Source organism: Streptomyces sp. NPDC001093, from assembly GCF_040298985.1.
Taxonomy (GTDB): Bacteria; Actinomycetota; Actinomycetes; order Streptomycetales; family Streptomycetaceae; genus Streptomyces.
Window position 1 is genome coordinate 1 of sequence record NZ_JBEPBF010000007.1, and the last position, 57,671, is coordinate 57,671.

The following is a 57,671-nucleotide window of genomic DNA, read 5'->3' on the forward strand; positions in this document are numbered from 1 at the left end:
GCCGCTCCTGCCCGCGCCGCCGCGAAGTCCCCCGCCCTCGGTCCCGCCGACCAGCAGGCCGACACCCCGGGCGCCCTCGGCGCCCAGCCCGCTCCCGGCGCCTCGCTCGAACCGGGGGGCGGCGCCTGCGCGGGCTCCCCGCAGCCCAGCACCGAGGCCGACAAGCCGGAAGGCAGCGGTGGCGGTTGCGGAGGCGGGGGCGGCGGTGCCCAGGAGCAGAAGAGCCCGGCCCCGCCCAACGTCTCCGACCAGGACCCGCAGGCCGCTCTGGGTACGGCCGCGAGCGTGCCGCCGGACCAGACGGTCACCGTCCTCAACGGCGCCGACGGCGCGGTCGACCACTCGATCGGCCGGCAGCAGGCCCAGCTCCAGGCCGCCCCGCCGACCGCGCAGCGCCCCTCCGGCGCGCCGCAGACCCTGCAGGGCAGGCCGACGGAAGAGGCCCCGGCCCCCCAGGTGTCGGGTCAGCTGGACCGGGTGGCCCCGCCGGGGCAGGGCCAGCAGCAGAAGGCCGACGGCGGGCAGGTACAGGGCCAGAACCCGGCCCAGGAGGTCCAGACCCCCAACGTCCCGGACACCGACGCGGGCCACGCCGACGCGCACGACGTCCAGAACATGCAGGACGCGGTCAACGACGTCCCGTCCACCGACCCCGGGCTGAACGTCACCGTCGGCCCGGCCCCCCAGGTGCAGCTGACCGGCGACGCCGACCCGAAGCTGACGGACCAGCAGGCCGGCAAGTACAACGACAAGACGTCCGCGATCCAGGACACCGGCCGCCAGGACGCGGCCAAGCCGCTGGGCGAGGACCAGATCTACCCGGACGTCCCCCAGGAGACCCTGAAGGGCAACGTCCCCGGGGGCGCCGGCGGCCAGGGCGGCGGTGGCCAGGGCAGGGCCGGTGCGCAGCTGAAGCCCGGCGAGGCGACCGTCGTCCAGCAGCAGCGCGGCCCGCAGATCAAGCAGGCGATCGGTCAGGGCCAGGGCCAGGTGGGCAGCGCCCAGGCCAAGAACCGGCAGCAGCAGGTCGAGGCGCGCAGGAAGAACCAGTCGGACATCGACAAGGAGACCGCGGACAACGCCAGGAGGCAGACCGACAAGCGCGGTGAGGTGGGCGTCCAGGCCAAGCAGGCGCGGGACCAGTGGCGCTCCGAGCAGGACAAGCAGATCGCCGACTCCGACAAGCAGGCGGATCAGTCGCACACGGAGAACAACCAGAAGATCCTCTCCAAGCGCGACGACAGCAACAAGCAGGTCAAGGACCGGCAGAGCAGCGACAACAAGAAGATCCAGGACAACCGTGAGCAGGCGCAGAAGAAGGCCCAGGACGAGAAGGAGAAGAAGAAGCACGAGTCCTCGGGCTGGTTCGGCTGGATCACGTCCAAGATCAAGGATGCCTTCAACGCCCTGCTGTCCGCGGTGACGAAGATCTTCGACTTCTTCCGCAAGCTGGTCAACGACATCATCGACGGCTTCAAGAAGTTCGCGGACTCGGTCATCGACACCTGCCGCAAGCTTGCCGTGGCACTGATCAAGGCCGTCGCCGACGCGCTGATCAAGATCTGCGACGTCCTGCTCGCCGCGTTCCCGGCGTTGCGTGACAAGTTCCGCAAGGCCATCGAGGCCCTGCGCGATGCCGCCATCGCGGCGGTCAACGCCCTGGCCGACGCCCTCAAGGCAGCGGTCAACGCGCTCCTCGACGCGCTGGGCGCCGCGCTCAACGCGCTGCTGAAACTGGCCGAGGCCACCCTCAAGGCCATCATCAACCAGGTGCGGGCGGCGGTCGAGGCCGCGATCAACTTCGTCAAGGCGGCCATCGCCGCGCTCGGCCAACTCGCGGCGCTGATCGCGGACATCGCCCCGGACCCGGGCGGCTGGCTGCACAAGATGGGCGCCGCCGCGATGGACGGCATCCAGCACCACCTCTGGGGCGCGATCAAGACGGCGGTGAAGGCCTGGTTCGACCAGAAGGTCGAATCCATCGTCGGGCTGACCTCCACGCTCCTCAACATCCTCATCAAGGGCTGCATCTCCCTCAAGAAGATCGGCCAGATGGCCTGGAAGGCGATCATCTCCGCCCTCCCGATGATGCTCGCGCAGATCATCATCGAGAAGGTCATCTCGATGATCGTGCCCGCCGCCGGGGCCATCCTGACGATCATCCAGGGCCTCATGGCCGCCTGGGGCACCGTCAGCAAGATCATCGCCGCCTTCGGCAAGTTCTTCGCCTTCCTGAAGGCGGTGAAGGCGGGCCCGGCCGCCTGCCTCTTCGCCGAGGCGGTCGCTGCCGGTGTCGTCGCCCTCCTCGAGTTCGTCTCTCAGTACCTCCTCTCCAAGCTCAAGGGCGCCGGAAAGGCGGTCGGTTCCAAGCTCAAGGCCCTCGCCCAGAAGATCATGAAGGCGCTCGCGAAGGCCGGCAAGGGCGCCAGGAAGGCCGTCGGCACCGCCGTCAACCGCGCCCGCACGGGCCTGCGCAACGCCCTCTCGTCCGTCCGCGAACGCTTCCCGTCCCGCCGCCGCCCCGCCGAGTCCACGCTCGGCGAGCATCCCCACGAGCGCCCGGGCGAGCCCCATGCGACGCCCCGTCACCCCGAGGAGGAGCGTCCTCAGACGCACCACCCCGACGAGCGGCCGACCGACACCAAGCGACCTGCCGAGCACGAGGACCCCAAGCCCACCAAGCCGCACGAGCCGGAGGAGCCCAAGCAGTCCAGGCCGCACGAGCGGGAGGAACCCAAGAAGGCGCACGAACCCGAAAAGCCGAAGGAACCTTCCCGGCCCCGCCGCCCGGTCTCCCGCGCAGGCCGCGTCCTCAATCGCGCCAAGAGCGCCGTCAAGGGTGCCCTGGCCAAGGCCCGCAACGCGGCCCGCGCCCTGGGCCGCAAACTCAAGAACAGCAAGCTGGGCCGCGCCATCCGCAACGGTGCGCACAAGGTCTACGACGCTTACAAGCGCAAGCGCGACCAGTTGCGCGACTGGTGGAACAAGCGCAAGGAAGACCGTCGGCGCAAGCGCGATGAACGTCACAAGAAGGAGAACTCGCCGCAGGCGAAGGCTGAGCGGCTGGCCCAAGTCGTGGCGCGCATCAGGCCGATTCTCGAGCGACTGCTCGGTCGTGGGCTCCCCGGGTTCGTGCTGCGTGGGGTTCTGCAGGGCATGCGCCTGTGGTATCGCCTGACGAATCTGTTCGCCAACGCGGGTCGGAACTTCTCGATCACGGCGGTACTCAACCCCGAGGCGCTCGCTGGCGGGGGATTCCGGCTGACCGGCGCAGATTTGCGGAAGCTGGTTCAGGAAATCGCCGGTGAACTTCTGAGCCGTGCCGACGTACGAGCCGGAGCCCAGCGGATGCGGGTGTCCAAGGCGGGCAGCGGAGCGCAACCGCTGGAGCTGACGGGGCCGAGCGACGTTCCTGCCGCCGTGCAGTACCTGCGCGAGCGTGGAAACGAATTGAACATCTCAACGCCGAAGGGTGACGAGCGAACGATATCGCCGTATCGGCCGCCGCTGTGGAAGGACGAGTTCTATCGGGTGGGCAGCGAACGGTCCATTGCCAAGGAATGGAATACGCCCGGCCAACTGAATGCGTTCACCCGAGGGGTGGATAGCTATCCGAAAATTGCGGAGGCCCTGCGCGCCACGCAGCTCAGCGACGCGCGGATCGCGAGCATCCTGCGGGCCTACCACAAGACCGGTCGATTCCCCGGATCCCTCACTGAGGGGCAACAGGCGCTGTTCCGCAATGCCCACTTCCTGATATACATCCGCGAGTCCACACGCAACCCGGCGAACCTGGGCTACGCGGCGATGACAATGGACCTCGTGCAACGCGGTCCGGGGCGCGGTGGTATGACGCTGCATCAGGCCTTCGCCGAGTACGAGGGCACGGAAGTGACCGGCCAACGCGGCAGATTTCCGATGTCCATGCTCAAGGCGATGCGAGCCACTCGGGGCAACGAAGCGGAAGACGCAGGCCAGAGTCCAGGGACGCAGGCGTACGGCGGAACTCCGGAGGAGCGAGCCGAATTGAGGCGCCGTGAGGAACAAATGGCGGAACAGTGGGTGCTCGCCGTCACCGAGAACGAGGGCATCGTGGGCGCTACCGAAGCTGGTGCAGAACAAGCCGGGCGCAAGCTGATATCCGACTTTCTGCTAAGGTCCTACGGGCTGCACTAGGGAGAGGTGGCGTGTTGATGACGGGATTCGACAGGCGATGCGTGCTCAAGCCGGAGGTCAGTCGGGACGACGTTGAACTCGCTGTTTGGGAAATGGATTTGAACCTCTTCGAGATGGGCGACGAAGAGGCGGACGTTTACGTGGACATCTGGCGGTCCGACGACGAGTCGACGGAGGTCCACTATGTGGAGGATCGTCCTATCGGTCTGGCCTACATGACCCTTCGCGGTGCAGCTGCCCAAGCCTATGAACAGCGAATCAGGGAGTCGCTTGCCTGCTGGTCGTTCGACGAGGTTGTCGATGCGCTCACCGGGGCGGTCGACCGGGACGCGCGGCTTGTCGCTGTTTATGCGACGGTGCTTACCGCCGCAGAGAATCCAGAGGAGCAGCGACAGCGTGAGGAAGCCGTGGCCGAGCAACTGCGACATGTGGCTGCCGACCCGGATCCGGGGATTCGTCAGTCCGTGGTGATCGCAACCGGTTACTGGCCGCGCCCAGCCTTGGTGGAGATCGTGCGAGAGATCCAGCGGAGTGATCCCGAGCCGAGGGTGCGGGAGAACGCCAGGATCCTGCTTGAGGGGATCCGTCTTCATGGAACGGAGTAGCTGATGGGGTGCGATCCGAGGCAGGGGAAGCAAGTCATGTGGAGAAGCGGACGATGACTGGTTACGCAGACATACCCAAACCCATCCGCTCCGGCCTCGTCATCATCGACCCCCAGCGCGGAACCCCCAAGGAGATCATCGTTCTCCAGTTCAACCCGGACAGCCTGGAGCGGAGCATCGCGCCGCAGGCGGCCGGGGCCGACAACCAGTCGGGGGACCGGACGGAGGCGTTGCGGCTCAAGGGGCCGGCCGTCGAGACATGGAAGCTGACCGCGGAGATCGACGCGACCGATCAGTTGGACGTGGCGGCGCCGAACGGGATTCATCCGCAGCTCGCCGTGCTGGAGATGCTGGTCAGCCCGTCGAGCGCCAGCCTGCGCCAGCTCGAGGCGCTTGCCGCCCGCGGCACGTTGGAGATCACCCCGGTCGAAGCCCCGCTGACGCTCTTCACGTGGGGCAACAAGCGGGTCGTACCCGTCAGGCTCACGGAGTTCTCGATCACCGAGGAGGCGTTCGACGTCGAGCTCAACCCGATCAGGGCGCAAGTGGCCATCACTCTGCGAGTCCTGACGGTCAGTGACCTGCCGGTGACCAACCGGGGGTACGAGCTCTACCTCGCGTACCTGGCGCAGAAGGAGCGGCTGGCGGGTCCCGCCGCGCCCCGGCGGCTCAGCACGCTGGGGCTGAGCGGAAGCGGACTGGGAGGGATCTGATCACCATGTCGTCGCTGGAGAACCCGCTGGACGCGATCGCGCTCACGCAGGCGACCACCGCCTATCCGCGGTCGAGCCGCTACTACGGGCTGGGCACCGCCCGGTTCACGGAAGCGGACGGTCATGACATCACGTATCTGCGTCGCCGCCTCCTTCCCGACCCGGAGGGCATGGCGGACCTGACCACCCACACCGTCAGCACCGGCGACCGCCCCGACCTCCTCGGCGCCCGCTACCTGGGCAACGCCGAGCAGTGGTGGCGGATCGCGGACGCCAACCCGGTGCTGGATCCCCGGGAGTTGACCAGCGAGCCGGGTCGTCGGATCCGTATCACGCTCCCCTCGGGCGTGCCCGGAGGGGCGAATGGCTGAGAACGGTCCGATCACGACCGGGCCGATCCACCTGACGCTGATGATGGGCCCGCAACTGGCCGTGCCCGTCGCGCAGGAGGTCGCGGACTCGCTCCTGTCCGTGCAGGTGACGATGGCTTCGGGGCAGCGCAGCGGCTTCCAGCTGGCGTTCGACCTGGCGAAGGACGGTCTGATCAGCAACAGTCTGCTGCCGGGCGGCTCCTTCGATCCCAAGACGCGCGTCATCCTCACGGTCACGGTCCAGGGCACCCCCACCGTGCTGATGGACGGTGTGATCATCCGTCAGGAGGTCGGGATATCCAACCAGCCCGGCCAGTCGACGCTCACCGTCACCGGGGAGGACCTCACCGTCCTGATGGACCTGGAGGAGCGCGCCGCCGTCCCGTACCCGGCGATGTCCCCGGCCGCCCGCGTGCACGCGATCATCGCCCAGTACGCCCAGTACGGGATCAGCCCGCTGGTCGTCCCTGAGCTGATCCCGCAGACGCCGATGCCGACGCAGCGTGTGGACTTCCAGAAGGGGACGGACCTCGCCTACGTCAACCAGCTGGCGCAGGCGAACGGTTACGCCTTCTACCTCGACCCCGGCCCGGTCCCCGGGCAGAGCCGAGCCTACTGGGGGCCGGAGGTCCGCCTCGGTGAACCGCAGCACGCGCTGAACGTCAACATGGACGGGCTGTCCAACGTCGACCAGCTGACCTTCGCCTTCGACGGGACGGCGCGGGAGCAGCCGGAGGCGCGTATTCAGTTGCCGGCCACCCGCGTCTCGTCCATCCTGCCGGTGCCCGAAGTGAGCATCCTGCGGCCTCAGTTGGCGCAGCGCCCGGCGCCCGCGCTGAAGAAGACGGTGATCGCGGACACCGCCAAGAAGGACAGCGGGCAGGGCATCGCCGAGGCACTCGCCAAGGCGGCGGAGTCCGCCGACGCCGTCACCGGCTCCGGTCAGCTGGATGTCGTCCGGTACGGATACCTGTTGCGCGCCCGTGAGCTGGTCGGCGTCCGCGGTGCCGGCATCACCTACGACGGCCGGTACTACGTCAAGTCCGTGACCCACAACCTGCAACGGGGCTCGTACACGCAGAACTTCACCCTTGCACGCGAGGGGCTGATCGCGCTCGAGCCGACGGTCGTCCCCTAGGAGACAGAGAATGGCTGCTGAACCCACCCGCTACCTCGGCAAGTACCGGGGCACCGTGGTGAGCAATGCCGACCCCATGGTCGTGGGCCGACTGCAGGTCCAGGTCCCGGACGTGCTCGGTGACGTGCCCTCGACCTGGGCCATGCCGTGCTTCCCGCTGGCCGGCCCCGGAATGGGGCAGTTCCATCTGCCGCCGGTGGGCTCGGGTGTGTGGGTGGAGTTCGAGCAGGGCGACCCCAGCTACCCGATCTGGACGGGGTGCTGGTACGGAGCGGCGCACGAGGTGCCCGAGGACGCGGTCACCGCCGCCAACAACCCGAACGTGGTGCTCCAGACGCCCGGCCGGCGCCAGATCGTCCTCTCCGACGAACCCGGCGGCAAGGGCATCACCCTCAAACACCCCTCCGGCGCGTCGATCGTCATCGACGACACGGGGGTGCACATCAGCAACGGCCAGGGCGCGGTGATCTCGCTCGTGGGGCCGACCGTGACCATCAACAACGACGCGCTCAGCGTCACCTGAACTCCGACGGGGGAAGGCCAAGTTCACGTGTCCGGAAATCTTGTCACCATCGGTGCCACGGTGATGTGCCCGCACGGCGGTCAGGCGAACGTCCTGCCCGCCCAGTCGCGGGTACTCGTCGACGGCAGCCCGGCCGCCACCGAGGCCGACGTCTACACGGTGACCGGCTGCACCTTCACCGCCGGCGGAAATCCCCACCCCTGCACGACGATCCGCTGGACGGGGAGCTCCGCGCGCATCCGCATCAACGGCTCGCCCGCCCTGCTCCAGGACTCGACGGCGTTGTGCGGCACGGCCGTCGGCGCGCCGCAGGGCCCGCCGAACGTCACCATCGTGCAGCAACGGGTGGTGGGACGATGAGCCCGCGCAACCGCCGAACCGCGGCAGCCGCCGCGGCCGGAGCCCACGCCGAGCGCGTCATCCAGCTGCCCGCTGCGCAGCCGTACCCGCCCCGTACGGACATCGCCTTCCCCTTCCACGTCGACAACCGCGGCCGCACCGCGGACACCGACTACGACGGGCACGTCCGTGACATGATCGAGCAGCTGCTCTTCACCAGCCCGGGGGAGCGGGTCATGCGCCCCGACTTCGGCTGCGGGCTGCTCGACCTGGTCTTCGCGCCCAACAGCCCCGAGCTGGCCTCGGCGCTCCAACTCTCCGTCCAGGCCGCCCTGCAGCGCTGGCTCGGCGACGTGATCGAGGTGGACGCGCTCGACGTGGTCAGCGAGGAGAACGTGGTGCGGGTGCACCTGGCCTATACGGTCCGGCGTACCGGAACGCGCCGTACCGATGTGTTCGAGGGGAGCGGGGGAGCCGCGTGAGCAGCCCAGACTGCCGAACCGACCAGCGCCGGGGCGCCGTCCGCGCCGCGCGCCTGCACGGCGTGGACGAGGTGGAGCCGGGCGACGACGGCCGTACGCTCGTCGTCACCTTCCTCGGCAAGGCACCGAGCCACCTGACACACCACCACATCCGCATCGAGGGCGGCCGCCGCATCCGGGACATCCACGCCCTGGCGGTCGAGATCGTCCGCGAGGACGACCCCGAGCTCGATGACCGGATGTTCGTGACCCTGGACAAGGTGGGGGACACCGCGCCCTACCGCCTCCGCGTCGTCGAGACCGACGCCTTCGGCCGGCCGGGGACGCGGCCGCGCCGGGGCTTCGACGTCCGGTACGCCGCCGCCGGGTTCACCTTCACCCAGGGCGGGCCCAGCCCGTACGACTGCGAGGAGGACGAGGAGGACTGTGCCCCGCGGTACGCCCGCCGCCCGGTCATCGACTACACCGCGCGCGACTACGACAGCCTGCGCCGCCTGATCCTGGACCGGATGAGCCTGACCGCCCCCGGCTGGGTCGAGCGCCACGCCCCGGACGTCGGCACGGCCCTCGTCGAACTGCTGGCCTACACCGGCGACCAGCTCTCCTATCACCAGGACGCGGTGGCCACCGAGGCGTACCTCGCCACTGCCCGCCGCCGCGTCTCGGTCCGCCGTCATGTCCGCCTGACCGACTACGCGATGCACGACGGCTGCAATGCCCGTACCTTCGTGGCGCTTCGCACCGACCGCCAACTGACGCTGTCCAAGGGTGAGTTCCGCTTCGCGGCCATCGACCTGTCCCGTCTCGGCCCGCAGGAGCGGCCCGACTTCGGCACCGTCATCGCCGACGAGGACCTGGACGCCCTCGCCGACCTTCCCGTCGGCCTGGAGGTCTTCGAGCCGCTGAACCCGGGTGCCGACCTCGGTCTCCGCCCCGAGCACAACGAGATCCGCTTCTGGACCTGGGGCGAGGAGGAGTGCGTGCTGCCCAAGGGCGCCACCTCGGCGACGCTCATGGACACCCCGAAGCGCGGGCTGAAGCTCAGGCCCGGCGATCTGCTCGTCCTGGAGGAGGTCCTCGGCCCGCGCACCGGTACGCCCGCCGGCGCCGACCCCACGCACCGCCAGGTCGTCCGCCTCACCTCGGTCACGCCCGGTGAGGACGAGCTCTACGAGCAGCCGATCCTCGACGTGACCTGGGATCCCGGGGACGCTCTGACCTTCCCGTTGTCTCTGTCCGCCCGCGGCGGACCGGACTGCGCGCTCATCACGGACGTCAGCGTCGCCCGCGGCAACGTCGTCCTGGTCGACCACGGCCGTTCGCTCACCTTCTGCAACGGCGCCCCCGAGCGCTTCGCCGTCCCGCCCGCGCCCGCCGAACTCAGGCCCTGCGGCCCCACTGCCTTCGGCTGCTCCGACGAGCGCACCCAGGGCAGCCCCGCGGGCGAGGCGGTCCACGCCCTGCTCGACCAGACCCGCCGGGGACGGCCGATGACACCGGACCAGGTGCGCGAACTGGAACCGCTCCTGGGGGCGGACGCCGTCGCCCGCGCCGGCATATCCGTCGTCCTCGCCCCCGGCACCACGGTCGAGGAACGCGTCCAGCCCTCCACCGCGGACGCCCAGGCCACGGCCCTGGAGACGCTGCTCGCCCAGTCCACCTACCCGGCGATCGCCCCCCGCTTCCGCCCGGTCCTGCGCCACGCCCCCGTCACCCAGGCCACCCCCTACCCCGACCCCGCTCGTATCGCCGCAGGCCAGGCCGCCCGTCTGGCAGCCATACCCACCGGCCTGCGCGAGCGGATCGAGGAGCTGTGGCGCCGCGCCGAGGAGGGCGAGCCGCCCACCGAGGGCGAGATCGACGAGCTGACCGTGGTGTTCGGCGCCCGTACGATCCAGCGCTTGCGCATCGACGAGCACCCCGGCCGGGCCCTGCGCGAGCTCTACGACCGCCGGACCCGCCTCCTCGCCGGCAAGCTCCGCCGCCTGGAGGTGCTCATCGCCCGCGCCCACGCGGGCACGGTGCTCAACCGCTACGTGGCCTGGGAGATCGCCCAGAGCTGGGGTGAGCGCTACGCCGCCGAGCTGGAGCCGGGCGACCCGGTCCTCGCCGGACCGGCCGCCGACGGCCTGCGCCAGGACCCGCGCTCCGCGCTGCCCGCCGTCCGCGCCCAGGCCGGTGACGGAGTGTGGACTCCCCGCCGCGACCTGCTCGCCGACGGCCCGCGCGGCCACCACATGGTCGGCGAGGTCGAGGACGACGGACGCCTGGCCCTCCGCTTCGGCGACGGCAGGCACGGCGCGCCGCCCCCGCCCGGTGCCACGCTGGAGGTCGCCTACCGCGTCGGCAACGGAGCGTCGGGCAACGTCGGCGCCGAGGCGATCAACCACCTCGTCGTCTGCCGCGGCAGCGACGACAGCGGCCGCGGCGCGCGCTCCCGCCGGGCCGCCTTCGAGGCGGTCACGGCCGTCCGCAACCCGCTCCCCGCCGTCGGCGGCACCCAGCCCGAGGCGGTCGACGAGGTCCGCCGACTCGCCCCGCTCGCCCCGCACCGCGAGCTCAGGCGCGCCGTCACCCCCGGCGACTACGCGGCCCTGGCCGCACGGGTTCCGGGCGTGCGCCGGTCCGCGGCCGAACTGCGCTGGACCGGCAGCGGCCAGGAGATGCACATCGCCGTCGAGGCGGTGCAGCGCCCGACGGCCATCGTGGCGGGAGGGCCCGCCGGAGCCGTCGACTTCCCCGAGCCCGGCGAGGCTCTGCTGCAGGCCGTCGAGCACAGCCTGCTGCCCTACCGCCGCATCGGGCACGAGCTGGTGGTGCGCCCCGCGCTGCAGGTCCCGGTCGACCTCGCACTGTCCGTCTGCGTGGACCGGGCCCACCAGCTCGGCCACGTGCTGGCCGAGGTACGCAGGGTGCTGGGCAACCGCCGTCTGCCCGACGGCAGGCTCGGCTTCTTCCACCCGGACGCCCTGACCTTCGGCGAGCCGGTCCGGGTCAGCCGCCTGGTCGCCGCCGTGGCGGCCGTACCCGGCGTCCTCAGCGCCAAGGTGACCCGTCTGCGGCGCCTCTTCCGCAGCGACCAGGGCGAGTTGGCGGCCGGGATCCTCCCGGTCGGCGCGCTGGAGGTCGCCGCTTGCGACAACGACTCCGCCCGGCCCGAGAACGGCCGGCTCACCATCGAGATCGGAGGCGGCCGATGACCGGCACCCCGTGCCACTGCGGTTGCACCGGCGGCGGAGCCGACCCGGCGACGCCGGTCGAGGTGTTCAACCCGCCCGGCCTGGACGCGGTCCGCTACCGGGTGGGGGAGTACGGGCGCTTCGTCTCCGCGATGCTGGACCGGCTCTCCGGCCCGGCCTACCCCGCCCTGCGGGGCCTCACCGTGCGCACCCCGGACGACCCGGCGATCGCGCTGGTCGACGCCGCCGCCGTGGTCGGCGACGTGCTCACCTTCTACTCGGAGCGGATCGCCAACGAGGGCTATCTGCGCACCGCCACCGAGGAGGGATCGCTCGCCCTGCTCGGCGGCCTGGTCGGCCACAAGCCCCGCCCGGGCGTCGCCGCCGAGACCTATCTGGCGTACACCGTGGACCGCGATCCGCGCAGCGGCCAGGAGACCGCGGTCGTCGTCCCGCGCGGCACGCGCTCGCAGAGCGTCCCGGGCCAGGGCGAGGAGCCGCAGTCCTTCGAGACCGCCGAGGACCTCACCGCCCGCTGGGCCTGGAACGAGCTCAAGGTGCTCCAGCGCCGCCCCTACCAGCTGTCGGTGGACCAACTCGCCAAGCGCAGCCGGCTGTTCGCCGCCGGTACGACCAACAACATCAAGCAGGGCGACCAGCTGCTCTTCATCTTCAGCGCCGACCGCGCCGCCGACCGCAGTCAGCGCGTACTGCTCACGGTCCCCGGCGTCAGCGTCGACCGGGAGAGCGGCACCACGGCCATCGGCCTGCCGCAGGCCTCGCTGCCCTCCCTCCAGGGGATCAAGAGCGAGCTCACCCGCTGGATCACCCCCGGCGGGGAGCACAATCCCAACCCCTGGCCCGAACACAGCCGTATCGTCAGCGACTTCGACGACCAGGTGCTGGCCCCGCTCCGCAGCGAGCTGGACACCCTCGACACCCCGCCGAAGCTCGCCGACCGGCTGACCCGGACCCTCGCCCGGCTGCGCGAGGCCAAGGCCTACGGACAGGACTACCGGGACGTGTCCGACTGGTTCGAGGCCCTGGACACCGAACTGACCCGGCTGCGCGCGCAGGCCCTCGGCCTGCAACCGCCGCAGCCCGCCGCCGGGACGGGCGCACACACCGCCGCGGCGGCGGCCATGCCAGGCGTGGCGTCAGGTCCTGGGGTTCCCGACAGCGAGCCGGGGGACTGCCCCGGCGATGTGATCGACCCGGCCCTCTCCGGGCTGGGCCCGCTGCTCTCCGCCCTGCGCACCCCGCCGGCCGCCCTCCCCTCGGACGCCCGCGCCCTGTCCCGCGATCCGGAGCGCAGCTACGCCCCCGGCTCCGACCTCGGCGCCGGGCTGCTCACCGCGCTCGACCCGCGGCTGGGTGACGGCCTCTACGCCGCCTGGGCCAACGTCGACCTCGGCGCACCCCTCGCCCTGCTCGACGCCCAGGCCATGCGGGTCACCGGGACGCCCTTCGGTGCCACCGCCCCGCTCAAGCCGGTCTACGACGCCACGGGCCGCGTCGTCCGCTACACCGACTGGCCGCTCACCGGCTCCAAGCTCACCAGCATGCGCGTCGACTACGACACGGACGGCGCCACGCCCCGCCGGGCGGAGTTCAGCTACGTCGAGGCCGGCGGATCGGTGAGCATCAACTTCACCCTCCCCGGCGACGACGGCACGCACGACTTCGGCCCCGGCCGGATCGAACTCACCACCAACGGCAACGAGTCGGCGCTGCGCCGGGCCCTCGAGTCCGGCCAGGAGCAGGGTGTCACCGCACGCCTGCAGGCCCACCTCCCGGAGCGCGACCTCTTCGTCTCCCGCCCCGGCGACGACGGCCGCATCCACGTCACCATCACCGCGACCGGCACCACCGACGAGGGCGACGGCAACGGCCCCAACCCGCCGCTGCCCGCGCCGCTCGACCTCCGCCTCGCCCCCGGCGACCAGCTGACGGGCACGCAGGGCGCGTACCAGATCACGGTGAAGCGAACCGCGGACGACGGGCCGGCCTCCGTCGAGATCACCCTCACCGCCCGGCTCGGCCTGACCGCACGCAACGTGCTCGCCCTCGACGCGGTCTACGAGGGCATCGCCCCCGGCAGCTGGGTCGCCGTCGACCGCCCCCGCAAGGGCGTCACCGGCGGCGTCCCCGGTGACCCCAGGCTCTCCAGGGTCATCACCCGGGTGAGCGGAGTCCGCGTGCTCTCCCGCGCCGACTTCGGCATCACCGGCAAGGTCACCGAGCTGACCCTCGAGGACCCGTGGCTGGACGACAAGGACACCCTGCTCTCGCACATCCGCGACACGAGCGTCTACGCCCGCGGCGAGAGCTTCCAGCTGGCCGACGAGCCCCTCACCGACGACGTCGGCGGCGACCTGATCGACCTCGCCCAGCTCTACCACGGCCTGGCCCCCGGCCGCTGGATCGTCGTCTCCGGCGAACGGACCGACATCCCCGGCACCCCGGGCGTGCACGGCAGCGAGCTGGCCATGATCTCCCAGGCGGTCCAGGCCGTGGACCCGGCCCTGCCCGGCGACACGGTCCGCACCACCCTCATGCTCACCGCCCCGCTCGCCTACCGCTACCGGCGCTCCACGGTGACGATCCACGGCAATGTGGTCCGCGCCACCCAGGGCGCCACCCGCGACGAGCCGATCGGCAGCGGCGACGCGAGCCAGGCCGGCCAGAGCTTCGTCCTCTGGCAGGCCCCGCTCACCTGGCTGGCGTCCGACACCCCGGAGGGCGCGGCGAGCACCCTCCGCATCCGCGTCGACGGAGTCCTCTGGCACGAGGTGGACACCCTGGCCGCGGCCGGCCCGCACGACCGTGTCTACACCACGAGCACCACCGAGGACGGCCGGATCCGGGTCACCTTCGGCGACGGCGTCCACGGGCGCCGCCTGCCCAGCGGCCACGAGAACGTCCGGGCCACCTACCGGACCGGCATCGGCAGGTCCGCCAACGTCGCCGCAGGCAAGATCACCCAGCTGGCCACGCGCCCGCTCGGGGTGACCGGGGTGACCAACCCGCTCCCGGCCACCGGCGGAGCCGACCCCGAGGGCGCGGCGCGCGCCACCGACACGCGCGCCCTCACCCCCGGCTTCACCCCGCGGCGCCGCCAGGTCCCGCTGGCCGTCTCGGCCCTGGACCGCCTGGTCTCCGTCCCCGACTACGAGGACTTCACCCGGGCCCGGGCCGGCATCGGCCGCGCCAGGGCGGCCCAACTCTTCGACGGGCGGCGTCAGTCGGTGCACGTCACGGTCGCCGGCGTGGACGACATCCCGGTCGCCCCCGACTCCGGCCTGCTGACCTCTCTGCGCGCCTCGCTCGCCGAGTACGGGGACCTCCGGCTGCCGGTGGAGGTCGCGGTACGCGAAAAGGTCCTGCTGCTCCTCGCCGCACAGGTGACGGTCGGCCGGGACCACGACTGGGAGCAGGTGGAACCCCGCCTGCGCGCCGCCCTCCTCGCCCGCTTCGGCTTCGACGCGCGCGAACTCGCCCAGCCCGCCCACCTGTCGGAGGTGCTGGCCACCGCCCACTCCGTGCCCGGCGTCGACCACGTCGAGGTCACCGCCTTCACCGGGGTCCCGGGCGACCTCTCCCCGCAGGGACTGGAGCGGCTCGGCGACCGACTCGCCGTACCCCAGGACGTGGTGGCGGCGCAGCCCGCCCGCCACCAGGTCGAACGCCACCGGGTGACCGGCCCGGCGGACGAGACCCTGACCGACATCGCGGCCCGGTACGGCATCTCCCTCGTCGAACTGCTCCGCCTCAACCCCGACCTCACCGGAACCCAGCCCCTGAAGCCGGGCAGCAGTGTGGTCGTCTTCCGCGGGATCCGCCCGGCACAGCTCGCCGTGATCTCCCCGGACCTGCCGGACACCCTGATCCTCAAGGAGGCCTCCGCATGAGCCGGGACCCCGACGGCCTGCTCGACCTGCTCCCGGACTGGTACCGCATCCGCGACGCCGAGTCCGGCGAGCCGCTGCGGGCGCTGCTCGCGGTCATCTCCGAGCAGATCGACCTGATCCGCACCACCGTCGAGCAGCAGTACGACGACTGGTTCGTGGAGACCGCCGCCGACTGGGTCCTGCCCTACCTGGGCGACCTCGTCGGCTACCAGGTGCTCCCCGGCTACCAGGACACGCTGAGCACCGACCCCGGCCTCGGCGCCCGCCTCGCCCCGCGCCGCGACGTGGCCGACACGGTCGCGAACCGCCGCCGCAAGGGCACCCTGGCCGTGCTGGAGGAGATCTGCGCGGCCACCGCCGACTGGCCGGCCCGCGCGGTGGAGTTCTCCCGGCTCCTGGCCACCACCCAGCCGGTGCGCCTCTTCCGGGCCGACGAGACGTCCGCCGACCGGCGCCGCCTGCGCCGTGGCCGCCTCGCCGACCTCCGCGACGGCGCCGCCCTCGACCTGCTCGGCAGCCCCTTCGACACCTCGGCCCGCACCGCCGACGTACGCCGCGCCGCCTCCACCCGACGTCAGGGCGGGGTCACCCCGGCCGGCGTGGGTCTCTTCGTCTGGCGCCTCAAGCCGTACGCGATCTCCCGCGGCCCGGCCTACTGCCTCGACCGGGCCCGCAACCACTACACCTTCTCCATCCTCGGCAACGACACCCCGCTCGTCACCCTCCCCGAGCCGGAGCCCTCGGCGACACACATCGCCACCATCGACAACGTTCCGGGCTCCATCACGCGCCGTCAACTCGCCGACCGGCTCAGCGACTTCTACGGCCCGGGCAAGAGCTTCGCCATCTGGCGGGACGACGACTTCACCCCCGTCCCGCTGTCCGACATCGTGGTGGCCGACCTCTCCGGCTGGCACTACCGGCCCAGGTACGGCCAGGTCGCCGTCGACCCCGAGCTCGGGCGGATCGCCTTCGGCGCCCGCTCGGCGCCCACGCGCGGCGTCTGGGTCAGCTATCACTACGCGTTCTCCGACGACATGGGGGGCGGCCAGTACCCGCGCGACCGCGTCACCCCGCCCGAGGCCGCCGTCTACCGGGTCGGCCCGGGCCGCCGCTTCGAGCGGATCACCGACGCCTACGAGCAGTGGCGCACCGACAAGTCCGCGGGCACGGCCGGGTCCGAGGCGATCATCCAGATCAGCCACAGCGGCGCCTACCAGGAGCAGCTGGACTTCGCCCTCGACCCCGAGGACCGCCTCGAACTGCGCGCCGCCGAGGGCAGCCGCCCGGTGATCCGCCTGCTCGACTGGTACGGCAACCGCCCCGACGCCCTCAACGTCCGTGGCACCGGCGGCACTTCGGGCAGACCGGGCGGCCGTATGGTCCTGGACGGCCTCCTCATCACCGGCCGCGGCGTCAACGTCACCGGTCCGCTGGGCGAGCTGGTCATCCGGCACTGCACCCTGGTCCCGGGCTGGTCGCTCACCGACCACTGCGCACCGCACTCACCCGAGGAACCCAGCCTGGTCCTCGACCGCACCACGGCCTGCGTCCAGATCGAGCGGTCGATCCTCGGCACCATCCTGGTCGTCGGCGACGAGGTCGACGACGACCCGCTGCCGATCCACATCGCGGACAGCATCCTGGACGCCACCGCCTCCGACCTCGAGGCGCTCTCCGCCCCCGACTGCCGCCACGCCCACGCCGTCCTGCACGCCTACCGCACCACCGTGATCGGCGAGGTGCACACGCACGCGGTCGAGACCGCGGAGGACTGCATCTTCACCGGCCGGATGAACGTCGCCCGCCGCTCGGCCGGCTGTCTCCGCTTCAGCTACGTGCCGCCCGGCTCGCGCACCCCGCGCCGCTACCGCTGCCAGCCGGACCTGGTCCGCGAGGCCGTCCAGGAACTCGTCGAGAGCGGCCGGACGGCCCGCGCGGACGCCCCCGCACTGGCCGCCGCCGAGACCGACCGGGTCCGCCCACGCTTCACCAGCCTCCGCTACGGCACCCCGGCCTACGGCCAGCTCGCCCACGGCTGCGCCCCGGAGATCGCCCGAGGCGCCGCCGACCGCTCCGAGCAGGGCGCCTTCCACGACCTCTTCCAGCCACAGCGCACGGACAACCTCCGCGCCCGCCTGGCGGAGTTCGCCCCGGCCGGCACCGACGCGGGCGTCTTCTTCCTGACCTGACGCCCCTCCATCTCCAGACGCAGACCTCCCACCGGCGCACCAGCACAAGAAAGTTGAGGGGGACCATGTACGGCGACTTCTCGCGCCTGACCCACCAGCCCGGAAAGCACTACTCCGCGGTGCTCGCCCAGCAGGGCCGCGTCCAACTGGACGCCGACGCCAATGAGCAGGCGGCGATCGAGCTCTTCCGCTCCCGCACCCTGGCCCGTGACCTGATCGGCCGCGACGGGGGACCCGGGGAACCCGGCAAGGACCCCGGCTTCGGCATCGCCTACGTCAAGAGCGCCCCCGAGAACGACCTCATCATCGGTGCCGGCCGCTACTACGTCGACGGCATCCAGCTCGACGCCACCCGCCCCCAGCCGGCCCCGGCCGTCCCCGCCGACGGCGGGCTGCCGCTGGAGGGTGGTTCGGCCGGCGCGGACAGCGACGGCGTCATCCCGTCCCCCACCCCCGCCACCTGGACCTACTGGAACCAGCCCGACGCCTACCGCGACCCCGAGCTGCTGAGCGACCAACTCCCCACCTCCTTCCCCTTCCTGGCCTACCTCAAGGTCTGGGACCGCAGCGTCACCGCCGTCGAGGACCCCGAGATCCGTGAGGTCGCGCTCGGCGCCGCCATGCCGGACACGGCCGCCCGCGTCAAGACCGTCTGGCAGGTACTCACCCTCCCCGCCCAGGACCTGGACGTCCGCGACGGGGGCGCGGCCACGGTCCGCGACGCCTTCGAGAAGTGGGTCGCCGCCCAGCGCTCCACCGCCCGCCTGGCCGCCCGTGCCGAGCGGCCGGAGGGAGCCGCGGACGAGCCCTGCCTGGTCCGGCCCGACGCCCGCTACCGCGGCCCGGAGAACCAGCTCTACCGCATCGAGATCCACCAGGGCGGGACGGCCGAGCGGGGCGCGACCTTCAAGTGGTCGAGGGAGAACGGCAGTGTCGCCTTCCCTATCGCCGAACTCGACGGCACCTGGGTCGCGTTGTCCACCCTCGGCGATGACGACAAGCTCACCCTGGACGTCGGGGACCGCGTCGAGGTCTGCGACTCCGCCTACATCAGCCGCGGCGAGCCGGCGCCCCTGCTGAGCGTCGAGGAGATCGACCTCCCCGGCCGCCGGGTCCGCCTCTCCGCCGAGCCCCTTCCCGGCGTCGGCGCGCTGCCCGAGCGCCACCCCTTCCTCCGCCGCTGGGACCACGCCTCCACCGGCACCCCCGGCCACCGCCCGCGCACCGACGGCGGCGCCCTGCCCGTCGAGGAGGGCACCTGGACGGAACTGGAGGACGGCCTCCAGGTCTACTTCAACCCCGGCGGCTCCTACCGCTCCGGCGACTTCTGGCTGGTCCCGACCCGCACCGTCACCGGCGCCGTCGAGTGGCCGGAGAACTCCGCCGGCGACCCCCTCCTCGAGCTCCCGCTGGGCATCGACGTCCACTACGCGCCGCTGGCCTGGATCACCGGCGAGAACTCCCTCACCGAGCTCCGCCGCGTCTTCCGCCCCCTGGCCGCGCCGCTCTCGGACGCGAACGCGGACCCCCAGGAGAACTGAGGAGAACTGACGTGCCCCTCTGCCCCTTCGCCTCGGTCCGGCTCCTCGCCCGGGCCGAGGCGCCTTCACCCCTCCAGCCGACCCAGATCATCGTCCATACGGCGAACGCCAGCCTTCCCGCCGCGGACGTGCGCTTCCGCCGGCCCGGCGCCCGCGGCTGGAGCCATTTCGGCGTGTCCGCCACCGGAAAGATCACCCAGTGGCTGGACACGAGCACCCCCGCCGACTCCGCGTACCGCGCGAACCTCCGTTCCGACGGCACCGGCGCGGTCACCATCACGACGGAGGGGCACGTCGCCGACCCCTGGACGGAGGCCCAGCTGGACGCCCTGGTCCGCCTCCACTGGTGGCTGATGCGCACTCACCCGGACATCGCCCACCGAGCCTGCCGCACCCCCGCCGACCCGGGCCTGGCCCACCACACCCTCCTCGGCTCGCCGGGCCCCTGGACTCCCATCCCCAAGTCCTGCCCAGGCCCTCGCCGCATCGGGCAGTGGGAGGACTCCCTCCTCCCGCGCGTCCTGGCCCCCTACGGCATCTCCGTCTCCGACATGCGCCCGCGCCACGAGCGCGCCGAGGAGATCGTCCGGGAGGTCCTGTCGATGTCGATCGCGTCTCCCTCCGCCCCGGCTGCCGACGAGGCGTTCCCGGCTCCGGCCCCGCACCCGTCCCCGGAGACCACTCCGGAGCAGCCGCCCACCGCGGCCGGCTCAGCGCCCCGACCACGCGCGCAGGACTTCGCGGCGTCGGTCCGGCCCCGCCAGCACCACCCCGTCCGCGAGGCCCTCCGGGACTTCTTCCTCCCGGACTCCGCGCCCCACGGCCCCGACCGGTCCCCGCCTCAGGAGGAGGCCTGACGCGGCGAACCCGGGCTACCGGTCCTGCCTCAGCGGTCGCAGGACTGCCTCGCCGGCGCGCACGAGCGCGGACAGCGGTTGTCCGGCCCAGCCGGTGAGGTCACGGGCGAAGGCGAGGTCGAGCTCGATGGTCACCTTGACGTAGCGGGTGTCCAGCCGGGTGACTCTGGTGGGAGCGGAAGCGGGGGCGGTGGTGTCCGGTCGGCGCTGCAGCGCGGCTCGATAGGCGTCCTTGCGCTGGTTCACACCGTGTCCTGACGGTTGATGAGCTCCTCGGCGAGATCCATGTACGCGGTGCCCTTCACCTCGACGGGGCTGCCGAAGGACTGGGAGTACAGGTCGAGCCGTGGGATATGCGTGGACAGCACGTCGAAGCCCCGCTCGGTGAGGGCTTCGCGGGCGTCGGCATCGGGACCGGTACGCGTGGCGTCGGGACGATTCGTGCGGTTCAGCAGGACTGCGGCGCGGGCCGGGCGGGAGCGCAGGGACTGCATGTCGTCCATTTCGCGGTCGATGGGCGCCATGCGGTCCAGTTCGATCGGGGCCGGGGTCACGGGCACGATCCACTCGCTCGCGTACCGCATGACGCCCCGGGCGATGGGGGCGTGGTCCTCCAGCTGCGGGGCGTCGAACACCACGGCCCGTCGGCTGTCGAGAAAGTCGTTCACCCGCCGGTGTACGTCGCCCACCGGAAGAGCGAGCACGGGGAACGGAAAGCCGCCCGCCAGTTCGCTCCAACGCAGCGCGGAAGAGGCGGGGTCGCTGTCCACGAGCAGCGGTGACAGGCCCGACGCGTGCAGCGCGTGGGCCAACCAGACGGCGCTGGTCGTCTTCCCCACACCCGGTTTGAGGTTCACGAATGCATAGCTCAACGGCACAGGAGCCGACGCTAACGGCCGAACGCCGACGACCGCCGTTGACGCGGACCCACCGTGCAGGGTTCACCCTCCGGCACCGGTGAATCATCCCGGCGGGCTAACCTCGTCTCTTCTGTTTCCCCTCCGTTTCCCACCACACTCTGGACACACGCCTACTCGTCGGTAAGGCTGTCGCGGCGGACGCGTCCGGCGGTCGGACGCGAGGCTCAAGTGCCGTCAGCGACAGGGGGATTCATGAGCGGGATCAGTCGGCGTCGGTTCGTGACAGGGATGTCTTCGGCGGCCGCGACGGCCGCGCTGTGGCCGGTGCTGACACCGGGCCGGGCGCTGGCGCAGGACCAGGCCCTGGCGGCCACGGCGGCGCGAGCCGTACGCATCGACGGCACCACCCTCGAACAGGCCGCCACGCCCGTCGGCGACGGGGCGTACAAGCGGCTCGTGGCCGGCCCCGGCTGGCCCCTGGTGGTGCGCGCCGAACTGGCCGGTGCCGCATCCGGGCGCGACGACCGCCGTACCGGGCTCGCCTCCTTCGTGCAGTTCACCGACCTGCACCTGACGGACACCGAGTCACCGGTCCGGTTCGAGTACCTGGCGCGGTTCATCGACAGCGCGCATCGCCCGCAGGAGACGCTGACCGTGCGGGGCGCCGCATCGCTCGTCGAGCGGGTCAACGCGGTGCGCCAGGGCCCCTACACCGGGCTGCCGTTCAGCCTGGTCATGGCCACCGGCGACAACACCGACAACCACGAGCGGATCGAACTCGACTGGTACCTGACCGTCATGAGCGGCGGCCGCATCACCCCGAACAGCGGCGACCTCGCGCGCTACGAGGGCGTGCAGAACTCCGGCAGCGCGCAGTACTGGAACCCCGAGTCGTCCCTCCAGGACGCCTACAAGGCCAAGGGGCTGCCGCAGATCCCCGGTCTCCTGTCCGGCGCGATACGCCCCTTCGACGCGCCCGGCCTGACCGTCCCCTGGTACACCACGGTCGGCAACCACGACGACAGCATCGAGGGCAGCCTGCCCGACCTCGGCCTGCTGAACGATCTGTACACCGGCTCGCGCAAGGTCGAGGGCTGCGACGACGCGACCGCCGCCCAGCTCGCGGACGCCCTGCTGCACGACCCCGGCAAGGCCGTGATCCTGCTGAGCCGGCTGCTGACCAACGGCGGCTCCCTGCGCATGGTCACCCCCGACGAGCGCCGCCACCCGTTCACGCCCACCGAGTTCGCCAAGGCCCATCTGAACCCCGCGTACACCGGCGCCGGGCCCGTCGGCCACGGCTTCACCCAGGACTCGGCCGGCAGCGGACACCTCTACTACACCTTCGACCTCGCCGACGGCGTCCTCGGTATCAGCCTCGACACCACCAACCGGGCCGGATTCGCCGACGGTTCACTCGGCACCGGGCAGCTGAACTGGCTGGAGTCGGTCCTCAAGGCGCACAGCGGCCACTGGTACGACAGCGACGGCAGCGTGGTGCGCGGCGGGTCCGGCGGCCGCCTCGTCGTCGTCTTCAGCCACCACACCAGCGGCACGATGGGCAACCTGCTGCCCGACCCGTACAACCTCTTCGAGGGCCGCCACAGCGGCGACGAACTGGTCGCGCTGCTCCAGCGCTTCCCGAACGTCGTGGCCTGGGTGAACGGCCACACCCACACCAACCAGATCATCCCGCACGGCCACACCGTCCCCGAGCGCGCCTTCTGGGAGATCAACACCGCCTCCCACGTCGACTACCCGCACCACGCCCGGATCATCGAGATCGCGGACAACCAGGACGGCACGTTGTCGCTGTTCACCACGCTCATCGAGTCCGCGGCACCCTACGCGACCGACTTCACCGACACCTCCGACCGCGGTCTGGCCGCCCTCTACCGCGAGCTCGCCTACAACGACCCCTACGCCACCCCCGCCACCCGCATCGGGACAGCCGGCGACCACAACACGGAACTGCTGCTGACCAAGCCCGCGACGTAGCCGCCACCCGGCCGGTCCGGTGCCCCGGGGGCCGGGCATAGACTCGAACCGCTATGCCCTTGGACAGGGCACGGAGCGGGGAGTTGGTGTCCATGAGCGGGGAATGGACGGGGGCCGGGCTGCCCCCGGCGGCAGCCGCACGCATCGCGGAGGTGCGGAGCAGCGGAACATGGTCCTCGGCTCTGTCCACCGGTGAGTTCGCCGCACTGCGCGCCGTGGGGTTCGAGCCGGTGGGCCAGGTCATGGGCTCGGCCGTCTACCACGTGGGCCGCAGCGGCCGGTACTGGGGCTATCACGACTGCCTTTACGCGGGCGTGTGGTACGCCCCCGGCCGCACCTGCGCGCGCGTCGCCCTCTCCGGGCGCGGCGCCCCGTCCGCCGGTCTCGTGGAGGTGCTCGACCGCGCCCGTCGCTCGGCCCTGGACCGGATGACCGCGGAGTGTTCGGCCCTCGGCGGTGACGGCGTCGTCGCGGCGCAGCTGACGGTCGCGCCCTTCGCGGCGCAGCCCCACTGCCTGGAGTTCAAGGTGGTCGGGACCGCCGTGCGCGCGGCCGGAACGGTTCGGGCGCCGCAGCCGTTCACCTGCCACCTCGACGGCCAGGGGTTCGCGAAGCTGGTGACGGCCGGGTGGGTCCCCGTCGAGCTGCTGTACGGGATGTCCGTCGGCGTGTGCCACGACGACTACACCACCCGCGCACAGACGCGCTCGTGGAGCAACACCGAGGTCAGCGGCTGGAGCGAGCTGGTTCAGGCGGTGCGCTCCGATGCCCGTGCGCACCTGCAGGGCCAGACGGGGCGGCGGGGCGGCGACGGCGTGATCCTCTCCGCGGGCCGTCTGCGCATCTGGGGCGAACCCTGCATGCGCAGCGGCAACAACGACCAGGAGGACCATGTGGCCGAGGCGACGCTGCTGGGCACCACCGTCGCCCGCTTCACGGCACGCCAGGAGCCGCCCCGCACACTCACCGTGATGCCGCTCGACCCGGAACGACGCCGGCGGACCATGCGCCGCACCGCCACCGAAATGCGATGAGGGGAACCCGTTCATGACCGTCTTCAACCCCGCCGATGGCACCCCCGGCGCCGCATCCGCCCAGGGCGTGCCCGCCGACGCGATGCGGCGGCTGGCCGAGCTGCAGCCGGGCAAGCCGGGTTCGATCTTCACCAGCGACCTGTCGGTCAATGAGTTCCTGCTGGTGCGCGAGGCGGGGTTCCGGCCCATCGGCCTCGTCCTGGGCAGCTCGATCTACCACGTGGGCATCCAGCTGGGCCGCTGGGGCAAAAACCAGGAGCTGACGACGCTCAGCCAGGCGATGTACCACGCCCGTGAGCTGGCGATGACCCGCATGGAGGCGGAGGCGGCCCAGCTGGGCGCGGACGGCATCGTCGGCGTGCGGCTGAGCGTCGAGGCCCGTGAATTCGGCACCGACATCGCCGAGTTCATCGCGATCGGTACCGCCGTCAAGGCCGACCACCCGGCGCCGGGCGGCAACGGCGGCAGCTGGCGCAACCTCAAGGGGCAGCCGTTCACCTCGGACCTCAACGGCCAGGACTTCTGGACGCTCATCCGCGCCGGCTACGCCCCGCTGGGCATGGTGATGGGCACCTGCGTCTACCACATCGCGCACCAGCGGATGGGGCAGATGTTCTCCAACATCGGCAAGAACGTGGAGATCGAGCAGTTCACGCAGGCGCTGTACGACGCGCGGGAGCTGGCGATGACGCGGATGCAGCACGAGGCGGAGGAGCTGCGGGCGGAGGGCGTCGTCGGCGTACAGCTCAACGCGCACAACCACCGGTGGGGCGGTCACACCACCGAGTTCTTCGCGATCGGCACGGCCGTGCGGCCACTGCGCGAGGACCACGTCATCGAACGCCCGACGATGGTGCTCAGCCTGGACGGCTGAGCGCCCGGCCCAGCAGACCCGGCACGACCGCACACCACGAGAGGCCCCGCGATGACCTCGCCACACGACCCCGTCCCGTTCGAGCCCGACGGGGAGCCGGACTCCATCGACCTGCTGACGGCCGCGCTGCGCAGGGACGCCGCCGACCTCGAGGTCTACGCCCAGGTGCTCACCGGGACCCTTTCGGAGGCGCTGCCGCCGGGTTCCGTCGCCGTGGAGCGCAAACGGCGATTGGCCGACCGGCTCGCGGGGCGCGACGGTCGCATCGAGCGCGTCGAGGTCTTCCTCGGCGAGCAGCGTCTCGTGCTCGACCTGGCGGGGACGCATCCCCGGGGCGAGGTGTGCAAGGAGGTCCGCGGCGTGGTGCTCTCGCGGCGCCCGGTGGCGCTCGACGAGTGGATACGGGAGCTCGCGGTCGCGGTCGCGGCGCGCGCACAGTCCGACGCGCGGGCACGGGCGGCGCTGGAGCGGCTGCTGCTCGGGGAGTAGGGACCCGGGCCGACGGGGGGCACCCGTTCGCCGGCCCCGCGGGCGTGCCCCGGCCGGGACCGCGGAGCTGACGGCACGGTGCTCTCGGCTCACACCGGCCCCGCCGTGGTCTGCCCCACCTGGAGGGAACTGCGCAGCACCACGGTGCGCAACGGCCGCTCCTGCCCGGCGATCCGGTCCAGCAGCAGTCCGGCCGCCGTCCGCCCCAGGTCGTACGAGGGCACCTGGACCGTGGTCAGGCCGGGCTGGACCAGCGGCGCCCAGGGCACCTCGCCGAACGACACGACACCGATCCGCGGGGGTCGCAGGCCTGCCTCGCGCACCGCCTGCAGGGCCCCGACGGCCATCAGGTTGTTGGCCGCGAAGACCGCGTCCGGCCGCTGCGGCAACGCGAGCAGATCGGCCATGGCCGTGCGCCCGCCCTCGGACTTGAAGTCGGCGTGCCGGGTGTAGTCGCGCAACAGGTTCACCTCCTTGGCGGGAGTACCCGGGTCGTCGTCCAGGAACTCCTGGAGTGCCCTGCGGTAGCCGGCGAGCCGTTCCTCGGCGGTGGAGGCGCCCCGCGGGCCGGTGATGCAGGCGATCCGCCGGTAGCCGCGGGCCAGCAGGTGTTTCGTGGCGGCCGCACCGCCCTCCTCGTTGTCCACCAGTACGGCGTCCACCCCGGCCCCGCGGGGGCGGCGGTCCACCGCGACCACCGGTATGCCGCGGCTCTGCAGGGCGGACACGTCGGTGCGGCCACGGGACGCGGCGGCCACGATGACGCCCGCCATCCGCTCGGCGATCGCGATGTCCAGATAGCGCCGTTCCTTGTCGAGGTCCCCGTCGGTGTTGCACAGCACCACCGAGAAGCTGGTCTGCTGGGCGGCGTCCTCGACGCCGCGGGCCAGCGCCGTGAAGAACGGGTTCTCGATGTCCGGGATGATCAGCCCGATGAGGCTGCTGCGCCGCATCCGCAGCGAACGCGCCACCCGGTTGGGGGCGAAGCCCAGCTCGGCCGCCGCACGCCGGACCCGTTCGGCGCGCTCGGCCGTGACGCGGCCCCCGTTCAGGACCCGGGACACCGTGGCGGGGGAGACCCCGGCGGCCTGGGCCACGTCGTTGATCGTCGTCATGGTCCTCCGACCTCATGCCCGACCTGTTCAGGACTCTTGACACCCTCGGAGGCCAAACCCTACGTTCCCTCTGAAAAGGATTTCAAGGATCCGGCCGGGAAGCCCGCCGCCGTACGGTGGCGCTTCCTGGATCGCCTCACTTCTGTCCGAGGAGTGTGGTGGGTGATCTCCAGAAATCGATTTCCCCATCGCTCCCCCTCGCATCACGGAGGCCACCCCATGGCTCGCATCGGCCTGTTGACCCGCTTATGACGTCCGGGCAGGTAGGCGGCATCGAGCCGACGGTCCTCGGCGGTGTGCGGGCACAGGACCCGACGCTCGCCGAACCGCGGTCTTCCGGCGGACCCTTCGGCCGTCACGGTCCTGCTCACACGCCCGCGCCCCCGGCCTGCCGCCGGAGGGTTCCCGAAATCGATTCCTATTCCACACCTGTGCACCATGGGAGGTCCGCGATGACGCGGAAGAACGCGGACGGCGCGACATGAGCGGCGCGTCGCCCGCCCTGCTGCGAATGCGAGGCATCGGCAAGGAGTTCCCGGGCGTCCGGGCGCTCAGTGACGTCGAACTGACCGTCCACCCGGGCGAGGTGGTGGCACTGCTCGGCGAGAACGGCGCCGGCAAGTCGACGCTGATGAACATCCTCGCCGGGGTACACGCCGACTTCGAGGGCACCATCGAGATCGACGGCGAGCCGGTGCGGATCCACTCACCGAAGCACGCCCAGCAGCACGGCATCGCGATGATCCACCAGGAGCTGAACCTGGTGCCCGAGCTGTCCGTGTCCGACAACGTCTTCCTCGGCCGCGAACTGCGCACCGCACGCGGCACGTTGGACCGTACGGCGATGCACGCCCGCACCGCGGAGCTGCTGGCCGACCTCGGCCTCACCCTGCCCCCCGGGCGGCTGGTCCGCGACTGCCGCATCGCCGAGCAGCAACTCGTCGAGGTGGCCAAGGCACTGAACGGCACCCTGCGGATCCTGGTCCTGGACGAGCCGACGTCCGCGCTCGCCGAGGCCGAGGTGGAGCGGCTGTTCGCCGTCATCCGCCGGCTGGCGGCCCGCGGCGTCGGGCTGATCTACATCTCCCACCGGCTCGAGGAGCTGGCCGAGATCGCCGACTCGGCGACCGTGCTGCGCGACGGCACCTTCGCGGGCCGCCGCCCGGTCGCCGGCACCGACCGTGCCGAGCTGGTACGGCTCATGGTCGGACGGCCCCTGGGGGAGCTGTTCCCCCGGGCGCCGGAGCAGCGGTCCGACGGCCCGGTGCGGCTGCGCGTGCAGGGCCTGACCACGACCCCCGCGCCCGCGAGCACTCGCACGCCGCTGCACTCGGTGGACTTCGAGGTCCGGGCCGGGGAGATCCTCGGCGTGGCCGGGCTGATGGGTGCCGGGCGCAGCGAGGTGCTGGAGGCCCTCTTCGGGGCCGGCGACCGGGTCCGGGGCGAGATCACGCTGAACGACAGCCCGTACACCCCGCACACCCCCCGTACGGCGATCCGCCGGGGCATCGCGCTGGTCGCCGAGGACCGCAAGGCGCAGAGCCTGGTGATCGGCAACACCGTACGGTTCAACACCACGTTGGCCGCCCTCGACCGCTACCTCAGGCCGTGGCGCACCGTGGACGCCCGCCGGGAGAAGGCGGCCGCGGCCGGCAAGGTCGCGGAGCTGCGCACCAAGACGCACAGCCTGGACGCCGTGGTCGGCACCCTCTCCGGCGGCAACCAGCAGAAGGTGGTGCTGGCCAAGTGCCTGCTCACCGAGCCCTCGGTGCTGTTGCTCGACGAGCCGACGCGGGGCATCGACGTCGGGGCCAAGGCCGAGATCCACGCCCTGATGGACGCCCTCGCCGCCCAGGGCACCGCGATCATCGCCGTCTCCTCCGAACTTCCGGAGCTGATCGGCATGTGCGACCGGATCGTCGTCCTCTGCGAGGGGCGGCTGACCGGCGAGTTCCACCGCGACCCGGCCCACGGGCCGGCCGCGACCCAGGAGGCCATCCTCACCGCGGCGATGGCACGGCAGAACGTTGTGGCCGGACCACCGGCGGACGAGAACGAGGCAGAGAAATGAGCACGACACTCCCACCGGCCCGGGACACCGCCGCCGGCACCGGCGAGCACCCGCGGACGCTGCGCGAGCGCCTGTCCCGGGCCCTGCCGTCACTCGGCTCCCTGCAGAGCTACATCGGCCTGCTGCTGGTGATCGCCGCCGGCATCGTCACCAAGGGCCAGATCTTCTGGAACCAGGACAACCTCACCAACGCCGTCACCGCCTTCGCCTCCCGCGGCATCCTCGCGGTCGGCGTCACCCTCGTCATCCTCACCGCGGGGATCGATCTGTCCGTCGGTTCGGTGCTGGGCATCGGGTCCATGACCGCGGCGATGCTCCTGGTCCACCACGGCCTGTCGCCCTGGGCGATCGTGCCGCTGTGCGCGCTGGTGGGTGCGTTCTTCGGCTTCCTCAACGGGATCGGCACCACCTGGCTGCGCATCCAGTCCTTCGTGATGACCCTGGCCATGCTCTCGGTGGTGCGTGGCATTGACCGGCAGCTGAGCAACAACGTGGCCGTCGGCGTGCAGTTGGTGGACCCCCACGGCCATCTCACGCCCAAGGCCGCCGCCTTCGCCGCGCTGGGCACCCCGGGCCACACCCTCGTCGCCGGCATCGGCTATCCGGTGATCGCGTTCGTCGCGGTCTGTGTCGTGGTGCAACTGCTGCTCTCCAGAACCCGGTTCGGACGGCATGTGTACGCCGTGGGCGGCAACCCCACCGCCGCCCGGCTCTCCGGGGTCAACGTCAGCCTGGTGATCATCACCGTCTTCACGCTCTGCGGCCTGCTGGCCGGCTTCGCCGGTCCGATCGACGCCGCGTACAGCGCCTCGGCCGACCCGCTGGCCGGCACCTCCTACGAGCTGGACGCCATCGCCGCGGCCGTCATCGGCGGCACCAGCCTGGCCGGCGGCAAGGGCACCATCACCGGCACTGCCGTCGGCGCGCTGATCCTCACCCTGCTCGACAACATCCTCGGGCTCAACGCGATCAGCGACAACATGCAGATGATCATCAAGGGTCTCATCGTCGTCGTGGCCGTCGTACTGCAGCGCCCGGGCTTCCTCCAGCCCCTCGTCGAGCCGCTGCGCCGCCTGCGCGCCCGCGCCTGACCCGCACCCCCGCACCACCCCTCACCCTCACCCACGCAAGGAGCAAGGAGTCCGCTGTGTCTGCTGTGTCCGCTGTGTCCCTGAGCCGTCGTACCTGTGTGGCCATCGCCGGCGTGGTCGCCACCGTCGCCGCACTGACCTCCTGCGCCGCACACGCGCCGAAGACCGCCGCCGCCGGCTCGGGCAGCGGCGGCAAGAAGACGTTCGTGGTCGGCTACTCCCAGTCCAACAACGCCGAGCCGTACCGCGCCCAGCTCAACGCGCAGCTGCAGTACTTCGTCAAGAAGTACCCGGACCTCAAGCTGCTGCCCATCACCGACGCGCACCAGGACAGCGCGACTCAGGTGAGCCAGGTGCAGAACTTCATCCAGCAGAAGGTCGACGTCCTGATCCTCTCGCCCAACGAGCCGGCCCCGCTGACCGCCGCGGTGCAGCAGGCCTGCTCCGCGCACATCCCGGTCATCGTCCTGGACCGCACCGTGAACACCGACTGCTACACGTCCTTCATCGGCGGCGACAACTACAAGATCGGCAAGATGGCGGGCGAGGCGGCGGTGCAGGCCCTGCCGCACGGCGGCAACGTGGCCGAACTGCAGGGCACCCTGTCCGACCAGCCGCAGATCGACCGCGACAAGGGCTTCAGAGACGCCATCGCCGGACACCACATCACCATCGTGTACCACCAGGAGGCGAAGTGGCTGAAGGCCAACGCCACCACGATCATGCAGCGTTGGCTCGACCAGAACAAGAAGATCGACCTCGTGTACGGCGAGAACGACGACATGGCCCTCGGCGCCGTCCTCGCCGCCCGCGGCGCCGGCAAGGCCGACGGCATCAAGTTCGTCGGCATCGACGGACTCGCCATCCCGACCGGGGGTATCCGCGCCGTCCAGCTCGGCCAGATGTACACCACGTTCATCTACCCGACCGGCGCCCAGCAGGCAGCGGACACCGCCGAGGCCATCGTGCACGGAAAGACCGTCGGCAAGAAGCAGACCCTGCAGACCACCCAGATCACCAAGGACAACGCCTCGGACATCTACAAGCAGTACGACATGTCGGCCAAGCTGGGCTGAGCCCGGCCGCCCCTCGGACCGCGGCAGGAACCCATGGCCCAGGTCATGGGTACTCCGCTCCCCGGCCCCGCCGTTGTCAGCGGCGGGCGCCACGGGAGCCGGCAGGCCCCGGCCGGACCGCTGCGCCGACGACGGTCCGGCAGTCCTCAGGGCTGATGGCAGACGGCCTCGACGTTGTTCCCGTCGGGATCGCGGACGAAGGCCCCGTAGTAGGACCCGTGGTACTCCGGCCGGAGCCGGGGCGCGTGCAGGCCCTCGGCGCCTGCCGCGAGGGCCGCGGCGTAGAAGGCGTCCACGGCGGCGCGGTCGGCCGCGGCGAATGCGAAGTGCAGTTCGCGGGCGGGCGGGCGCGGTGCCGGTCGCCGGGACCAGCCACAACGGGTGGCTTATGACGCCGAAGCCCAACCCTGCATCAAGGCAGGGAAGTTGTCGTCGGCTTTTCCGCCGGGCGCTCCCCGGCCGAGGACACGTTCTAGTCCTCGAGACGGACCGGCATGAGGATCGAGAACGTGTGCTCGTCGTCGGGCCGGCGGATCGCCAGCGGTGCCGTGGGGGCGCCGACTTCCAGGACCAGCTCGCTGCGGGCACCGGCGGCGAGCGCGTCCAGCAGGAACTCCCGGTTGACGCCGACGTTTTCCTGGTCGTCCTGGCCGTCCTCGCAGAGGGTCACCGTGCCGTCGTCCGCGAACCTGAGCACGCTGACGTCGTAGGACTCGCCGTCCTGCTCGCGCATCTGGCTCGCGCGGACCGGCCCGGTCTCCAGTGCCCTGCGGAAAGCGGCGACATCGACGAGCGCCCGGCGGCCGGCCGGCGGGCGAACCAGGCGGCGGTAGTCGGGGAAGTCGTGGTCGAGGCAGGGGCCGGCCGCCTGACGGTCGGCGGACTCCAGCGACACGCGGCCACCGTCCACGGTGAGCCGCGCCGGCTCCTCGCCCCGCAGCAGTGCCCGCATCGCATCGGCGAGCGGCAGCGGCACGAGGGCCTGCACGCGCGGCCCGTCGTGCCCCGTCGCAGCGGCCCGCGCGACCGCCATCCGGTAGCGGTCGGTGGCCGCCAGGGTCAGTTCGCCTCCCTCCAGGTCGAACAGGATTCCGCCGAGCATCGGCAGATCCGGGTCCGTACCGGCCGCGAAACGGACCGCGTCCAGCGCGGCGGCCAGCTCCTGCGCGGGGACGGACGGCCGGGCGGTGGTGCTGCGGAGTGCGGTCATGGGGTTCTCCCTGCGGTCGAGGAGGTCTCGGAGTGTGGAGAGCTCGCTGCGGGCGTCGGCCAGGCCCAGTTCGAGGCGGCGCAGGTGCGCCTGGAAGAGCCCGCGGACCAGGTCCGTGTCCGCCCCGGACCAGCCGGCCAGGACCAGCCGGATGTCCGCGAGGGGCATGCCGGCCCGGCGCAGACGGGCCAGCAACCGGGCTTCCTCGAACTGCTCCGGCTCGTACCAGCGGTAGCCGCTGACCGGGTCCACCCAAGCCGGAACCAGTACACCGGCACGGTCGTAGAACCGAAGCGCGCTCACGCTCAGTCCGCTGTCCCGGGCCATCTCTCCGATGCCGCGCATCTCGCTCTCCACACCCCGAACTCTGAGGCCTCGACAAGGTCGAGGGTCAACCTGGGCCCGGAAACGTCTTGTCAGTGGCGAGCGTTACGGTCTCCCATGTGACTCCAGACCGACGCCAGGGCGGGCCCGACCGGACGACGCATCCCCGACGCGCGGCGCTGGACCACGTCCTGCGACTGGTCGCGGACGCGCCGTGGAGCGGAACCCTGGTCCTGCGCGGCAGCATGGTCATGCCGGCCTGGCTGGGGGACGCGGCGCGCCAACCGGCCGATCTGGACTGGGTGGTGCTGGAGGAGCCCGCCGGGGTCGACGCGCTGGACCCTTTTCCGTACGTCGACCGGATCGACGTCGTGCAGCAGTGGCCCGAGGCCGCCGACGGCGCCGCACGCTACGAGATGTGGACGTACGAGGAGTTCGACACCGGCGGACAGCGGCCCGTGCTCCCGCCCGAAGGGCTGCACTGGCTGTCTGAGGAGGACGCGGCGGACACCGGACCCCCGTACGCCGACCTGCTCGAACGCGTGGCCCGGCACCCCGAGGCCGCCCCCGGTCTCCTCCTCGACGCGGACAACGCACGCGTCGACGGCACCTGGACCTACGCCGAGTACGACACGCCGGGTGTGCGCCTGCTCATCCCCTGGCGCGCGGACGGCCTGCCACCCGGCGAGGCGCGCCTGGACTTCGCCCGCGACGAACGACTGCCCGAGCCCCCGGTGTGGACGCTGATACCGCGCGGCGACGGCGGAAGCCCCGTCCCGGTGCGCACGGCGAGCCGTGAGCTGTCCCTGGCCTGGAAGCTGCTGTGGCTGCACACCGACAGCCGGGACGGACGCCGCGCACAGGGCAAGGACCTGTACGACGCGGTCCTCCTCGCCGAGGCCCAGGACACCCTGCCGCTTCCGCCGCGCCTGCTGCGGAAGGTCTTCGACGGGGCGGCGACCGCCGCGGACCCGCATGCCCTCGACCCGGCCGCGGTGCTCCGGTGGGACGTGGACTGGACCGCGTTCCAGGAGCGGCACCCCGCCGTGCGGGGAACGGCGGAGGACTGGCTCCGCCGCCTGGCCGGGGCACTGCCTCCGCTCACCGGGGAACGAGCCTTCCACACGCCTCCGATACCCCATGCGCGCTGACGTACCGCGAAAATCACGTGCCCCGGCCGCGTCCGTCTCGTACCTTCATGCCGTACCGAGCGCCGCCAGGACCGTACGGCGGCGCTGTCGTCCGACACAGAGGGGAGCCCGGCCGTGCACGCACGCACCGCTGTCGTCGCTCCCCGTTCCCGGTACGAGGTGATCCTCGTGTCCTCTGTCGGCCGGTGCCCGCTGCGCGGCCGGCACCGGAGACCCGTGACGCCCCGCTGAACCCCGGACGCACGGGTGATCGCGCTGCCCTTTTCCCCGATCCAGGCCTCTACGTCAGGCCTGATCCGCAGAAAGGCCCTGGGCCGTGCGCACGAACACCACCACCCTCGCCGCGATCCGCAACCTCGGCATCCTCGCCCACGTCGACGCGGGCAAGACCACCGTCACCGAGCGGATCCTGTACGCGACGGGCACCACCCACAAGCGGGGCGAGGTGCACGACGGCACCACCGTCACCGACTTCGACCCGCAGGAACGCGACCGCGGCATCACCATCTTCGCCGCCGCCGTCAGCTGCGCCTGGGACGGACACCGGATCAACCTCATCGACACCCCCGGCCACGTCGACTTCGCCGACGAGGTCGAGCGCTCACTGCGCGTCCTGGACGGTGCGGTCGCCGTGTTCGACGCCGTCGCCGGCGTCGAGCCGCAGAGCGAGTCGGTGTGGCGGCAGGCGGACCGGCACGGCGTGCCGCGCATCGCGTTCGTCAACAAGATGGACCGGGCGGGCGCCGACCTGGACCGGGCCGTCGAGTCCATCCGGCAGCGACTGCACCCCGTACCGCTCGTCGTCCAGCTTCCCATCGGCGCGGAGGACGGGTTCACGGGTGTCGTGGACCTCGTACGGATGCGTGCGCTGGTCTGGGCCGACGGCTCGGGTACGGCCGTGGAGGGGCCCGTGCCCGAGTCGCTGAGCGAGGAGGCGGTACGGCGGCGACGGGCGCTGGAGGAGACCGTGGCGGAGCTGCACCCGGCCGCCCTGGAGGAGTTCTACGACCGGGAGACGCTCGGCGCCGACACCCTCGCCGCCACCCTGCGGGACCTCACCCGCACCGGGGACGGCGTGGTCGTCCTGTGCGGCTCCGCCTACCGCAACCGCGGCGTCGAGCCGCTGCTCGACGCGGTCGTGGCCTATCTGCCCTCACCGCTGGACGTCCCCGCCGTACGGGGTGTCCACGAGGGCTCGGAGCAGGAGCGCGCCGCCGACCCCGAAGTGCCGTTCTCGGGGCTCGTGTTCAAGGTGAACGCGGGCGCCACCGGGCGGCTGGCCTACGTGCGCGTGTACTCGGGCACCGTCGAGAAGGGAGACACCGTGTGGGACCCGGGCACCGGGCGCACCGAGCGCGTGGCGCGCATCCTGCGGGTCATGGCGGACCGGCACGCCCAGCTGGAGAGGGCGGTCGCCGGTGACATCGTCGCGCTCGCGGGGGTGAAGTCGGCGCGGGCCGGCTCCACGCTGTGCGATCCCGGAGCCCCGCTGCTCCTGGAACCGCCCGTGTCCGCCGAGCCCGTGGTGTCGGTCGCGGTCGAGGCCCGGCGCGCCACGGACACCGGCCGGCTGGCGACGGCGCTGGCGCGGCTGGCCGAGGAGGACCCCTCGCTGGTGGTGCGCACCGACGCCGAGACCGGGCAGACCGTGCTGTCCGGGATGGGCGAACTGCACCTGGAGGTCGCGGTGGAGAAGATCCGCCGCGACGGGGGACCGGAGGTCACCGTGGGCCGGCCGCGGGTCGCCTACCGGGAGACGGTCGTCGAGACGGTCACCGGGTTCGTGTACCGGCACGTCAAACAGGACGGCGGGGCGGGGCAGTTCGCCCATGTCGTGCTGGACGTGGAACCTCTCGGGCCCGAAGTCGGCGCCACCGGCTTCGAGTTCCGCTCCTTCGTGGTCGGCGGCCATGTGCCGCAGGAGTACGTGCGCGCCGTCGAGGCCGGGTGCCGGGACGCGCTCGCCGAGGGGCCGCTGGACGGGCACCCGGTGACCGGGCTGCGGGTCACGCTCACCGACGGCTCCACCCATGTGAAGGACTCCTCCGACACGGCCTTCCGCACCGCCGGCCGGCTCGGGCTCCGCCAGGCCCTGCGCGCCTGCGCGACGGCCCTGCTGGAACCGGTCGCCGAGGTCACGGTGACCGTGCCGGAGGATGCCGTCGGCTCGGTCCTCGGCGACCTGGCGGCCCGGCGTGCCCGGGTCGGCGGCTCCGAGACCCGTGGCGGCGCGGCCGTACTGACCGCGACCGTGCCACTGGCCGAACTGTTCGGCTACGCCACCCGGTTGCGCAGCCGCACCCAGGGCCGCGGCACCTTCACGACCCGCCCGGCCGGCCGCTCTCCCGATCGGCGCCCGGTCCAGGTCCACTAGCGGGTTGGGGCCCGCACCACCAGCCGACGCGGCGGGTGGTGCGGGCCCCTCGGGAGACGCGTGAGTTCACGGCGCCCGACGGCGTGACCTCGCGCGGGGCGCTGTACGTTCCCGACCGGCCAGATCGAGGAGTGGCGGCGCGCCATCAGCTGCCTGGAGTCGCGCCCGCGAGATCATCGGGCTGGGCGACGCGTTCGATGGCCTGGGCTGCGACGGCCACGTCGAAGACGCCGAGTTCGGCCTGAAGGCCGGAAGCGGTGCCGGGGTGTGAACGGCGCTGCGGCGATTGCGTGGACGGTGACGCCACGTGACCGTAACGGTCGCGGACCCGAACAAGGCGACGCCGAATGCGTCGAGCAGACGAACATCTTCGTTGACGAGAACGAACTCCTTCTCCGGAGAGAACAGAGGAACGACGAAAATATGCGGACTTCCCCCGCCCCTGTCCCGTCCTGGACCGTGGGCGACATCACCGTCCACCGCATCGACGAGACTCTCCTGCCGCCCGCTACCGGACCGTGGCTGCTGCCCGACGCCACCCCCGAGGTGGTGGCCGGCCAGGACTGGCTGCAGCCTCAATTCGCCGACCACGAAGGCATCCTGCGCCTCGACAGCCACAGCTTCGCGTTCGTCGTCGACGGGCTGCGTGTTCTCGTCGACACCGGCATCGGCAACGGCAAGGAGCGGGCCAACCCGGCCTGGCACAACCTGCACACCGACTTCCTTGAGCGCCTCACCGACGGCGGTTTCGCCCCGGACTCCGTCGACCTGGTGATCCTCACCCACCTGCACGCCGACCACGTCGGCTGGAACACGCGGGAGGTCGACGGCGAATGGGTCCCCTCCTTCCCCGACGCCCGCTACCTCACCTCCCGCACCGAGCGGGAGTTCTGGGCCACGTACGACATGGACGAGCCGCGCGCACAGATGTTCCGCGACTCCGTGATCCCGGTCGAGCAGGCGGGTCTGCTGGACCTCGTCGACGTCCCGGCCGCGGGCGTGGAAATCGCCCCGGGCCTACGCCTGACGCCGACGCCCGGCCACACCCCCGGCCACGTCGCCGTCGAGCTGACCAGCCGGGGCGAGAAGGCGCTGATCACCGGCGACTGCATCCACCACCCGGTCCAGCTCGCCCACCCCGCCATCGGGGCCTGTGTCGACATCGACCCGCAGCAGTCCGAGGCCACGCGCCGCCGACTGCTCGGCTCCCTGGCCGACACGGACACCCTCGTCCTCGGCACCCACTTCGCGCCTCCCACAGCCGGCCGCGTGATCACAGCAGGGGACGCCTACCGGCTGCTGCCCGTCCCCGCAGCCTGACGGGCCGTCCTTCCCGCCCGAGTGCGGCCGCCGCGGCCCGTACGCGGACTGACCGATCAGGAGAGGCAGAAACTGCAGCACGTCGTGCGCCGGGGCAGCACCAGATCGGTGCGCTGCCGGCGCGCGATGGTGCTGTCGGCTTCGGCCGGTGGGAACCGGGTGCCGGTGATCGCCCAGCCGGCGCAGGCCGGCCGGTCGCCGGCCCAGCGCGTGCCGCCTCATCGGCCCGTCGGCACACAACCGTTGCAGAACGGCGCTCCGGCTCTCCCGCCGCAGGTCAGGCGCCGTACGACTGCCCAACGCCGCCACCCGGCCCCCCTGTTCTCCGGCGTTTCTCCGTGCTTTTCCGGCCTGTTCGGCCCTTCGACGCTGCCGGATCTCTTGACGAGCGTTTCCCGGGAGGTTTAACTCACGTCCTAAATTAAGCCATGAGGGGCTTCGGGGGCCGAACGGGTCCTCGCCGGCCCTCGCCGGCCCTCGCCGGTCCGCGCGGGTCGTCGAGGACCGGCGCGGGCGTCGGCTTCCGTGAGCGACCTCGAGGTTCTCGACTCCCGGAAAGGGACACCAGGAGCCATGCGCAGCATCCGAGCCGCGGCCACAGGCGCCGTCACCCTGTCTCTCGTCCTCGCGGCCACGGCCTGCGGAGGCGGCTCGTCCAGCGGCGGTGGGTCCAACGACTCGCCGAAGACGCTGACGTACTGGGCCTCCAACCAGGGCGCCAGCATCGCCGTCGACCAGCAGGTCCTCCAGCCCGAACTCGACAAGTTCCAGAAGCAGACCGGGATCAAGGTGAAGCTGGAGGTCGTGCCCTGGACCGACCTGCTCAACCGGATCCTCACCGCGACCACCTCGGGTCAGGGCCCGGACGTGCTGAACATCGGCAACACCTGGAGCGCCTCCCTGCAGGCGACCGGCGCCCTGCTGCCCTGGGACACGGGGAACTTCGCCAAGATCGGCGGCAAGGACCGGTTCGTCGACTCCGCGCTCGGCTCGACCGGCGCGGCGGGCAAGGACCCCGCCGCGGTCCCGCTCTACTCGATGGCGTACGCCCTCTACTACAACAAGAAGATCTTCGCCGACGCCGGGATCACGCAACCACCGGCCACCTGGGCCGAGTTGATCGCCGACGGCAAGAAGATACAGGCCAAGGGCAAGTCCGCGCTCGGCGCCGAGGGCTCGAACCCGGCGGAGAACATCCACCACGTCTTCGTCTTCGCCAAGCAGCGCGGCGCCGACTTCTTCACCGCCGACGGCAAGCCGGACTTCACCGCCCCCAAGGTGGTGGACGCGGTGCAGAGTTACGTCGACCTCATGGCCAAGGACAAGGTCATCCCGACCGGCGACGCCGAGTACGCGCAGAACCAGTCCGTCAGCGACTTCGCCAAGGGCAAGCAGGCCATGCTGCTGTGGCAGTCCGCCTCCGCCAACCTCAAGTCCCAGGGCATGAGCGAGGACGCCTACGGCATCGCGCCCGTCCCGGTGATCTCCGGCACCCCCGGCCCCGGTACCCAGGTCGACTCGATGGTCGCCGGCATCAACCTCGCCGTCTTCAAGAACACCCACAACCTCGACGGCGCCACGAAGTTCGTGAAGTTCATGACCTCCGACGAGGAGCAGAAGATCCTCAACAAGGCCTACAGCACCATCCCGCCCGTGAAGTCCGCACAGGCGGACGCGGCCTTCAGCACACCTGCCAACACCGTGCTGAAGAACACCTTCACCACCAGCGCGGCCGCACTGCCGCAGGTCGCGTCCGAGTCGCAGTTCGAGACGGCGGTCGGTACGGCCGTCAAGGACCTGTTCGCCGACGCCGCCGCCGGGCGCGCGGTGACCACCGACTCGGTCAAGGCCGCGCTGCAGAAGGCCCAGCAGCAGATGCCGGCGGCGTGAGCGGGACCATGACGACGACCACCGCCTTCAAGGAGCCGGTGCGGCACACCACCCCCGGTACGGCGGCGCGCGGACCGCGCCGCCGTACCGGGCGGCTGCGCCGCGTCTCCCTGCCGTATCTGCTGCTCCTGCCCGCCCTGCTGCTCGAACTCCTCGTCCACCTGGTGCCGATGGTCATCGGCATCGTGATGAGCTTCAAGGAGCTCACCCAGTTCTACATCCGCGACTGGAGCACCGCCCCCTGGTCCGGCCTCGGCAACTACAAGGCGTCGGTGAACTTCGACGCGCCCGTCGGCCAGGCCCTGCTGCACTCGTTCTTCGTCACCGTCGGCTTCACCCTGCTGTCGGTCGGCCTGTGCTGGCTGATCGGCACCGCCGCCGCGGTCTTCATGCAGGACACCTTCCGCGGCCGCGGCCTGCTCCGGGCCCTGTTCCTGGTGCCGTACGCCCTGCCGGTCTACGCGGCCGTCATCACCTGGGTGTTCATGTTCCAGCACGACAACGGCCTGGTGAACCACGTCCTGCACGACCAGCTGCACCTCACCGGCAAACCGTCGTTCTGGCTGATCGGCGACAACAGCTTCTACGCCCTGCTCACCGTGTCGGTGTGGAAGGGCTGGCCGTTCGCCTTCCTCATCGTGATGGCCGGACTGCAGAACATCCCCCGGGAGCTGTACGAGGCCGCCGCGCTGGACGGCGCCGGGATGTGGCAGCAGGTCCGCCGCATCACCCTGCCGTCCCTGCGCCCGGTCAACCAGGTCCTGGTGCTGGTCCTCTTCCTGTGGACGTTCAACGACTTCAACACGCCGTACGTGCTGTTCGGCAAGTCCGCCCCCGAGGCCGCCGACCTCATCTCGGTCCACATCTACCAGGCGTCCTTCGTCACCTGGAACTTCGGCACCGGTTCCGCCATGTCCGTCCTGCTGCTGCTCTTCCTGCTCGTCGTGACGGGCGGGTACCTGCTGTTCACCTCGCGCGGACGGAGGGCCGCCGCCGATGTCTAGCCCGCCCCTCGCCTCACCGACGCGCAACTCGCCCATGGCGCCCCCGCGTTCCTTCATCTGGTCCCGCCGGATCTTCCTCACCCTGCTCACCGGATTCGTGCTGGTCCCGGTGTACGTGATGGTCTCCAGCTCGCTGAAGCCGCTCGCGGACGTCACCGGCAGGTTCCGCTGGCTGCCCAGCGGGCTCACCATCCGGCCGTACATCGACATCTGGTCGACGGTCCCGCTCGCGAAGTACTTCGTGAACTCGCTGATCGTGGCGGGCGCGGCGACGGTCTGCTCGGTGGTCATCGCCGTGTTCGCGGCCTACGCCGTCAGCCGCTACGACTTCCGCGGCAAGCGGGTCTTCACGGTGACGGTCCTGTCGACGCAGATGTTCCCGGGCATCCTCTTCCTCCTCCCGCTGTTCCTGATCTACGTCGACATCGGCAACGCCACCGGCATCGCCCTGTTCGGCTCCCGCGGCGGCCTGATCCTCACCTACCTCACCTTCTCCCTCCCCTTCTCCATCTGGATGCTGATCGGGTACTTCGACTCGGTGCCGCGCGACCTGGACGAGGCGGCCCTGGTGGACGGCTGCGGCCCGCTCGGCGCGCTGCTCAGGATCGTCGTACCGGCGGCGGTCCCCGGCATCGTCGCGGTCGCCGTCTACGCCTTCATGACCGCCTGGGGCGAGGTGCTCTTCGCGTCCGTCATGACCAACGACACCACCCGCACCCTCGCCGTCGGCCTCCAGGGCTACTCCACCCTCAACGACGTCTACTGGAACCAGATCATGGCCGCCTCGCTGGTCGTCAGCGTGCCCGTGGTCGCCGGGTTCCTCCTCCTGCAGCGCTATCTCGTCGCCGGTCTGACGGCAGGCGCCGTCAAGTGACCCGAGTGACCAACACCCCGCATTCCGAAGGGACTTCCGTGTCCGAACGCATCGACCTCGCCGCACTCCCGCACGACTTCCTGTGGGGCACGGCCACCGCGGCGTACCAGATCGAGGGGGCCGTCGCCGAGGACGGCCGTACGCCCTCGATCTGGGACACCTTCTCGCACACCCCGGGGAAGATCGCGAACGGCGACACCGGAGACGTCGCCTGCGACCACTACCACCGCTGGCGCGAGGACATCGGCCTGATGCGGCAACTCGGCGTCAACGCCTACCGGTTGTCGGTGGCCTGGCCGCGCGTCGTCCCCGGCGGCACGGGCCCGGTGAACCCCAAGGGCCTGGCCTTCTACGACGAGCTCGTGGACGCCCTGCTGGAGGCCGGCATCACCCCGTCCGTCACCCTCTACCACTGGGACCTGCCGCAGGTCCTCCAGGACCGCGGCGGCTGGCCCGAGCGGGACACCGCCTTCGCGCTCGCCGAGTACGCCTCGGCCGTCGCCGCCCGCCTCGGCGACCGCGTGAAGCTCTGGACGACCCTCAACGAGCCCAGCTGCTCGGCCTGGATCGGCCACCTGGAGGGCAAGATGGCCCCGGGCTGGACGGACCTCACCGCCGCCGTACGCGCATCCGTCCATCTGCTGCTGGGCCACGGCCTCGCCACCCAGGCGATCCGTGCCGCCGCGCCCGGCGCCCAGGTCGGCATCGTCAACAACCTCTCCACCGTGCACGCGGCCACCGACCGCCCCGAGGACATCGCGGCCGCCCGCCGCCACGACGGCCATGTCAACCGCTGGTGGCTCGACCCGGTGCACGGCCGCGGTTTCCCGGCCGACATGGTGGAGACGTACGGCACCGAACTCCCGCTCTACTCGGGCGACTTGGCGACCATCGCGACCCCGCTGGACTGGCTCGGCCTGAACTACTACTTCCCCGCGCACGTCGCCGACGCCCCCGACGCCCCGGCGCCGTACGTCCGCGCTGTGCGCCGCGAGGGCGTACCGCGCACCGGCATGGACTGGGAGATCGACGCGAACGGCATCGAGACGCTGCTGCTGCGGCTCACCGAGGACTACGGCGCCCGGAAGATCCACGTCACCGAAAATGGTTCCGCCTTCCCGGACGTGGTCCGCCCCGACGGCAGCATCGACGATCCCGAACGCCAGGACTACCTGGAGCGCCACCTCGCCGCCTGCGCCTCCGCCGCCCGCAAGGGCGCCCCCCTCGCCGGCTACTTCGCCTGGTCCCTGCTGGACAACTTCGAGTGGGCCTACGGCTACGACAAGCGCTTCGGCCTGGTCCACGTCGACTACCGCACCCAGGTGCGCACGATCAAGGGCAGCGGCCACCGGTACGCCGACCTCGTCCGCACCCACCGCGGCCAGACCCGCCGGGCCGCCTGAGCCGGGCCCGGCCGACGGGCCGGTGGGCACGGTACCGGCCGCCCGAATGCCTGGGCGGCCGGTACGGCTCACGGTCGGTTTCCTCGCCGGCCCGGCTCAACCCGCACGAGCCGTTCCGAGGCTCGGTAGCGTGTGGGCCAGGAGTGAGGAGAGGGGTCGGCGCGATGACGGACGGCTTGGGGTGGATCGGCGAGCACTGGTACAGCGGTGCGATCGTCAAGGACGGGATGCTCTCGGACATCTGCCTCACGACGGTGCGGGGCGTGGACCCGGTGGACTTCGTGGTCCGCCTCGGCGCGGACCGCCGCACGGCCGAACGGCCCGCACTCTTCAAGGACTTCGACAGGCTGAGCGTGGACCCGGGCGACAGTGTGGCGATGTTCGGCCGCAGCGGCGAGTGGGCGTACGTCCTGGAGGTCGAGCGGTCCACCTGGCACCTCATCGTCCTCGACCGGCTGGGCCAGGACACCCTGGTGGGTCAGGGGGACGAACTCATCTGCCTGGATCGCTTTCTGCACGAGTCCCCGTGGGTGTACTACGGCGACGCAGCCGGCGAAATGAGGTCCATCGAGCCCGGCGAGAGCCTGCTGGAGACCGCGTTCCCGCTCACGGACCGGCTCGGGGCGTTCGCCGCACTGGATGCGGCCATGCGCCAGGCCGGGGCGGTGCGGGAGACCTTCCCCGGCTGCGAGGACCCCGAGGACGAGGACGAGGACGAGGAGTTGGCGAGGCGGCTGTTCGGTGCGGTGGGCGAACATCTCGGGCTGTCGCTGCCGCGTCGGGAGATCGAGCAGGGGCTGCTGCCCGCGGTGCACCTGCCCTCGCCCCTGTGAACCGGTAGCGGCGGGGCCGCCGCGCCCTCTCGGCGCGGCGGCCCACTCTCAGCAAAGCGATGCTATTGGTTGTTCGCGGTCATGGTGCACTTCACGGTCGTGCTGTCATCGGAGCACGCCGCGCTCATGTTCGTGTTCAGCCAGTACGGGTCCCGGTCGAGCAGACGCTGGTTCGCGTTGAAGGTCGCGAACCCGGCCATCGAACCGCTGTTGTCGCTTCCGGAGATCGCGGAACGTCCGCAGACCTCCTTCCAGGTCGGCACGAGGCCGTCGATGTTGAACAGGTGCACGGCGCCGTCCTGCTTGCTCGCAAGGGTGTTGTAGGTGGAGTTGAACGCGTACTCATCGCAGTTCGGCTTGTCCGTCGTACCGTTGAGGGCGCTGGTGTCGCCGTTGGCCGCCGCCCATCCGGTGGGGCAGATCACGGTCCGGTTGCCGCTGATGTCGCCGTCGGGCAGGAAGCACAGCGGCTTGCTGTCGGCCTGGCTGCCGGGGTGGTTGGCCAGCTTGTGCTGGATCAGCCAGGCGTGTGACGCGGCCTGCGGGTACTTCGCCGCGTTGAAGGTGTAGGTCGCCACGTAGTTGTGGAACAGCTGGGGGCTGAACAGGGTGGAGATGCAGTCACCGGACGCCGGGACAGCCTGGTCGGCGGAGGTCGAGTTCCGCCCAGACCGTCTTGCCGGCGGGCGGGTACGGTTCCGTGCCCCAGCGGTCGGCGAGGGCGGTGACGAGGAGGAGGCCGCGGCCCGACTCGGCCTCCTCCTCCGGCCGGACTGCCGTGGTAGGTGCGGGGAGTTGGTCGCCGCGTGCGTCGCTGACCGCGATGCGCAGCATTCCGGCGGCGGCGTCGAGGGTGAGGGCGAGGCGGAAGTCCCGGCCCTGGACCCTGCCGTGAAGGGCCGCGTTGGCGGCGAACTCGGCGACGATCTGCTCGGCGCGTTGCATGACGGTGGGTGATACCTCCCAGGCGCGGAGCTGTTCGGTGGCGAGCAGCCGGGCCAGGCGTGCGCCTCTGCGGGTGGACGACAACAACTGGGAGAACGTGTGCAGGGCCGCCGGGAGTTGGGGCACGGGGGTCTTCATGGGGCCACCGTGACGGGCGCGCGGGTGTGTGAGCCAGGGGTGCGGCCCGTACGGTGCGTCAGCGTACGGGCACGATCGGTGGACGGTACGGGGATCATGCCGTCACTCTGGGTGCTGTCGGGCGCGGGGCGCAGCACGGTACGTACGCACCTGGAGGTGGCCGGGGATGGCTGTTGGCGCGAGTGAGGTCGAGGACGTCGCGGTCTGCGAGGCGGAGCGGGAGCCGGACCCCTCCGACAGTCTGCGCACGTTCGGGGCGGTCGTCCAGGCCCTGAGGGAGCATGCGGGGCTCAGTAGGGCGGAGTTCGCGGAGCTGGTCCGGTTCTCCAAACACACGGTGGAGTCCGTGGAGTTGGGGAGGCGGATGCCGGACGAGTCCTTCGTGGAGCGGGCGGAGGAGGCGCTGGGCAACACCGGGGCGCTGAGGAGGGCGGCGAAGTTCCTGACGCGGGGGGGAGGCGGGGCTGGCGGCCTGGTTCCGGCGGTGGGCGAGGCTGGAGAAGGTGGCGGTGAGTCTGTGTACGTATGAGTGCCGGTTGGTGCCGGGGCTTTTGCAGTCGGAGGGGTACATGCGTGCTCTCTGCGAGAACGACATCCCACCTCTCTCGGATGACGCGTTGGAGACGACAGTTCAGGCGCGGTTGGAGCGGCAACGGTTGCTGGCAGAGCGCCCGAACACCGCCTTTGACTTCATCGTTGAAGAGGCAGTGTTCATGCGCCGTCTCGGCGGCTTGGACGTGACCCGCAACCTGATCAACCACGTCCTGGAGGCCATTGCGCCGAGGAACGTTACGCTTCAGATCATGCCTGCGAACGCCGAGCACCACGCATGCATGGCTGGGCCGATCCAGCTGTTGGAGACCGCTGACGGCAGTTGGCGTGGGTACTCCGAAGGGCAAGAGAACGGCCGCTTGATCGCTGACCCAAAACAGGTCAGCCGACTGCACATGCGCTATGCAAGACTGCGCTCGCAGGCCCTCTCCCCGAAGGACTCCGTGGGCCTACTGGAGCGGATGCGAGGAGCGCTATGACCACGTCCGAACTCGACTGGTTCAAGTCCAGCTACAGCAGCGCACAGGGGGACAGCTGCATCGAGGTCGCCGTCACCGAGCAGGCCGTGCACGTGCGCGACTCCAAGGACGTCACGCGCCCCGACTTCGCCGTCGGCCGGGACGGCTGGGCGCGGTTCGTGCGATACGCGGCCGCGCGCTGAAGCGGACTTGAGGCGTGCCGGTGGCTCCCGTCAGCGGGGCCAACGGTACGCCTCTACTGAGCGCGAGGCCGTGGATGGTCGGCTCACACACCTCCGTGAAACTCCTGTCACCCCGCGTACGTGCGTCGCGCCGCGGGTGAGGAGCTGAGGTTCCCGGCCCAGAGCGATGTGAATGAACCGGGCACCGCCTGCCCACGTATCACCCAACCGTGGCAGGATCCCTCACCGTGAGCGCGTCCCCGGCGGTGAGAGGTCTGCGTGCCGTGGTGTTCGCCGCGGTGTGTGTGCTGCTCGCCGCCGCCGGGCACGGGCTCGCCATGGGGGACATGCCGCCGCTGTGGGCGGATGCGGCCGCCTTCGCCGCCGTGGTTGCGCTCGGCTGGGTGCTCGGCGCACGGGAGCGGTCGCAGGCCGGTATCGGCGTGGCCATGCTGCTCACCCAGGCCGGGCTGCACCTCGGCTTCGACGCCGCCCACCCCGCTGCCGGGCGCGCGGCCATGCCCGGCCGCAGCATGGCCTCGATGCACGCCCACGCGGCGACCATGAGTGACGTCCACGCGAGCGCGCACGCGCACCTCACCGCCCACGCCACCGCCGCCCATTTCCTCGCCGCGCTGGCCGCCTCCTGGTGGCTGCGGCGGGGCGAGGCCGCGTTGTGGTCGTTGCTGCGCCGGGCCGGAGCGCTCGTTCCCGGCCTCGTCGCCTGGTGGCGCGACACCTCGCTGCCCGTCCCCGCCGCTCGCGTCCCGCGTGTCCCGGGCGCACCCGAACCGCCCCGCCTGACCCTCCTGCGGTACGCGGTCAGCAGACGCGGACCCCCGACCCCGATCCCGTACTCGCTCTGACACCTGTCCGCACGGTTCACCTGTCACTCGTACGGAGATCGACTCACCCATGTCCGCATTACGTCTCACCGCGCGCCGCGTCGGCGCTGTTGCCGCCCTCGCCGCCGCGACGGTCCTGTTCGCCGCCGGTGCCGCCTCCGCGCACGTCACCGTCCACCCCGACAGCTACGCCAAGGGCGCCACCGACGGCGTGCTGACCTTCCGTGTCCCCAACGAGGAGGACACGGCCTCCACGACCAAGGTGCAGGTCTTCCTGCCCACCGACCACCCCGTGCTCGGCGTGCTCGTGCACCCGCAGGACGGCTGGACCGCCAAGGTCACCACCACCAAGCTCAAGACTCCGGTCAAGACCGACGACGGAACCATCACCGAGGCCGCGTCCGAGATCACCTTCAGCGGTGGCAGGATCGGCGCCGGGCAGTACGAGGACTTCAACGTAGCCTTCGGTCAACTGCCCGATGACACCGGTCAGTTGGTTTTCAAGACCCTGCAGACCTACTCCGACGGCAAGGTCGTGCGCTGGATCGAGGAGCCGGCCGGCGGCGGCGAGCCCGAGAACCCGGCCCCGGTGCTCAAGCTGGCGGCCGGTGACGCGAGCGGCGCTCCATCGTCGGCCAAGACCGCTGCCGCCACCGCCAAGGCCGCCGGCGCCGCCGACTCCACGGCCCGCGGGCTCGGCATCGCCGGACTGGTCGCCGGTGTCCTCGGCCTCGCGACAGCCGCCTTCGTGGTCGTACGGAGCCGCTCCGCACGGCCGTAACCCGCCAAGTCACGGCTGAGGGCCCGGACCGGCGACCGGTCCGGGCCCTCAGCCGCCGTCGGCGGCGCTTGCTCAGCGCCCCACCAGCTCCAGCACCTTCCCCCCGGTCGCCGTCTCCACGCAGATGCGGGAGGTGCGCCACAGCCACCGCACGTCCCGGCCGAAGGACCACAGCAGCGAGCCCAGGGCCACGAGTACGACCGCGAGGTTCGCCAGGTGGGGGAGGAGCTCGGCGCCGGCCAGGAGCAGGGCTATGCCCTGGATCGCGGCGACGGTCTTGCGGGCGAGGGACGGCGGCAGGGGGGCGTTCAGCCAGGGGGCCACGCGAGCCGCGGCGACGAAGGCGTAGCGCATGCCGCCGATCAGCAGGACCCACGGGCCGAGCTGGGTGGAGACGTACACGCTCAGCACCAGGATCAGGAACGCGTCCACCTCCATGTCGAAGCGCGCGCCGAGCGCGGTCGACGTCCCGGTGCGGCGGGCCACCTTGCCGTCGACGCCGTCCAGGAGCAGGGCGACCGCCGTCAGGCCGACCAGCAGGGTCACCGGCGGCGCGCTCTCGAAGGAGTCCGCGACCAGGGCGGTCACCCCGCCCACCAGGGTTGCCCGGCCGAGCGTGACACGGTTCGCGGGGCCGAAGGAGCGCAGGCAGGAGCGGTGCAGGGCCCGGGACAGAACCGCCCAGGTGGCGAAGGCGAACGCCAGGCCCGTCAGCCAGCCGGCCGGCCCCATGCCTATCGCCGTTCCGAGCAGGGCCAGCAGCAGGAGCTGTATGCCCGCTCCCACAGCGGTCTCCTGCTGGGGCCTGGCGTCATACGTGTTGTTCAGGGCCACCGCACACCCTCCGGCCGAGTGACAGAGTCGATCAACGCCGCGTACTGTGCGCGGCCTGTGCACTTCTCGGTACGTGAACAACTTCCCTACTGTTCAGGAGGATGCCGATGAACCGCTCGGCCCGCGCGTTCTGGCTGCGCTCACCCGGCCACGGCGAGCTGCGCGACATCACCCTCGCGGAGCCCGCCGAGGACGAGGTCCTGGTGCGCGCCCTGTACTCCGGAGTGAGCCGTGGCACGGAGACACTGGTGTTCCGCGGCGGGGTGCCGGAGAGCCAACACGCCGTGATGCGGGCGCCGTTCCAGGAGGGCGACTTCCCCGCGCCGGTGAAGTACGGCTACCTCAGCGTCGGCGAGGTGGAGGAGGGTCCGGCCGAGTTGATCGGGCGTACGGTCTTCTGCCTGTACCCGCATCAGAGCCGTTACGTCGTTCGGGTGAACGCCGTGACCGTCGTGCCCGAGCGGGTGCCCGCCGAGCGGGCTGTGCTCGCCGGGACTGTGGAGACCGCCGTGAACGCCCTGTGGGACGCGGCACCGCTGATCGGCGACCGGATCGCGGTGGTCGGCGGCGGCATGGTCGGCTGCTCGGTCGCGGCCCTGCTGGCCCGCTTCCCGGGCGTCCGGCTGCAGCTCGTCGACGCCGACCCTGAGCGCGCGAAGACCGCCGAGGCGCTCGGCGTGGACTTCGCGACGCCCGACAGCGCGCTCGGCGACTGCGACCTCGTCGTGCACGCCAGCGCCACCGAGGCCGGTCTCACCCGCGCGCTGCAACTCCTCGCTCCCGAGGGTACGGTGGTGGAACTGAGCTGGTACGGCGACCGGCGGGTCTCCCTGCCGCTGGGCGAGGCCTTCCACTCCCGGCGGCTCACCTTGCGCAGCAGCCAGGTCGGCACCGTCTCCCCGGCGGCCCGCGCCGGCCGGGACTACGCCGACCGGATGGCGCTCGCCCTCGACCTGCTCGCCGACCCGGCCCTGGACGCGCTCATCACCGGGGAGAGCGCTTTCGAGCAACTCCCGGACGTCATGCCGAAGCTCGCCTCGGGCGAGATCCCCGCCCTGTGCCACCGGATCCGGTACGCCGACACGGGCCTGACCTGAGAAAAGAGTGAGGGAGGGCTGAACGCGGGGAACCGAAGAGCCGTACTACACGGCATCCCCCGACGGGTAAGGAACAGGGGGACCAGACGCGTCGTACCTGGAGGGTCGTCCGTTGTTCAGCATCACCGTCCGCGATCACATCATGATCGCCCACAGCTTCCGCGGCGAGGTCTTCGGGCCCGCGCAGCGACTGCACGGCGCCACGTTCCTGGTGGACGCCACCTTCCGCCGCGAGCAGCTGGACGAGGACAACATCGTGGTCGACATCGGCCTGGCCACGCAGGAACTGCGCCTCATCACCGCCGAGCTGAACTACCGCAACCTGGACGACGAACCCGAGTTCGCCGGCGTCAACACCTCCACCGAGTTCCTCGCCAAGGTCATCGCCGACCGGCTCGCCGAGCGCGTCCACAAGGGCGCCCTCGGCGAGGGTGCCAAGGGGCTGTCGGGCATCGCCGTCACCCTGCACGAGTCGCACATCGCCTGGGCGAGTTACGAGCGTGGCCTGTGACCGGGGCGACCACGGAGCGGGCGCGGCTGGCCTATGTGCCGGCGCAGCCCACAGCCGTCGCCGTCGACAAGGCCGGAATCATCCCCATGTCCCTGCGCACCGTGCACTTCGTCCTGCCGGGCGGCATCGACGACCCGGCCGCACCCAGCGGCGGCAACGCCTACGACCGCCGGGTCTGCCTGGACCTGCCCGGCTTCGGCTGGCAGGTCACCCGGCACGCCGCACCCGGCACTTGGCCGTGCCCCGACCAGGCCGCCCGCGACCACCTCGCCCGCGTCCTGGGCGACCTGCCGGACGACGCGGTGGTGCTGCTGGACGGGCTCGTCGCCTGCGGCGTCCCGGAGCTCGTCACCCCGCACGCCGAGCGCCTGCGCCTGGCCGTGCTCGTCCACCTGCCGCTCGGCGACGAGACGGGTCTCGCCCCGGCCGTCGCCGCCGACCTCGACGCCCGCGAACGCGCCGTGCTGCGCGCCGCGCCCGCCGTCATCGCGACCAGCGACTGGGCGGTGCGCCGGCTCGTCTCCCACCACGGACTCGCACCCGAACGGGTGCATGTCGCCGCGCCCGGCGCCGACATCGCGCCCCTCGCGCCCGGCACCGACGGCGTCTCCCGACTGCTGTGCGTGGCCGCCGTCACCCCGCGCAAGGGCCAGCACCGGCTCGTGGAGGCGCTCGCGACGGTACGGGACCTGCCGTGGACCTGCGACCTGGTCGGCGGGCTCGGCCACGACCCCGCGTACGTCGCACAGTTGCGCGAGACCATCGCCCGGTACGGCCTCGCCGACCGGCTGCACCTGACCGGCCCGCGCTCCGGCGCCGACCTCGACGCCACCTACGCCGCCGCCGACCTGATGGTGCTCACCTCCTACGCCGAGACCTACGGCATGGCGGTCACCGAGGCCCTGGCCCGCGGCATCCCGGTCCTCGCCACCGACGTGGGCGGACTGCCGGAGGCGGTCGGCCGCGCCCCCGACGGCGGGGTGCCCGGCATCCTCGTCCCGCCGGAGGACCCCGCCGCGCTCGCCGCCGAACTGCGCGGCTGGTTCGGCGAGCCCGACGTACGCCGCCGGCTCAAGGCCGCCGCCCGCGGGCGCCGCGCCGCGCTCGACGGCTGGGCCGCCACCGCCCGCAGCCTGGCCGGAGTCCTCGCACGGCTCCCCGAAGCCCCGAGGAGGGCGGCATGACCACGCCGGATACGACGACGAACGGCATCGCGTCGATCCCGGCCCAGGCCGGACCGAGGGAGGTGGGGCCGGTGCGGAGGACCGAGAACGAGAGCGAGCCGGTGCGCGAGGCCCGTCGCGAGGAGACCGGTGTCCAGGGTGACATGGCGATTTCGCAGGCGCCCGGCGCGGGGGAGGACGGCGACGGTGCCGGGGAGTCCGGTGGCGCCGACGGCGGCGGGCAGCGTGGCGTGGACGCCTCGGTCGTCCCGGGCGCCGGGCCCGTCGGCCGACCCGGTGAACGGGCCACCGTACGGCTGCGGAACGACGAACCCGAGGAACCGCCCCGGTACGCGCCCGAATGGCTGAGGTTGCGGGAAGAGGCCGATGCGGTCGCCCGCGCGCAGGACCTGCTGGACCCCTTGCGGATCCGGCTGGCGAACCTGCCGGACCACACCGGCGCCGTCGCCGTGCACGACCTGGGCTGCGGCACCGGCTCGATGGGCCGCTGGCTCGCGCCCCGCCTGGACGGCCCCCAGCACTGGGTCCTGCACGACCGCGACCCCTACCTGCTGCACTTCGCCGCCGTGGGCTCCCCGCGCTCAGCCGCCGACGGCAGCGGTGTCACCGTCGAGACCCGGCGCGGCGACGTCGCCCGGCTGACGCCGGACGCGCTCGCCGGGGCCTCGCTGGTCACCGCCTCCGCGCTGCTCGACGTGCTCACCCGCGAGGAGGTCGTCACCCTCGTCGACGCCTGCGCCGGTGCCGGCTGCCCCGCGCTGCTCACCCTGTCGGTCGCCGGTCGTGTCGAACTCACCCCGGCCGACCCGCTGGACGCGGAGATCACCGAGGCGTTCAACGCCCATCAGCGGCGCGGTGGGCTGCTCGGCCCGGACGCGGTCACCGTGGCCTGCGAGGCGTTCGCCGCGCGCGGGGCCGCCGTACGCGTGCATCCGAGCCCTTGGCGGCTCGGTCCCGAGGAGTCGGCGCTGATCGAGCAGTGGCTGCGCGGCTGGGTGGGAGCGGCCGTGGAACAGTCGCCCGGGCTGCGTGACCGCGCCGAGCGGTATCTGCGGGACCGGCTCGCCGCCTGCGCGGCCGGTGAGCTGCGGGTCGTGGTCCACCACAGTGACCTGCTGGCCCTGCCCCGGCCGACGGGTGGCGCGTGATGAGCTCGCGTCCGGCCGCGACGGAATCCGGGCACCGGGTCACCGCCGGAACCGGCGCCCGCGCGCGCGTGCACGGTGAGGAAACGGTTCACGCGCGCGTGCGCGACGGCGGTCCGGCCGATGTGTGCGTGTACGGCGTCGGCGCGATGCACACGCGCGTGCCGAGCGGGAGCATCGCGCACGCGGCCCGCGAGACCGGGACCGGGCTTCCGGAACCGCCCGATTCGGGGTCCGCGCAGCCCACGGCCACCCGGCACCCCCGCCCCCGCTTCCGCGCGCTGCGCACCCACTTCGGCACCGCCGTCGGCGTCGTCATCCTCGGGGCCCTGCTGTGGCGGCTGGGCACGGGTGTGCTCCTCGACGGGCTGAGGCGGATCGACGCCACGACGGTCCTGGCCGCGCTGGGCATCGGCGTGGTGACCACCGTGCTCAGCGCCTGGCGCTGGCAGTTGGTGGCCCGAGGCCTGCGCATCCGGCTGCCGCTGGGCCCCGCCGTCGCCGACTACTACCGGGCGCTGTTCCTGAACGCGGCGCTCCCCGGCGGGATCCTGGGCGATGTGCACCGGGCGGTCCGGCACGGACAGAGCGCCGGTGACCTGCGGCGCGGGGTGAAGGCCGTCGTACTGGAACGCGTCGCCGGGCAGCTCGCGCTGGCCGTGCTCGCCGTGGTGGCCCTGCCGACGCTGCCGTCCCCGGTCCGCGCCGAGGCCCGCGACCTCGCACCGCTGGTCGCCCTGGCGGCGGCCGGCGCGCTCGCCATAGCTCTCGCCCTGCGCATGAACCGTACGTCCTCCCGCCGGGCCGGGGGCCTGCGCACCGCCCTCGGCGAGGCACGCCAGGGCCTGTTCTCCCGCCGGGGCGGACCGGGCATCGCACTGTCATCGGCCGTCGTCCTCGCCGGGCACCTGGCGATGTTCGTCGTGGCGGCCCGGGTCGCCGGCTCGGCCGCCTCCGTCGGGGCACTGGTCCCGCTCGCGGTCCTCGCCCTGGTCGCCATGGGGCTGCCGCTGAACGTCGGGGGCTTCGGGCCCCGCGAGGGCGTCACCGCCTGGGCGTTCGGCGCCGCGGGGCTCGGCGCGGGCACCGGGGTCGCCGTCGCGGTCGTGTACGGCGTGCTGAGCTTCGTGGCGAGCCTGCCCGGCGCCGTCGTCCTCGTCGTGCGCTGGTACGCCGGCCTGCGCGCCGGGGCGGCCACGGCGAACCCCGCCCCGGACCCCGGCACGGCCGCGACGGACGGTCCGCGGCCCGCGCCGCACCCCGCGTCCCCGGACGGCGCCCCGCCAGGACAGGACACCGCGCCCGCGCGGGACTACCCGCGCCCCGCCGCGGACGTGAGCAACGCGAAACACGACTCGAAGGATTCCGCGAGGCTCGCCAGCAGTTCCTTCCCCTTTTCCGCCGAACCCAGGGAAGGACGGCCGATGACGCCGGATTCGGTATAGGCGGACATTCCCACGGTGAGCAGATGACGACGGTCGTCAGCGGTGAAATCGGCGGACTCGTAACCAGGGCGGACGAATTCGGGATGAGCGTGCAGCAGAATCGAGGTCTCGATTTCCCCCGCGTGCATGTCGGTGAGCAGCGAGGTGCGTACCCCCGCCCGCTCCCGCGCCGCCTCCCAGTCCTCGAGGGCCGGGAACAACGCCATCCGCTCACCGCGCGCGGAGGCTTCCTGGACGACGTTGCCCAGAACATAGTTGCCGCCGTGCCCGTTGACCACGACGAGCGCGTCGACGCCCGAGCGGCGCAGCGACGCGGCGATGTCCGAGACCACCGCATGGAGGGTCACGGCGGAGATGCTGACGGTCCCCGGCCAGTCCGCGTGCTCGTGCGAGCAGGAGACCGTCACCGGGGGAAGGAGGTGCACCGGGTACGCGGCGGCGATCTCCCGCGCCACGGCACAGGCGACGAGCGTGTCGGTCGCCAGCGGAAGGAACGGACCGTGCTGTTCGAAACTGCCGACGGGAAGGACGGCGACCTGTGTTGAAACGCCCGCCCCCCGCATCCGTACCTCTTCGGTGGTGTCCGCCGGCATCACGCCGTGCGCCACGCCGTTTGTCCCACATGCCGCCGCACGCGCGCCCGAACCACTCATCGTTTCACGGCCTTTCGTCTCTGCTTAGGAATCAGATCATGACAGAAAACACCGGCTTCAACATGGGCGTCCTCGGCAAGAAGTCCCCGCGGCGTTCGGGCGCGGAACGCGTCGTGAATGCACCGCTGCCCACCGTGTACGGCAAATTCCAGGCGATCGGCTACCTGGACCACGACCGCGGTGACGAACAAGTGGCCCTGGTGTACGGCGAGATCGGCACCGAGAACGTGCTGATCCGGCTGCACTCCGAATGCCTGACCGGGGACGCGTTCGGTTCCCGGCACTGCGAGTGCGGCGATCAGCTGGAGGCCGCGCTGCGCGCCGTCGTCTCCGAAGGCAGCGGGATCGTCGTCTACCTGAGGGGCCACGAGGGCCGCGGCATCGGGCTGCTCGCCAAGCTGCGCGCGATGGCCCTGCAGGCGGAGGGCCTGGACACGGTGGAGGCGAACCTCGCGCTCGGCCTGCCGGTCGACGCCCGCGACTACGGCATCGCCGCGGAGATCCTGCACGACCTCGGGGTGCGCTCGGTACGCCTGATGTCCAACAACCCCCGCAAGCGCGAGGCGCTGGTGCGGCACGGGATCCAGGTCGCCGAGCAGGTGCCGCTGCTGATCGAGCCGTGCGAGAGCAACATCACGTATCTGCGCACCAAGCGGGAGCGGATGGACCACATCCTGCCCCATCTGGACGCCGTCGCCCACGGCTCCTGAAGCCGGCCGTCCCGGCGTCCGCCGCCTCCCCCCCCCCACGGGCGACGGGCGCCCCGGCGGTCAGTTCAGTCCACCAGCGTCTCGTGCGCCAGCCGCCGCAGCTCCGGGAAGATCTTGAGCGTCTTCGGGCGTAGCTGCGTCATGAACTGGACCGTCAGCTCGTGGGCCGGATCGACCCAGAACGCGGTCGTGGCCGCGCCGGTCCAGCCGTATGTGCCGGGGCTGGAGGGGGCCAGGGTGCGGGACGGGTCGGTCACCACCGACACGTTGAAGCCGAAGCCGAGCCCGTCGTTGCCGGGTTCCTGGTGGGCGGGGGCGCCGAAGGAGCGCAACACCGCGTCGCCGGGCAGCTGGTTGCGGGTCATCATGCCGACGGTGTCCGCGGACAGCAGCCGTACGCCGTCCAGTTCGCCGCCCCGGCGCAGCATCTCCATGAACCGGTGGAAGTCGTACGCCGAGGAGACCAGGCCGCCGCTGCCGGACAGGAACCGGGGCCGGCCGTGCACCGGCAGCCCCGGCACCGGGGCGATCCCGCCCTCGTCCGTCTCCCCGTACAACTCGGCGAGTCTGTCCGCTTGTTCGGGCTCGATGTGGAAGCCGGTGTCGGTCATGCCGAGCGGGCGCAGGATCCGCTCGGTGAAGAACGCGTCCAGCGGCTGCCCGGACACCACCTCGATCACCCGGCCCAGAACGTTCGAGGCCACCGAGTAGTTCCACTGCGTGCCGGGATCGAACTGCAGCGGCATCCGTGCGTACACCTCGACCGTCTCCGTGAGATCGGCGCCGGGCGGCACCGAGTACTCCAGGCCGGACTCCCGATAGAGGGCGTCGACGGGGTGCTTGTAGTAGAAACCGAAGGTCAGGCCGGCGGTGTGGGTGAGCAGATGCCGGATCAGGATCGGGCCGGCGGCCGGGCGGGTACGCAGGTCCGGGCCCGAACCGCCGTCGTACACACGGGGGTTGGCGAACACCGGCAGATGACGCTCCAGCGGGTCGTCCAGGGACAGCCTGCCCTCCTCCACCAGCATCAGGACCGCCACCGCGGTGACCGGCTTGGTCATGGAGTAGATCCGCCACAGCGTGTCCGCCTCGACCGGCAGCCCCGCCGCGACATCGCGCCGGCCGTACGTGGTGAGGTGGGCGACCCGGCCGCCACGCGAGAGGGACACCAGGAAGCCGGGCAGCCGCCCCTCGTCGACGTAGTGCGCGATCTGCCGGTCCAGGCGGTCCAGCGCCTTGACGTCCAGCCCCGCCTCACCCGGGTCGACTTCCTGCCGCAGCCCTGCCATCGCTCTCCTCCGGTCGCCTCGTACGCGCTGCCCCGGCTGCCCGCCGGGACGCACCCGGTCCTCATCGTCGCCCAGGAACACCACCATGGACCCGTTCATCAGCGGTGTTTGTGATCGACGCGACGCCGTCGCCCCCGAGCGGCCCGCGCCCGCCATCGGTTGTGGCCGGCAGGCGCTCGCGCCCGGTCGCGGCCGATGTGTGGTCGTTGTCGGTCGTGGGTAGTCCGTGCCCGCCGCCGGTCCGGGGCAGCTGGTGCCAGCCGCCGGTTCTGGCCGACGCGCGCCCGCTAGCGGTTGTGGCCGGGGCGTGGTTGCCGGCGGTCCCGGGCAGCTTGTGCGTGTCACTGGTCCCGGCAGGCGCGCTTGCCGGGGGGTTCTGGCCGGTGCGCGCTCGCCATCCGTGGTGGCCGGGGTGTGGTCACCACCGGTCCCGGGCAGCTCGTGCTCGTCACTGGTCCCGGAAGGCGCGCCTGCCGTCGCTCCTTGCGGGCGCGCGCTCGCCCCCGGTCGTGGCCGGCGTGTGGTCGCCGCCGATCCCGGGCTGCGTGTGGTCGTCGTCGGTCCTCGGCAGCGCGCGGGCCAGGGGCAGGCCGAGGGCCGCTACGACTGCCAGGGCGAGCAGGGCGGTTGACGTCCCGGTGCCGATGAGCGCGGTCGCCGTGGCCACCCCCACGGCCGGGCCGACGTTCAGCGCCGTCTGCTGCAGTCCGCCCGCCACCCCGGCCACGGCAACCTCCGCCCGGCGTACGACCACCTGGGTGGCCGCCACCATCACCGTCCCGAAGCCGGCTCCGAGCAGGGCGAACGCACAGCCGAGGGCGGGCGTGGAACCGGCGCCGGACAGCACGAGGACACCGAGCGCCAGCAGCGCCGTCGCCCCCGTCGTCGTACCGCGTGCCCCGAAGCGGCGCAGCAGCACCGGGCACAGCGCGGCGGACGCCACCATCAGTACCGCGAGCGGCAGACTGCGCAGCGAGCTGTCCAACGGGTCGAGACCCAGGTGGCGTTGGAGCACGTAGGTGGCCACGAAGAGGGTGCCGGAAAGGGCCGCGGACACGACCACCAGCACGCCGAGCGCGGCCCCGGCCGCCCGCGGGCCGATGACCGCGGGCGGCAGCAGCGGGCTCGTCGTACGCCGCTCGTGCCGCACGAGGACGGCGGCTGCGACCGCGGCGACGGTGAGTCCCGTCCCGGAGGCGGGCCGCGCGGTCAGCGAGTGCACCAGGCAGGACAGGGCCACGGCGAGGAGTACGGCACCCGGTATGTCCAGCGGAGTCCGGGAGCCCGCGGCGGGGGGCTGCGGCCGCAGCAGCGCCGGCAGGCCGAAGACGAGCGCGGGCAGCACATTGACGTAGAACACCGCCCGCCAGCCCAGGCCGTCCACCAGCGCCCCGCCCACCAGCGGCCCCGCTGCCGCCGCCAGCCCGATCGCGGCGGTCCGCACGGCGAGGGGCCGCGCGAGCCGGTCCGGCGGGTACGCGGCCCGCAGCATGCCCAGCGTGGCCGGCTGCAGCAGCGCCCCGAACACCCCCTGCACCGCCCGCAGCCCGATCACCCACCCCACGCCGGGCGCGCCGCCGATCCCCGCCGACGCCGCCCCGAACCCCAGCATGCCGAGCGCGAACACCCGCTGCTGCCCGTACCGGTCACCGAGCCGCCCCGCGAACACCAGCAGACTGGCCACGGCGACGAGATACGCGGTGCTGGTCCACTGCACCTGCGCGAACGACGCCCCCAACTCGCTTTGCAGGCGGGGCTGGGCGACCGTGAGGACCGTACCGTCCAGCGCGACGACAACCGCACCCGCCACACTGCTCGCCAGCGTCCACCCCCGGCTCACCGGCCGCCCTCCGGGCCCAGGTGGGCCAGCAGCACCGTATCGAG

Annotated in this window: 48 protein-coding genes and 4 pseudogenes (1 of these 52 running past the window's edge); 39 read left to right on the plus strand and 13 right to left on the minus strand. The window is 71.9% G+C overall.

Annotation, left to right across the window (positions count from 1 at the left end; all coding sequences use genetic code 11):
• The 13 genes and pseudogenes from ABT288_RS05660 to ABT288_RS05720 form a co-directional block, all read left to right on the plus strand.
• Window positions 1-4,176: pseudogene (locus tag ABT288_RS05660) on the plus strand (eCIS core domain-containing protein); the annotation flags it as partial.
• A 17-nt stretch (window positions 4,177-4,193) separates the two neighbouring features.
• Window positions 4,194-4,781 (plus strand): HEAT repeat domain-containing protein, encoded by a 588-nt coding sequence (locus ABT288_RS05665; protein ID WP_351603104.1) that lies wholly within the window; start codon window positions 4,194-4,196, stop codon window positions 4,779-4,781.
• Window positions 4,782-4,834: 53 nt separating this feature from the next.
• Complete coding sequence (locus tag ABT288_RS05670; protein ID WP_351603105.1) at window positions 4,835-5,494, plus strand: CIS tube protein; 660 nt, start codon at window positions 4,835-4,837, stop codon at window positions 5,492-5,494.
• A 5-nt stretch (window positions 5,495-5,499) separates the two neighbouring features.
• Window positions 5,500-5,865, plus strand: coding sequence for a LysM peptidoglycan-binding domain-containing protein (locus ABT288_RS05675; RefSeq protein WP_351603106.1), 366 nt, complete (start codon window positions 5,500-5,502; stop codon window positions 5,863-5,865).
• The gene (locus ABT288_RS05680) at window positions 5,858-7,003 is read left to right on the plus strand and encodes a hypothetical protein (RefSeq protein WP_351603108.1); all 1,146 of its coding nucleotides are present in this window, start codon (window positions 5,858-5,860) and stop codon (window positions 7,001-7,003) included. The genes ABT288_RS05675 and ABT288_RS05680 overlap by 8 nt, the downstream gene beginning before the upstream one ends.
• Window positions 7,004-7,013: 10 nt before the next feature.
• Window positions 7,014-7,526, plus strand: coding sequence for a phage baseplate assembly protein V (locus ABT288_RS05685; RefSeq protein ID WP_351603109.1), 513 nt, complete (start codon window positions 7,014-7,016; stop codon window positions 7,524-7,526).
• Window positions 7,527-7,553: 27 nt separating this feature from the next.
• Entirely contained in the window at window positions 7,554-7,886 is a 333-nt protein-coding gene (locus ABT288_RS05690; RefSeq protein WP_351603111.1) for a PAAR-like protein, read from the plus strand.
• A complete protein-coding gene (locus tag ABT288_RS05695) occupies window positions 7,883-8,347 on the plus strand; it encodes a GPW/gp25 family protein (RefSeq protein ID WP_351603113.1) in 465 nt (154 codons plus the stop codon). Before ABT288_RS05690 ends, ABT288_RS05695 begins: the two co-directional genes overlap by 4 nt.
• The gene (locus tag ABT288_RS05700; RefSeq protein ID WP_351603115.1) at window positions 8,344-11,547 is read left to right on the plus strand and encodes a putative baseplate assembly protein; all 3,204 of its coding nucleotides are present in this window, start codon (window positions 8,344-8,346) and stop codon (window positions 11,545-11,547) included. The genes ABT288_RS05695 and ABT288_RS05700 overlap by 4 nt, the downstream gene beginning before the upstream one ends.
• Window positions 11,544-15,437: a putative baseplate assembly protein gene (locus tag ABT288_RS05705; protein WP_351603117.1), complete on the plus strand. Its 3,894-nt coding sequence runs from the start codon at window positions 11,544-11,546 to the stop codon at window positions 15,435-15,437. The genes ABT288_RS05700 and ABT288_RS05705 overlap by 4 nt, the downstream gene beginning before the upstream one ends.
• On the plus strand, window positions 15,434-17,629 hold the full coding sequence (locus tag ABT288_RS05710) for a hypothetical protein (RefSeq protein ID WP_351603119.1): 2,196 nt from the start codon (window positions 15,434-15,436) through the stop codon (window positions 17,627-17,629). The genes ABT288_RS05705 and ABT288_RS05710 overlap by 4 nt, the downstream gene beginning before the upstream one ends.
• Window positions 17,630-17,694: 65 nt before the next feature.
• Window positions 17,695-19,170 carry a DUF6519 domain-containing protein gene (locus tag ABT288_RS05715; protein ID WP_351603318.1) on the plus strand — a complete coding sequence of 492 codons (1,476 nt, stop codon included), beginning with the start codon at window positions 17,695-17,697 and terminating at the stop codon, window positions 19,168-19,170.
• Window positions 19,171-19,181: 11 nt separating this feature from the next.
• On the plus strand, window positions 19,182-20,027 hold the full coding sequence (locus ABT288_RS05720) for a peptidoglycan recognition protein family protein (protein ID WP_351603121.1): 846 nt from the start codon (window positions 19,182-19,184) through the stop codon (window positions 20,025-20,027).
• A 15-nt stretch (window positions 20,028-20,042) separates the two neighbouring features.
• Here the strand turns inward: ABT288_RS05720 and ABT288_RS05725 are convergent, their stop codons facing one another.
• Window positions 20,043-20,273 carry a hypothetical protein gene (locus ABT288_RS05725; RefSeq protein WP_351603122.1) on the minus strand — a complete coding sequence of 77 codons (231 nt, stop codon included), beginning with the start codon at window positions 20,271-20,273 and terminating at the stop codon, window positions 20,043-20,045.
• On the minus strand, window positions 20,270-20,884 hold the full coding sequence (locus tag ABT288_RS05730; protein WP_351603123.1) for a nucleotide-binding protein: 615 nt from the start codon (window positions 20,882-20,884) through the stop codon (window positions 20,270-20,272). The genes ABT288_RS05725 and ABT288_RS05730 overlap by 4 nt, the downstream gene beginning before the upstream one ends.
• Window positions 20,885-21,139: 255 nt before the next feature.
• Between ABT288_RS05730 and ABT288_RS05735 the strand changes: the two genes are divergently transcribed.
• The 4 genes from ABT288_RS05735 (at window position 21,140) to ABT288_RS05750 (ending at window position 25,282) form a co-directional block, all read left to right on the plus strand.
• The gene (locus ABT288_RS05735) at window positions 21,140-22,885 is read left to right on the plus strand and encodes a TIGR03767 family metallophosphoesterase (RefSeq protein ID WP_502972728.1); all 1,746 of its coding nucleotides are present in this window, start codon (window positions 21,140-21,142) and stop codon (window positions 22,883-22,885) included.
• Between the two features lie 92 nt (window positions 22,886-22,977).
• Complete coding sequence (locus tag ABT288_RS05740; RefSeq protein ID WP_351603124.1) at window positions 22,978-23,919, plus strand: heavy metal-binding domain-containing protein; 942 nt, start codon at window positions 22,978-22,980, stop codon at window positions 23,917-23,919.
• A gap of 13 nt (window positions 23,920-23,932) precedes the next feature.
• Window positions 23,933-24,793: a heavy metal-binding domain-containing protein gene (locus ABT288_RS05745; RefSeq protein ID WP_351603125.1), complete on the plus strand. Its 861-nt coding sequence runs from the start codon at window positions 23,933-23,935 to the stop codon at window positions 24,791-24,793.
• Window positions 24,794-24,844: 51 nt separating this feature from the next.
• The gene (locus ABT288_RS05750) at window positions 24,845-25,282 is read left to right on the plus strand and encodes a hypothetical protein (protein WP_351603127.1); all 438 of its coding nucleotides are present in this window, start codon (window positions 24,845-24,847) and stop codon (window positions 25,280-25,282) included.
• Window positions 25,283-25,371: 89 nt separating this feature from the next.
• On the opposite strand, the gene ABT288_RS05755 is transcribed toward ABT288_RS05750, so the two are convergent.
• A complete protein-coding gene (locus ABT288_RS05755; protein WP_351603128.1) occupies window positions 25,372-26,397 on the minus strand; it encodes a LacI family DNA-binding transcriptional regulator in 1,026 nt (341 codons plus the stop codon).
• A 481-nt stretch (window positions 26,398-26,878) separates the two neighbouring features.
• Between ABT288_RS05755 and ABT288_RS05760 the strand changes: the two genes are divergently transcribed.
• Genes ABT288_RS05760 through ABT288_RS05770 form a run of 3 tightly spaced genes read left to right on the plus strand, consistent with a single transcriptional unit; the run spans window position 26,879 to window position 30,635 of the window.
• Entirely contained in the window at window positions 26,879-28,468 is a 1,590-nt protein-coding gene (locus tag ABT288_RS05760; RefSeq protein ID WP_351603130.1) for a sugar ABC transporter ATP-binding protein, read from the plus strand.
• On the plus strand, window positions 28,465-29,559 hold the full coding sequence (locus tag ABT288_RS05765) for an ABC transporter permease (RefSeq protein WP_351603132.1): 1,095 nt from the start codon (window positions 28,465-28,467) through the stop codon (window positions 29,557-29,559). Before ABT288_RS05760 ends, ABT288_RS05765 begins: the two co-directional genes overlap by 4 nt.
• Before the next feature lie 56 nt (window positions 29,560-29,615).
• Window positions 29,616-30,635 carry a substrate-binding domain-containing protein gene (locus ABT288_RS05770; protein ID WP_351603134.1) on the plus strand — a complete coding sequence of 340 codons (1,020 nt, stop codon included), beginning with the start codon at window positions 29,616-29,618 and terminating at the stop codon, window positions 30,633-30,635.
• Between the two features lie 146 nt (window positions 30,636-30,781).
• Here ABT288_RS05770 and ABT288_RS05775 read toward each other — a convergent pair whose 3' ends face one another.
• The gene (locus ABT288_RS05775) at window positions 30,782-30,967 is read right to left on the minus strand and encodes a VOC family protein (protein WP_351603322.1); all 186 of its coding nucleotides are present in this window, start codon (window positions 30,965-30,967) and stop codon (window positions 30,782-30,784) included.
• Between the two features lie 140 nt (window positions 30,968-31,107).
• Window positions 31,108-32,190: a DNA polymerase III subunit beta family protein gene (locus ABT288_RS05780; RefSeq protein ID WP_351603136.1), complete on the minus strand. Its 1,083-nt coding sequence runs from the start codon at window positions 32,188-32,190 to the stop codon at window positions 31,108-31,110.
• A gap of 98 nt (window positions 32,191-32,288) precedes the next feature.
• On the opposite strand from ABT288_RS05780, the gene ABT288_RS05785 reads away from it, so the two are divergent.
• Both ABT288_RS05785 and fusA read left to right on the plus strand, forming a co-directional pair.
• Window positions 32,289-33,320, plus strand: a complete 1,032-nt coding sequence (locus tag ABT288_RS05785; protein ID WP_351603138.1) for a nucleotidyl transferase AbiEii/AbiGii toxin family protein — start codon at window positions 32,289-32,291, stop codon at window positions 33,318-33,320.
• Window positions 33,321-33,636: 316 nt separating this feature from the next.
• Window positions 33,637-35,694, plus strand: coding sequence for an elongation factor G (gene fusA / locus ABT288_RS05790; RefSeq protein WP_351603140.1), 2,058 nt, complete (start codon window positions 33,637-33,639; stop codon window positions 35,692-35,694).
• A gap of 145 nt (window positions 35,695-35,839) precedes the next feature.
• On the opposite strand, the gene ABT288_RS05795 is transcribed toward fusA, so the two are convergent.
• Entirely contained in the window at window positions 35,840-36,001 is a 162-nt protein-coding gene (locus ABT288_RS05795; RefSeq protein WP_351603142.1) for a hypothetical protein, read from the minus strand.
• Between the two features lie 116 nt (window positions 36,002-36,117).
• Between ABT288_RS05795 and ABT288_RS05800 the strand changes: the two genes are divergently transcribed.
• The 7 genes and pseudogenes from ABT288_RS05800 to ABT288_RS05830 all read left to right on the plus strand — a co-directional run bounded on the left by ABT288_RS05800 (window position 36,118) and on the right by ABT288_RS05830 (window position 43,018).
• The gene (locus ABT288_RS05800; RefSeq protein WP_351603144.1) at window positions 36,118-37,014 is read left to right on the plus strand and encodes an MBL fold metallo-hydrolase; all 897 of its coding nucleotides are present in this window, start codon (window positions 36,118-36,120) and stop codon (window positions 37,012-37,014) included.
• A gap of 21 nt (window positions 37,015-37,035) precedes the next feature.
• Window positions 37,036-37,227, plus strand: a pseudogene (locus tag ABT288_RS05805) (IS630 family transposase); the annotation flags it as partial.
• A 360-nt stretch (window positions 37,228-37,587) separates the two neighbouring features.
• Complete coding sequence (locus ABT288_RS05810) at window positions 37,588-38,904, plus strand: ABC transporter substrate-binding protein (protein ID WP_351603146.1); 1,317 nt, start codon at window positions 37,588-37,590, stop codon at window positions 38,902-38,904.
• Window positions 38,905-38,912: 8 nt separating this feature from the next.
• On the plus strand, window positions 38,913-39,908 hold the full coding sequence (locus ABT288_RS05815; protein WP_351603148.1) for a carbohydrate ABC transporter permease: 996 nt from the start codon (window positions 38,913-38,915) through the stop codon (window positions 39,906-39,908).
• Window positions 39,909-39,942: 34 nt separating this feature from the next.
• A complete protein-coding gene (locus ABT288_RS05820) occupies window positions 39,943-40,782 on the plus strand; it encodes a carbohydrate ABC transporter permease (RefSeq protein WP_351603324.1) in 840 nt (279 codons plus the stop codon).
• A 38-nt stretch (window positions 40,783-40,820) separates the two neighbouring features.
• Window positions 40,821-42,185 (plus strand): GH1 family beta-glucosidase, encoded by a 1,365-nt coding sequence (locus tag ABT288_RS05825; RefSeq protein ID WP_351603150.1) that lies wholly within the window; start codon window positions 40,821-40,823, stop codon window positions 42,183-42,185.
• A 164-nt stretch (window positions 42,186-42,349) separates the two neighbouring features.
• A complete protein-coding gene (locus tag ABT288_RS05830) occupies window positions 42,350-43,018 on the plus strand; it encodes a hypothetical protein (RefSeq protein ID WP_351603152.1) in 669 nt (222 codons plus the stop codon).
• Window positions 43,019-43,080: 62 nt separating this feature from the next.
• Here ABT288_RS05830 and ABT288_RS05835 read toward each other — a convergent pair whose 3' ends face one another.
• A complete protein-coding gene (locus ABT288_RS05835) occupies window positions 43,081-43,596 on the minus strand; it encodes a hypothetical protein (protein WP_351603154.1) in 516 nt (171 codons plus the stop codon).
• A 43-nt stretch (window positions 43,597-43,639) separates the two neighbouring features.
• Window positions 43,640-44,101 (minus strand): ATP-binding protein, encoded by a 462-nt coding sequence (locus tag ABT288_RS05840; RefSeq protein ID WP_351603156.1) that lies wholly within the window; start codon window positions 44,099-44,101, stop codon window positions 43,640-43,642.
• Window positions 44,102-44,267: 166 nt separating this feature from the next.
• Here ABT288_RS05840 and ABT288_RS05845 point away from each other — a divergent pair.
• From ABT288_RS05845 to ABT288_RS05860, 4 genes and pseudogenes are all read left to right on the plus strand, one after another.
• Window positions 44,268-45,132: pseudogene (locus tag ABT288_RS05845) on the plus strand (helix-turn-helix domain-containing protein).
• A complete protein-coding gene (locus ABT288_RS05850; RefSeq protein WP_351603158.1) occupies window positions 45,129-45,314 on the plus strand; it encodes a DUF397 domain-containing protein in 186 nt (61 codons plus the stop codon). The pseudogene ABT288_RS05845 and the gene ABT288_RS05850 overlap by 4 nt, the downstream one beginning before the upstream one ends.
• Window positions 45,315-45,541: 227 nt before the next feature.
• The gene (locus ABT288_RS05855) at window positions 45,542-46,159 is read left to right on the plus strand and encodes a hypothetical protein (RefSeq protein WP_351603160.1); all 618 of its coding nucleotides are present in this window, start codon (window positions 45,542-45,544) and stop codon (window positions 46,157-46,159) included.
• 49 nt (window positions 46,160-46,208) lie between these two features.
• Window positions 46,209-46,919 carry a YcnI family protein gene (locus tag ABT288_RS05860; protein ID WP_351603162.1) on the plus strand — a complete coding sequence of 237 codons (711 nt, stop codon included), beginning with the start codon at window positions 46,209-46,211 and terminating at the stop codon, window positions 46,917-46,919.
• Window positions 46,920-46,991: 72 nt separating this feature from the next.
• Here the strand turns inward: ABT288_RS05860 and ABT288_RS05865 are convergent, their stop codons facing one another.
• Window positions 46,992-47,753, minus strand: coding sequence for a CDP-alcohol phosphatidyltransferase family protein (locus tag ABT288_RS05865; RefSeq protein ID WP_351603164.1), 762 nt, complete (start codon window positions 47,751-47,753; stop codon window positions 46,992-46,994).
• A gap of 107 nt (window positions 47,754-47,860) precedes the next feature.
• On the opposite strand from ABT288_RS05865, the gene ABT288_RS05870 reads away from it, so the two are divergent.
• The 5 genes from ABT288_RS05870 (at window position 47,861) to ABT288_RS05890 (ending at window position 53,135) form a co-directional block, all read left to right on the plus strand.
• Window positions 47,861-48,850, plus strand: coding sequence for a zinc-dependent alcohol dehydrogenase (locus ABT288_RS05870; RefSeq protein ID WP_351603166.1), 990 nt, complete (start codon window positions 47,861-47,863; stop codon window positions 48,848-48,850).
• A gap of 112 nt (window positions 48,851-48,962) precedes the next feature.
• On the plus strand, window positions 48,963-49,361 hold the full coding sequence (locus ABT288_RS05875; protein WP_351603168.1) for a 6-pyruvoyl trahydropterin synthase family protein: 399 nt from the start codon (window positions 48,963-48,965) through the stop codon (window positions 49,359-49,361).
• Complete coding sequence (locus ABT288_RS05880) at window positions 49,358-50,545, plus strand: glycosyltransferase family 4 protein (protein WP_351603170.1); 1,188 nt, start codon at window positions 49,358-49,360, stop codon at window positions 50,543-50,545. Before ABT288_RS05875 ends, ABT288_RS05880 begins: the two co-directional genes overlap by 4 nt.
• Complete coding sequence (locus ABT288_RS05885; protein WP_351603172.1) at window positions 50,542-51,693, plus strand: class I SAM-dependent methyltransferase; 1,152 nt, start codon at window positions 50,542-50,544, stop codon at window positions 51,691-51,693. The genes ABT288_RS05880 and ABT288_RS05885 overlap by 4 nt, the downstream gene beginning before the upstream one ends.
• Before the next feature lie 146 nt (window positions 51,694-51,839).
• Entirely contained in the window at window positions 51,840-53,135 is a 1,296-nt protein-coding gene (locus ABT288_RS05890) for a lysylphosphatidylglycerol synthase transmembrane domain-containing protein (RefSeq protein ID WP_502972731.1), read from the plus strand.
• Here the strand turns inward: ABT288_RS05890 and ABT288_RS05895 are convergent.
• Window positions 53,021-53,788 (minus strand): annotated as a pseudogene (locus ABT288_RS05895) (creatininase family protein); the annotation flags it as partial. The gene ABT288_RS05890 and the pseudogene ABT288_RS05895 overlap by 115 nt on opposite strands.
• Window positions 53,789-53,826: 38 nt before the next feature.
• On the opposite strand from ABT288_RS05895, the gene ribA reads away from it, so the two are divergent.
• Window positions 53,827-54,498, plus strand: coding sequence for a GTP cyclohydrolase II (gene ribA, locus ABT288_RS05900; RefSeq protein ID WP_351603176.1), 672 nt, complete (start codon window positions 53,827-53,829; stop codon window positions 54,496-54,498).
• A gap of 65 nt (window positions 54,499-54,563) precedes the next feature.
• On the opposite strand, the gene ABT288_RS05905 is transcribed toward ribA, so the two are convergent.
• From ABT288_RS05905 to ABT288_RS05915, 3 genes are all read right to left on the minus strand, one after another.
• Entirely contained in the window at window positions 54,564-55,787 is a 1,224-nt protein-coding gene (locus ABT288_RS05905; protein ID WP_351603178.1) for a serine hydrolase domain-containing protein, read from the minus strand.
• A gap of 448 nt (window positions 55,788-56,235) precedes the next feature.
• Window positions 56,236-57,627, minus strand: coding sequence for an MFS transporter (locus ABT288_RS05910; protein ID WP_351603180.1), 1,392 nt, complete (start codon window positions 57,625-57,627; stop codon window positions 56,236-56,238).
• Window positions 57,624-57,671: the 3' portion of a TetR/AcrR family transcriptional regulator gene (locus tag ABT288_RS05915; protein ID WP_351603182.1), read on the minus strand. Its footprint extends 534 nt past the window's final position; only the last 48 of its 582 coding nucleotides appear in the window; the start codon falls outside the window, past its right edge; the stop codon is at window positions 57,624-57,626. The genes ABT288_RS05910 and ABT288_RS05915 overlap by 4 nt, the downstream gene beginning before the upstream one ends.

Excerpts from the sequence above, each read along its gene's own strand:
- ABT288_RS05680 (WP_351603108.1), top strand. The coding sequence starts at position 5,858 with ATGGCTGAGAACGGTCCGATCACGACCGGGCCGATCCACCTGACGCTG.
- ABT288_RS05695 (WP_351603113.1), top strand. The coding sequence starts at position 7,883 with ATGAGCCCGCGCAACCGCCGAACCGCGGCAGCCGCCGCGGCCGGAGCC.
- ABT288_RS05810 (WP_351603146.1), top strand. The coding sequence starts at position 37,588 with ATGCGCAGCATCCGAGCCGCGGCCACAGGCGCCGTCACCCTGTCTCTC.
- ABT288_RS05710 (WP_351603119.1), top strand. The coding sequence starts at position 15,434 with ATGAGCCGGGACCCCGACGGCCTGCTCGACCTGCTCCCGGACTGGTAC.
- ABT288_RS05735 (WP_502972728.1), top strand. The coding sequence starts at position 21,140 with ATGAGCGGGATCAGTCGGCGTCGGTTCGTGACAGGGATGTCTTCGGCG.
- ABT288_RS05850 (WP_351603158.1), top strand. The coding sequence starts at position 45,129 with ATGACCACGTCCGAACTCGACTGGTTCAAGTCCAGCTACAGCAGCGCA.
- ABT288_RS05815 (WP_351603148.1), top strand. The coding sequence starts at position 38,913 with ATGACGACGACCACCGCCTTCAAGGAGCCGGTGCGGCACACCACCCCC.
- ABT288_RS05800 (WP_351603144.1), top strand. The coding sequence starts at position 36,118 with ATGCGGACTTCCCCCGCCCCTGTCCCGTCCTGGACCGTGGGCGACATC.
- ABT288_RS05745 (WP_351603125.1), top strand. The coding sequence starts at position 23,933 with ATGACCGTCTTCAACCCCGCCGATGGCACCCCCGGCGCCGCATCCGCC.
- ABT288_RS05885 (WP_351603172.1), top strand. The coding sequence starts at position 50,542 with ATGACCACGCCGGATACGACGACGAACGGCATCGCGTCGATCCCGGCC.
- ABT288_RS05780 (WP_351603136.1), bottom strand. The coding sequence starts at position 32,190 with ATGCGCGGCATCGGAGAGATGGCCCGGGACAGCGGACTGAGCGTGAGC.
- ABT288_RS05760 (WP_351603130.1), top strand. The coding sequence starts at position 26,879 with ATGAGCGGCGCGTCGCCCGCCCTGCTGCGAATGCGAGGCATCGGCAAG.
- ABT288_RS05685 (WP_351603109.1), top strand. The coding sequence starts at position 7,014 with ATGGCTGCTGAACCCACCCGCTACCTCGGCAAGTACCGGGGCACCGTG.
- ABT288_RS05665 (WP_351603104.1), top strand. The coding sequence starts at position 4,194 with ATGACGGGATTCGACAGGCGATGCGTGCTCAAGCCGGAGGTCAGTCGG.
- ABT288_RS05765 (WP_351603132.1), top strand. The coding sequence starts at position 28,465 with ATGAGCACGACACTCCCACCGGCCCGGGACACCGCCGCCGGCACCGGC.
- ABT288_RS05670 (WP_351603105.1), top strand. The coding sequence starts at position 4,835 with ATGACTGGTTACGCAGACATACCCAAACCCATCCGCTCCGGCCTCGTC.
- ribA (WP_351603176.1), top strand. The coding sequence starts at position 53,827 with ATGACAGAAAACACCGGCTTCAACATGGGCGTCCTCGGCAAGAAGTCC.
- ABT288_RS05830 (WP_351603152.1), top strand. The coding sequence starts at position 42,350 with ATGACGGACGGCTTGGGGTGGATCGGCGAGCACTGGTACAGCGGTGCG.
- ABT288_RS05755 (WP_351603128.1), bottom strand. The coding sequence starts at position 26,397 with ATGACGACGATCAACGACGTGGCCCAGGCCGCCGGGGTCTCCCCCGCC.
- ABT288_RS05675 (WP_351603106.1), top strand. The coding sequence starts at position 5,500 with ATGTCGTCGCTGGAGAACCCGCTGGACGCGATCGCGCTCACGCAGGCG.
- ABT288_RS05715 (WP_351603318.1), top strand. The coding sequence starts at position 17,695 with ATGTACGGCGACTTCTCGCGCCTGACCCACCAGCCCGGAAAGCACTAC.
- ABT288_RS05840 (WP_351603156.1), bottom strand. The coding sequence starts at position 44,101 with ATGAAGACCCCCGTGCCCCAACTCCCGGCGGCCCTGCACACGTTCTCC.
- ABT288_RS05705 (WP_351603117.1), top strand. The coding sequence starts at position 11,544 with ATGACCGGCACCCCGTGCCACTGCGGTTGCACCGGCGGCGGAGCCGAC.
- ABT288_RS05870 (WP_351603166.1), top strand. The coding sequence starts at position 47,861 with ATGAACCGCTCGGCCCGCGCGTTCTGGCTGCGCTCACCCGGCCACGGC.
- ABT288_RS05820 (WP_351603324.1), top strand. The coding sequence starts at position 39,943 with ATGGCGCCCCCGCGTTCCTTCATCTGGTCCCGCCGGATCTTCCTCACC.
- ABT288_RS05740 (WP_351603124.1), top strand. The coding sequence starts at position 22,978 with ATGAGCGGGGAATGGACGGGGGCCGGGCTGCCCCCGGCGGCAGCCGCA.
- ABT288_RS05905 (WP_351603178.1), bottom strand. The coding sequence starts at position 55,787 with ATGGCAGGGCTGCGGCAGGAAGTCGACCCGGGTGAGGCGGGGCTGGAC.
- ABT288_RS05890 (WP_502972731.1), top strand. The coding sequence starts at position 51,840 with ATGCACACGCGCGTGCCGAGCGGGAGCATCGCGCACGCGGCCCGCGAG.
- ABT288_RS05860 (WP_351603162.1), top strand. The coding sequence starts at position 46,209 with ATGTCCGCATTACGTCTCACCGCGCGCCGCGTCGGCGCTGTTGCCGCC.
- ABT288_RS05750 (WP_351603127.1), top strand. The coding sequence starts at position 24,845 with ATGACCTCGCCACACGACCCCGTCCCGTTCGAGCCCGACGGGGAGCCG.